At 51.3% G+C, this 57,671-nt stretch carries 51 protein-coding genes and 1 tRNA gene (2 of these 52 running past the window's edge); 11 read left to right on the top strand and 41 right to left on the bottom strand.

The annotated features are described in order from the left end of the window. From rpsN to rpmG, 6 genes are all read right to left on the bottom strand, one after another. A protein-coding gene (gene rpsN / locus NST99_RS11810) for a 30S ribosomal protein S14 (protein ID WP_076112279.1) crosses the window boundary here: on the bottom strand, positions 1-24 show its beginning. 246 nt of this gene lie to the left of the window's left edge; only the first 24 of its 270 coding nucleotides appear in the window; its start codon is at positions 22-24; the stop codon falls past the left edge of the window. A gap of 53 nt (positions 25-77) precedes the next feature. Then, the gene (locus NST99_RS11805; RefSeq protein WP_341091805.1) at positions 78-1,286 is read right to left on the bottom strand and encodes a metal ABC transporter substrate-binding protein; all 1,209 of its coding nucleotides are present in this window, start codon (positions 1,284-1,286) and stop codon (positions 78-80) included. Positions 1,287-1,304: 18 nt separating this feature from the next. Continuing rightward, positions 1,305-2,159 (bottom strand): metal ABC transporter permease, encoded by an 855-nt coding sequence (locus NST99_RS11800; RefSeq protein WP_341097623.1) that lies wholly within the window; start codon positions 2,157-2,159, stop codon positions 1,305-1,307. Next, a complete protein-coding gene (locus NST99_RS11795; RefSeq protein WP_340899203.1) occupies positions 2,105-2,812 on the bottom strand; it encodes a metal ABC transporter ATP-binding protein in 708 nt (235 codons plus the stop codon). The genes NST99_RS11800 and NST99_RS11795 overlap by 55 nt, the downstream gene beginning before the upstream one ends. A 330-nt stretch (positions 2,813-3,142) precedes the next feature. Continuing rightward, a complete protein-coding gene (locus tag NST99_RS11790) occupies positions 3,143-4,351 on the bottom strand; it encodes a GTP-binding protein (RefSeq protein WP_341091803.1) in 1,209 nt (402 codons plus the stop codon). Positions 4,352-4,443: 92 nt separating this feature from the next. Beyond that, complete coding sequence (gene rpmG / locus NST99_RS11785) at positions 4,444-4,593, bottom strand: 50S ribosomal protein L33 (protein WP_038589539.1); 150 nt, start codon at positions 4,591-4,593, stop codon at positions 4,444-4,446. 199 nt (positions 4,594-4,792) lie between these two features. Here rpmG and NST99_RS11780 point away from each other — a divergent pair, with 199 nt between their 5' ends. Genes NST99_RS11780 through NST99_RS11770 form a run of 3 tightly spaced genes read left to right on the top strand, consistent with a single transcriptional unit; the run spans position 4,793 to position 7,752 of the window. Next, a complete protein-coding gene (locus NST99_RS11780; RefSeq protein ID WP_341091801.1) occupies positions 4,793-5,824 on the top strand; it encodes a CobW family GTP-binding protein in 1,032 nt (343 codons plus the stop codon). A 30-nt stretch (positions 5,825-5,854) separates the two neighbouring features. After that, the gene (locus tag NST99_RS11775; protein ID WP_341091799.1) at positions 5,855-6,844 is read left to right on the top strand and encodes a permease; all 990 of its coding nucleotides are present in this window, start codon (positions 5,855-5,857) and stop codon (positions 6,842-6,844) included. 35 nt (positions 6,845-6,879) lie between these two features. Next, entirely contained in the window at positions 6,880-7,752 is an 873-nt protein-coding gene (locus NST99_RS11770; RefSeq protein ID WP_341091797.1) for a TIGR03943 family putative permease subunit, read from the top strand. On the opposite strand, the gene NST99_RS11765 is transcribed toward NST99_RS11770, so the two are convergent. The 13 genes from NST99_RS11765 to NST99_RS11705 form a co-directional block, all read right to left on the bottom strand. Beyond that, positions 7,745-8,137, bottom strand: a complete 393-nt coding sequence (locus NST99_RS11765) for a NusG domain II-containing protein (protein ID WP_341097622.1) — start codon at positions 8,135-8,137, stop codon at positions 7,745-7,747. The two genes, NST99_RS11770 and NST99_RS11765, sit on opposite strands and share 8 nt — an antisense overlap. A gap of 87 nt (positions 8,138-8,224) precedes the next feature. After that, positions 8,225-8,413 carry a DUF6954 family protein gene (locus tag NST99_RS11760; RefSeq protein WP_341091796.1) on the bottom strand — a complete coding sequence of 63 codons (189 nt, stop codon included), beginning with the start codon at positions 8,411-8,413 and terminating at the stop codon, positions 8,225-8,227. A gap of 93 nt (positions 8,414-8,506) precedes the next feature. Further along, positions 8,507-11,974 (bottom strand): PAS domain S-box protein, encoded by a 3,468-nt coding sequence (locus NST99_RS11755; RefSeq protein WP_341091793.1) that lies wholly within the window; start codon positions 11,972-11,974, stop codon positions 8,507-8,509. 458 nt (positions 11,975-12,432) lie between these two features. Further along, positions 12,433-13,065, bottom strand: a complete 633-nt coding sequence (locus tag NST99_RS11750; protein ID WP_341091790.1) for a hypothetical protein — start codon at positions 13,063-13,065, stop codon at positions 12,433-12,435. Then, positions 13,062-14,288: an ABC transporter permease gene (locus NST99_RS11745; protein WP_341091787.1), complete on the bottom strand. Its 1,227-nt coding sequence runs from the start codon at positions 14,286-14,288 to the stop codon at positions 13,062-13,064. Before NST99_RS11745 ends, NST99_RS11750 begins: the two co-directional genes overlap by 4 nt. After that, positions 14,285-15,160, bottom strand: coding sequence for an ABC transporter ATP-binding protein (locus NST99_RS11740; RefSeq protein ID WP_341091785.1), 876 nt, complete (start codon positions 15,158-15,160; stop codon positions 14,285-14,287). Before NST99_RS11740 ends, NST99_RS11745 begins: the two co-directional genes overlap by 4 nt. 37 nt (positions 15,161-15,197) lie before the next feature. Beyond that, on the bottom strand, positions 15,198-15,488 hold the full coding sequence (locus tag NST99_RS11735) for a hypothetical protein (RefSeq protein ID WP_341091783.1): 291 nt from the start codon (positions 15,486-15,488) through the stop codon (positions 15,198-15,200). Further along, entirely contained in the window at positions 15,418-16,122 is a 705-nt protein-coding gene (locus tag NST99_RS11730) for an RNA polymerase sigma factor (protein ID WP_341091780.1), read from the bottom strand. Before NST99_RS11730 ends, NST99_RS11735 begins: the two co-directional genes overlap by 71 nt. Positions 16,123-16,342: 220 nt before the next feature. Then, positions 16,343-17,581 carry a hypothetical protein gene (locus NST99_RS11725; protein ID WP_341091779.1) on the bottom strand — a complete coding sequence of 413 codons (1,239 nt, stop codon included), beginning with the start codon at positions 17,579-17,581 and terminating at the stop codon, positions 16,343-16,345. A 12-nt stretch (positions 17,582-17,593) separates the two neighbouring features. Continuing rightward, positions 17,594-18,487: an ABC transporter ATP-binding protein gene (locus NST99_RS11720; RefSeq protein ID WP_341091777.1), complete on the bottom strand. Its 894-nt coding sequence runs from the start codon at positions 18,485-18,487 to the stop codon at positions 17,594-17,596. A gap of 59 nt (positions 18,488-18,546) precedes the next feature. Beyond that, positions 18,547-19,338 (bottom strand): hypothetical protein, encoded by a 792-nt coding sequence (locus NST99_RS11715; protein WP_341091775.1) that lies wholly within the window; start codon positions 19,336-19,338, stop codon positions 18,547-18,549. Continuing rightward, positions 19,265-19,864 (bottom strand): RNA polymerase sigma factor, encoded by a 600-nt coding sequence (locus NST99_RS11710; protein WP_341091773.1) that lies wholly within the window; start codon positions 19,862-19,864, stop codon positions 19,265-19,267. The genes NST99_RS11715 and NST99_RS11710 overlap by 74 nt, the downstream gene beginning before the upstream one ends. Before the next feature lie 301 nt (positions 19,865-20,165). Then, entirely contained in the window at positions 20,166-21,872 is a 1,707-nt protein-coding gene (locus tag NST99_RS11705; protein WP_341091771.1) for a CocE/NonD family hydrolase, read from the bottom strand. 353 nt (positions 21,873-22,225) lie between these two features. Between NST99_RS11705 and NST99_RS11700 the strand changes: the two genes are divergently transcribed. Further along, positions 22,226-22,921, top strand: a complete 696-nt coding sequence (locus NST99_RS11700) for a TetR/AcrR family transcriptional regulator (protein WP_341091768.1) — start codon at positions 22,226-22,228, stop codon at positions 22,919-22,921. 113 nt (positions 22,922-23,034) lie between these two features. Here NST99_RS11700 and NST99_RS11695 read toward each other — a convergent pair. Both NST99_RS11695 and NST99_RS11690 read right to left on the bottom strand, forming a co-directional pair. Beyond that, a tRNA-Leu gene (locus NST99_RS11695) sits at positions 23,035-23,118 on the bottom strand. A gap of 19 nt (positions 23,119-23,137) precedes the next feature. Then, complete coding sequence (locus tag NST99_RS11690) at positions 23,138-23,497, bottom strand: hypothetical protein (RefSeq protein WP_341091766.1); 360 nt, start codon at positions 23,495-23,497, stop codon at positions 23,138-23,140. 94 nt (positions 23,498-23,591) lie between these two features. Here NST99_RS11690 and NST99_RS11685 point away from each other — a divergent pair, with 94 nt between their 5' ends. The 4 genes from NST99_RS11685 to NST99_RS11670 all read left to right on the top strand — a co-directional run bounded on the left by NST99_RS11685 (position 23,592) and on the right by NST99_RS11670 (position 28,109). After that, on the top strand, positions 23,592-24,350 hold the full coding sequence (locus NST99_RS11685) for a class I SAM-dependent methyltransferase (RefSeq protein ID WP_341091765.1): 759 nt from the start codon (positions 23,592-23,594) through the stop codon (positions 24,348-24,350). 198 nt (positions 24,351-24,548) lie between these two features. Next, positions 24,549-25,244 carry a response regulator transcription factor gene (locus NST99_RS11680; RefSeq protein WP_341091764.1) on the top strand — a complete coding sequence of 232 codons (696 nt, stop codon included), beginning with the start codon at positions 24,549-24,551 and terminating at the stop codon, positions 25,242-25,244. Between the two features lie 2 nt (positions 25,245-25,246). Next, positions 25,247-26,653: a sensor histidine kinase gene (locus NST99_RS11675; protein ID WP_341091762.1), complete on the top strand. Its 1,407-nt coding sequence runs from the start codon at positions 25,247-25,249 to the stop codon at positions 26,651-26,653. Between the two features lie 154 nt (positions 26,654-26,807). Further along, positions 26,808-28,109: a glycosyl hydrolase family 8 gene (locus NST99_RS11670; RefSeq protein ID WP_341091761.1), complete on the top strand. Its 1,302-nt coding sequence runs from the start codon at positions 26,808-26,810 to the stop codon at positions 28,107-28,109. A 39-nt stretch (positions 28,110-28,148) separates the two neighbouring features. Here NST99_RS11670 and NST99_RS11665 read toward each other — a convergent pair whose 3' ends face one another. Further along, positions 28,149-29,396, bottom strand: a complete 1,248-nt coding sequence (locus NST99_RS11665) for a CynX/NimT family MFS transporter (RefSeq protein WP_341091760.1) — start codon at positions 29,394-29,396, stop codon at positions 28,149-28,151. A 217-nt stretch (positions 29,397-29,613) separates the two neighbouring features. Continuing rightward, a complete protein-coding gene (locus NST99_RS11660; protein ID WP_218642530.1) occupies positions 29,614-29,718 on the bottom strand; it encodes a YjcZ family sporulation protein in 105 nt (34 codons plus the stop codon). A gap of 216 nt (positions 29,719-29,934) precedes the next feature. Here NST99_RS11660 and NST99_RS11655 point away from each other — a divergent pair, with 216 nt between their 5' ends. Beyond that, a complete protein-coding gene (locus NST99_RS11655) occupies positions 29,935-31,650 on the top strand; it encodes an ABC transporter ATP-binding protein (RefSeq protein WP_341091759.1) in 1,716 nt (571 codons plus the stop codon). A gap of 175 nt (positions 31,651-31,825) precedes the next feature. Here NST99_RS11655 and NST99_RS11650 read toward each other — a convergent pair whose 3' ends face one another. The 6 genes from NST99_RS11650 to NST99_RS11625 form a co-directional block, all read right to left on the bottom strand. Further along, positions 31,826-32,707, bottom strand: coding sequence for a carbohydrate ABC transporter permease (locus tag NST99_RS11650; RefSeq protein WP_341091757.1), 882 nt, complete (start codon positions 32,705-32,707; stop codon positions 31,826-31,828). Positions 32,708-32,765: 58 nt separating this feature from the next. Next, positions 32,766-33,647 (bottom strand): carbohydrate ABC transporter permease, encoded by an 882-nt coding sequence (locus tag NST99_RS11645; protein ID WP_340899243.1) that lies wholly within the window; start codon positions 33,645-33,647, stop codon positions 32,766-32,768. A gap of 274 nt (positions 33,648-33,921) precedes the next feature. Beyond that, entirely contained in the window at positions 33,922-35,238 is a 1,317-nt protein-coding gene (locus tag NST99_RS11640) for an ABC transporter substrate-binding protein (protein WP_341091755.1), read from the bottom strand. A 157-nt stretch (positions 35,239-35,395) separates the two neighbouring features. Then, entirely contained in the window at positions 35,396-36,265 is an 870-nt protein-coding gene (locus NST99_RS11635) for a response regulator transcription factor (RefSeq protein WP_341091752.1), read from the bottom strand. A gap of 15 nt (positions 36,266-36,280) precedes the next feature. After that, the gene (locus NST99_RS11630) at positions 36,281-38,146 is read right to left on the bottom strand and encodes a sensor histidine kinase (protein ID WP_341091750.1); all 1,866 of its coding nucleotides are present in this window, start codon (positions 38,144-38,146) and stop codon (positions 36,281-36,283) included. A gap of 140 nt (positions 38,147-38,286) precedes the next feature. Then, entirely contained in the window at positions 38,287-39,042 is a 756-nt protein-coding gene (locus NST99_RS11625) for an AraC family transcriptional regulator (protein ID WP_341091749.1), read from the bottom strand. Positions 39,043-39,171: 129 nt separating this feature from the next. On the opposite strand from NST99_RS11625, the gene NST99_RS11620 reads away from it, so the two are divergent. Beyond that, complete coding sequence (locus NST99_RS11620; RefSeq protein WP_341091748.1) at positions 39,172-41,436, top strand: FAD-dependent oxidoreductase; 2,265 nt, start codon at positions 39,172-39,174, stop codon at positions 41,434-41,436. 77 nt (positions 41,437-41,513) lie between these two features. Here NST99_RS11620 and NST99_RS11615 read toward each other — a convergent pair whose 3' ends face one another. Further along, entirely contained in the window at positions 41,514-42,959 is a 1,446-nt protein-coding gene (locus NST99_RS11615) for a DEAD/DEAH box helicase (protein ID WP_341091747.1), read from the bottom strand. Positions 42,960-43,040: 81 nt separating this feature from the next. Further along, positions 43,041-43,703 (bottom strand): HD domain-containing protein, encoded by a 663-nt coding sequence (locus NST99_RS11610; RefSeq protein WP_341091746.1) that lies wholly within the window; start codon positions 43,701-43,703, stop codon positions 43,041-43,043. 321 nt (positions 43,704-44,024) lie between these two features. Between NST99_RS11610 and NST99_RS11605 the strand changes: the two genes are divergently transcribed. After that, entirely contained in the window at positions 44,025-45,299 is a 1,275-nt protein-coding gene (locus NST99_RS11605) for a histidine--tRNA ligase (RefSeq protein ID WP_341091745.1), read from the top strand. Between the two features lie 48 nt (positions 45,300-45,347). Here the strand turns inward: NST99_RS11605 and NST99_RS11600 are convergent, their stop codons facing one another. From NST99_RS11600 to NST99_RS11555, 10 genes are all read right to left on the bottom strand, one after another. Next, on the bottom strand, positions 45,348-46,349 hold the full coding sequence (locus NST99_RS11600; protein WP_341091744.1) for a phosphotransferase enzyme family protein: 1,002 nt from the start codon (positions 46,347-46,349) through the stop codon (positions 45,348-45,350). A 138-nt stretch (positions 46,350-46,487) separates the two neighbouring features. Then, complete coding sequence (locus NST99_RS11595) at positions 46,488-46,754, bottom strand: CD3324 family protein (RefSeq protein WP_341091743.1); 267 nt, start codon at positions 46,752-46,754, stop codon at positions 46,488-46,490. 280 nt (positions 46,755-47,034) lie between these two features. Further along, positions 47,035-48,387, bottom strand: coding sequence for a helix-turn-helix transcriptional regulator (locus NST99_RS11590; RefSeq protein ID WP_341091742.1), 1,353 nt, complete (start codon positions 48,385-48,387; stop codon positions 47,035-47,037). 192 nt (positions 48,388-48,579) lie between these two features. Next, positions 48,580-49,872: a group II intron reverse transcriptase/maturase gene (ltrA, locus tag NST99_RS11585; RefSeq protein ID WP_341091741.1), complete on the bottom strand. Its 1,293-nt coding sequence runs from the start codon at positions 49,870-49,872 to the stop codon at positions 48,580-48,582. A gap of 582 nt (positions 49,873-50,454) precedes the next feature. After that, the gene (locus tag NST99_RS11580) at positions 50,455-52,488 is read right to left on the bottom strand and encodes a methyl-accepting chemotaxis protein (RefSeq protein ID WP_341091740.1); all 2,034 of its coding nucleotides are present in this window, start codon (positions 52,486-52,488) and stop codon (positions 50,455-50,457) included. 237 nt (positions 52,489-52,725) lie between these two features. Beyond that, on the bottom strand, positions 52,726-53,751 hold the full coding sequence (locus NST99_RS11575; protein ID WP_341091739.1) for a bile acid:sodium symporter family protein: 1,026 nt from the start codon (positions 53,749-53,751) through the stop codon (positions 52,726-52,728). Between the two features lie 128 nt (positions 53,752-53,879). Further along, positions 53,880-54,023 (bottom strand): hypothetical protein, encoded by a 144-nt coding sequence (locus NST99_RS11570; RefSeq protein WP_341091738.1) that lies wholly within the window; start codon positions 54,021-54,023, stop codon positions 53,880-53,882. A 192-nt stretch (positions 54,024-54,215) separates the two neighbouring features. Then, entirely contained in the window at positions 54,216-55,169 is a 954-nt protein-coding gene (locus NST99_RS11565; RefSeq protein WP_341091737.1) for a radical SAM protein, read from the bottom strand. Between the two features lie 235 nt (positions 55,170-55,404). Beyond that, positions 55,405-56,649 (bottom strand): stalk domain-containing protein, encoded by a 1,245-nt coding sequence (locus tag NST99_RS11560; RefSeq protein ID WP_341091736.1) that lies wholly within the window; start codon positions 56,647-56,649, stop codon positions 55,405-55,407. Positions 56,650-56,759: 110 nt separating this feature from the next. Then, positions 56,760-57,671, bottom strand: the 3' portion of a protein-coding gene (locus tag NST99_RS11555) for a nucleoside hydrolase (protein ID WP_341091734.1). Its footprint extends 39 nt past the window's final position; the window shows 912 of its 951 coding nt (coding positions 40-951); its start codon lies beyond the right edge, outside the window — the gene reads right to left on this strand; its stop codon occupies positions 56,760-56,762.

The raw sequence follows: 57,671 nt of genomic DNA, 5'->3' as shown, positions 1-57,671 counted from the left end.
GACTACTTTTGATTTCTTGGCCATATTATATATCCGCCTTCCGTTGTTTGATTGAGTTGCCAATGATGAATCCTGCTCTATTCGTTAAGTGCCGTCTTCAGCGCTTCCAGGTTCTGACGCATGATACCGATATAATCAAGGTTATTGCTGCGGTCCTCATCCGTCAGTCCTTCGATCGGATTCAAGACAGCGGCCTTAGCACCAATTTCCTGGGCAATAGTATCAGCCACACTGGAGGATACCAGCGTCTCGAAAAAGATTGTTTTTACGTCATGGGCCTTGGCGAATTCAACAATTCCGGCCATTTGGGCAGCAGATGGCTCCTGTTCCGGAGAGAGGCCGGCAATCGGCACCTGTGTCAGGCCGTATGCCTCAGCCAAATAGCCAAAGGCAGCATGCTGGGTAATAAAATCTTTGCGTTTTGAATCTTTGAGTCCATCCTGAAACTCTTGGTGCAGTGCCTCCAGTTTGGCAATATAGGCCTCAGCGTTAGCTTTGAAGGCAGCCGAGTTCGCTGGGGAAGCAGCGGACAACGCGGCTTCGATTGTACGCACTTCCTTGATTGCAAGTTCAGGAGCTAGCCAGACATGGGGGTCCAGACCGCCATGATTATGAGCATGGCCTTCCTCCGCATGTCCGGTTTCTTCATGCTCGTGATCATGGCCTTCCTCCGCATGTCCGGTTTCTTCATGCTCGTGATCATGGGCTTCCTCCGCATGTCCGGCTTCTTCATGCTCGTGATCATGGGCTTCCTCCGCATGTCCGGCTTCCTCATGCTCGTGATCATGGGCTTCCCCGGCATGTCCGGCTTCCTCATGCTCATGACTGTGAGCATCCGCTTCTTCCTCTGTGCCTTCCTTAATTTCAAGCCCTTTGCTGGCTTCCACGGTGACCATTTTACTGCCCGAAGCACTGTCCAGCACTTGCTCGACCCAGCCCTCCATGCCGGCTCCGTTATACACGAGCACATCGGCATCCGTAATCTTGGCCATATCCTGTGCTGTCGGTTCCCAGTCATGCGGCTCCATGCCGGCCGGAACCAAGACTTCGACATCGGCAAGCCCGCCTGCAACATTCTTGGTGAATTCATACATCGGGTAGAAGCTGACCTTAATGTCCAGCTTGTCTGCTGCCGGAACGGCAGTTGTCTCGGCTGCTGGCGCATTAGAAGCAGTAGCAGCAGTAGCGGCAGGATCTGCGCTATTGTTTTTGCCGCAACCGGCGGCAATCAGCAGGGTTGATAGGGACAAGACGGCAAGATGGCGGATATTGAATTTAGACTTCATAAATGTTAACTCCTGTTCTTATATGGGTTTATGGAATTTACTTAAGGATTTATGTGTGTTACGGCGGTTCCGCCGCCTGCTCAGCTTCTGCACTGCGATGGCGGTCAGCAGGAACAACAGCAGAATGAGGGCAATTGTGCCTCCGGGAGGCGTATTGATATAATAGGATGTTGCCAGGCCGCTAATAACACCGGTGAGGCCCACGCCAATCGAAATCAGAACCGCGGCGGTGAAGCCGGAAGCGACACGCAGCGCAAGTGATGCTGGCAGCACAATAAGTGCGGACACCAGCAATACCCCTACCACCGGCATCGCTGCCGCAACGGTCATCCCGGTGAGCACAGCGAACGAAAAGGATAACAGGCCCGTATGCACGCCGCCGATGCTGGCCGTCTCTTCGTCAAAGGTCAGGCTGTAGAGCGGCCGCCGCAGCAGGACGAAGTACAGCAGGCCTGCCGCTGTGACGATAGCAATCAGTCTAAGCTGGGTATCACTCACAGCTACGATAGAGCCGAACAGATACGAGCTGAAGCTCTTGCTCAGATTCTGCTGTAAGCTCATCAGCACAACTGCCAGCGCTAGCCCTGAGGTCATAATAATGGCAACCGGGAGCTCGCTGTATGTACGGTAAGAACGGCGTAGCTGCTCGATGACGATACCGCCGATGACAGCCACCGCGAAACCGCTGAGTGCGGGATTCAGCTGCAGCACTGAGCCCAGCGCCACACCCGCGAGCGACACATGCGAGAGGGTATCGGCCATCAGCACCTGACGGCGGAGCATCAGATATACGCCGAGCAGCGGCCCGATGATCCCGATCAGGCCCCCGGCCCAAAATGCACGCTGCATGAATTCGTAACCAAGCATTGCCAGCCCTCCTGTTCCTTCCGTTCCAGGCTGATCACTGTATCTAGATAAGCGCTTGTCTCCTCCAGGCCGTGCGTGACCATAATGACAGTGCGCCCGTGCTGGCTGACATAATGTCGCATCAGCTTGTAGAATCCGGTACGGCTGGCGATGTCCATGCCTGTGGCCGGTTCATCCAGCACCAGTACCTGAGGCTGTCCCGCGAGCGCACGGGCGATGCAGACCCGCTGCTTCTGCCCGCCGGACAATTCCCCGATCCGGCGGTCACGGTAGTCCCACATCTCCACCTGTCTCAGGCTGCGCTCGACAATTTCTTCCTCACTTTTCGTAAACCTGCCGAACAAGCCAAGCCGGGCATAGCAGCCGGAACGGACCAGTTCAATAACCTTGCTAGGAAATCCGGCATTGAAGGAAGCCACCTGCTGCGGAACATAGCCGACAGCAAGCTTGCCACCTCCTGTGATTTCCCGGTTCAGTGTGACTGTTCCGCTCCACGGACGCAGCAGACCCAACAACAGCTTCAGCAGCGTGGTCTTTGCCGCACCGTTCGGGCCGGTAATCCCGATGAACTGACCGGCTTCAATATCAAGCGACAGGGAGTCAATCACAGGCTCGTTCCCGTAACCAAACACCACATCCCGCATGGATGATAAAATCATGGCACATATCCTTTCTTACCTAATCCGCTTTGGATTAATCGTAAACATTACGTATTGACTCCAAACATATTATCGTAATGATAACGATTTGTAAACCCATTATGGCAAATTAATCGTAATTATTATGATTAACAACGATTAATGTCAGCACAAAATGCTGATTCCAAAGTCAACCGGGCATCTCCCGCAGCAGCCTATCTTCATAAAGAAAGCACATTTTAATAAAAGGACCCATTCTCCACTCTCATGTGGAAACAGGTCCTTCTAAATGCGAACTGGCTGAGGCACCCTCTATGAGATCCGCTCTCTACTTGTGCTCGCTTACCGCCTCTACTCCTGAGCGGCTGCCAGCAGCTCCTCGGCAGGCCAAGGAAGCGGATTATTGAACTGGCTCCAGTCCTGCTGCAGTTCTTCTCCGGTAAGCAGACAGCGGTCCAGTCTGGCTTCAATCGCCGCACGGTCCATGGCCACTCCAATGAACACAATCTCATTCATCCGGTCGCCCCACTGCTCGTCCCATCCGGCCTTCACGTCAGGCTCGGCCGCCAGCACTTCAAGCTGCTGCTCCTTCGGCAGAGTCGCCAGCCAGTAACCGGCCGGACCAAATTGGATAGAAGGCCCGGCCTGGCTTAAGCTCGCGGCGAGATCGCCCTTCGCGGCCAGCCAGACCAGCCCCTTCGCCCGCACAACTTCTTCCGGCCAATTGCTGAAGAAGAAGCTTAACCTCTGCGGGTGGAAAGGTGTTCTGCGCCGGTAGACGAAGGAGCCAATGCCATATTCTTCAGTCTCCGGTGTATGCTCCTCCTTATTCAGCTCCGCAATCCAGCCGGAGGACATGCTTGTCTTCTCAAAATCAAACAAATGCGTATTAAGAATCTCCTTGGGATCAACGACACCGTTAACCGTACGGATGATCTTGGCGCCCGGCTGAAGTCTGCGCAGCACAGCCTCAAGCTTGTTCAGCTCCTGCTCTTCAACGAGATCGCATTTGTTGAGCAGCAATACGTCGCAGGTCTCAATCTGATCAATGAGCAGATCTACAATATCGCGGAAATCCCCTTCGCCTGCCGTCATATTACGGTCGATCAGACTGTCTCCGGAAGCGAAATCATGCCAGAAACGGTTGGCATCCACAACGGTGACCATCGTGTCCAGTCTGGCGAGCTCCGTCAGGTCAATATCCAGATCAGGATTGGCATACGTAAAGGTCTGCGCGACCGGAACCGGCTCGCTGATCCCGGAGGATTCGATCAGGATATAATCAAACCGGCCTTCCGCGGCCAGATTGCTCACTTCACGCAGCAGGTCGTCGCGGAGTGTGCAGCAGATGCACCCATTGGACATTTCCACCAGCTTTTCTTCGGTCCGGGAGAGCGTGTTGCCGGATTTTACCAGACTAGCATCGACATTGACCTCACTCATGTCATTGACAATGACAGCGACCTTCAAGCCGTCTCTGTTGTGCAGAATGTGATTGAGCAATGTGGTTTTACCGGAGCCCAGATATCCGCTGAGCACGGTAACAGGAATTTTATTCATAGTTTTACTCCTTAGACTTTTAGATGGGATAGGGATAACAGATGAAAAGTGATGTGCAGCGTAAGGCGGCTTCAGAACCCGGACTGCATAACTTAGCGTGTCTCACGGTGCAGCGTGACCCGTTTCAGACGCGGACAATATTTCTTCATTTCGATCCGTCCCGGCTGGGTTTTCTTGTTCTTGGTAGTGGTATAGTTGCGGTCGCCGGTTTCTGTGCAGGCCAAAGTTACAATTACTCTCACAGCGTTCATCTCCTTTTGTATAATCGTAATAATTACGATTTACACATTCTACATGTTTGAGTCCCCTACTGTCAACAAGGGCATGCAGAAAATTTCTACTCTCTCAAATATGTGGTCTTTCCTTAGATCAAATTACGTATAAATGGAAATATGAAAATATGATTCTTGCAATTGCAAGATTCAAACGGGAGTGTGGACGATGAAGATACCGGTGATTATATTAAGCGGATTTCTGGGGAGCGGGAAGACAACTCTCCTGCTCACTCTGCTGAAAGAGAGCAAGGCACGGGGACTGAATCCCGGTGTAGTGATGAATGAGCTGGGCAAACGCGATGTTGACGGCTACATTCTGCAGGAGCATACAGGGACAAGTGTGGAAAAACTGCTGGACGGCTGTGTCTGCTGCAGCCGCAAGGACGAACTGCCGGGAAGCCTGAATGCACTGCTCGCCCGGCGGCCGGATATGATCTTTATCGAGCTTACCGGCGTCGCCGATCCCGAAGAGATCGCAAAGTCGCTGCAGGAGCCTTCGTTCAGCGAGCGGCTGGCGCTGCACTATACGGTCACCCTTCTCGATGCCGAAAACATGCTTGAGTACAACAGCCGGTTTTCTGCCGACAAGCAGCTTGTCCGGACACTGCGCAAGCAAATCAGCGGGGCCGATCTGATTATCGTCAATAAAAGTGATCTTGTAGAGCCGGAAACCTTATGGAAAATTGAAAAGGCCGTCCGCAAGTATAATTCGGAATCCGAGATTGTGTTTACCCACTACAGTGAAATCAACGTGGCTCCGCTGCTGGCCGGCATCACTGCCCGGACATCCCGTACCGCAGCTGCCCAGCGCAGCTCCCGCAGCATCAACGGGACCGTGCTTAAACGGATGAACGCCGGTCAGCCCCAGGGTGCAACCGCTGTGCAGGAACCGGGGCTTGAAGCCGAACCCTCGTATTCGCAGGTGGCTGCTGTGACGCTGACATTCCCGCAAGCGGAGGAAAGCGGAATCTACAGGGAACAGCTGGAGGGCTTCTTCCGCGAATGGGGCGGCAGCCTGCTGCGGGCTAAAGGACATGTACGGCTGAGGGGTCAGGCTGAAGTCCAGCTGGTACAATTTGCCGGAAACCGCGCAAGCTGGGAGCCGTCGCGTTATCCGGGACTACCTTATGTCGTTTTCATAGGGTTGCATTTGGATGAACAGCAGCTGACGGAGCGCTGGTCTGCACTGTTCGGTTAATACTGCATGCCGGGAAGGAGCCAAGATGCCTTGACAACCTTTTCTCCGTTTAAAATACTGCCGCTGCTCATTCCCGCCGTCTTTCTGATTATTGCGGGCATCGTGTGGCTGCCGGAGCACCCGGAGCTGCTGGACAATGCCTATGTGGATACGTTCAAAACAGCTTTTATCGGCATTCTGCTGGAAGCCCTGCCGTTTGTGCTGCTGGGTGCGCTGCTGTCTTCCCTGCTCCGCGTATTCGTTCCGGACGAGATCATCTCACGCTGGATTCCGCAGAGACCGGTTCCGGCGATCCTGTTCGGCTGTCTGCTCGGCATCCTCTTTCCCGTATGCGAATGCGGCATGATTCCGCTGGTCCGCCGTCTGATGCATAAGGGAATGCCGCTGTATGTTGCCATCGTATTCATTCTCTCGGGACCCGTGGTCAATCCCGTCGTTTATGGGGCGACACTGACGGCCTTCCGCTCCCATCCCGGACTTGCTTATTCCCGGATCGGTCTTGCGTTTGCCGTTGCCGCGCTGATCGGCCTTATCGTTTACATCACGGTAAAAAAGTCACCGCTGCGGCTTTCTATTCAGCGTGAAACCGCGGAACGCCATGAACAAGGCACACGCGGAGGCAAGCTGGTTGCCGTCTTCGTGCACACATCGGACGAGTTTTTTGAGATGGGCAAATATTTGATTATCGGCTGCCTGCTGACCTCCGGCATTCAGAGCTTTATGAATCAGGGCAGTCTGGCCGCTATTGGGGAGAAGCCGCTGGGATCCTATCTGTTCATGATGGGGCTGGCCTTTGTCCTCTCCTTATGTTCAACCTCCGATGCCTTTGTCGCTTCCACCTTTCTGCACACATTCCCGGCGGGATCACTGCTGGCATTTATGGTGCTTGGACCGATGCTGGATTTCAAAAATTCGCTGATGCTGCTCTCGCTGTTCAAGACGAAGTTCGCGCTTTACTTATTTTTTCTTATCTTCTCCGCCGTCTTTATCGGATCGGTGCTGGTTTCATTAGGGTTATGATGCTATTTCTTACAAAAATTTCAGGAGGGCCAGAGATGAACGATTCCGGCAGCATCCGGTTCCACTATCTGCTCAGGGCGGTTATTCTGCTTCTCTTCGCGCTGTACATTGGACATCTGGTCCAGCAGGACGCGCTGCATTATTATGTCGCCCCGAAGCTGGCGCGCTGGATTAAGCTCTGTCCCGTACCCCTTGCGCTCATGGCACTCAGCCTGGGGATTCAGGCCTTGTTCGGCAACAGCAGTGTCCTGTGCGACTGCGAGCACCGCCTGCCCCGCACCGGGCTCAGAAGCAGCGCGCTATACGGCTTGTTCCTGCTTCCGCTGCTGCTCGGCTTCCTGCTTCCCGACCGTGCTCTGGGCAGCGCGGCCGCAGCCAAAAAGGGCATCGCCTTAACCTATACCACGGTGGAACCGCGGGAAAAAGAGTCATTCGTTGCAGCCAATCCTTATCAGGCGGAATTCGCGGAGCTTGCCGCCAACCTTCACGCACAGGATGTCATTACGGTCTATCCCGAAATTTTCTCCGAAACCTTCGGAGCAATCGACCTGTATAAAGGCCAGTTTGCAGGTAAAGAGATCACCGTCTCAGGTTTCCTGTACCGCGAACCGGCGGTGGCAGGCACAAGTTCGTATGCGGTCAGCCGTTTTCTCGTCCAATGCTGTACTGCCGATGCCACTCCTTTCGGAATCCTGCTTGATCCGCAAACACAAATAAGCCTGCCCGCCGATACCTGGATTGAGGTTCGGGGCAAGCTTCAGGTTGTGAAATACGGCGGCAAGGAACTCATGCGGATTGCTGCAGACAGCATTACAGCGATTCCCCAGCCCTCCACTCCTTACGTGTACACCAATGCCGACTCAGTAGCCGCATGGAAGCAGATTCAAAGTTTACCAGCAGCTAAATAACTGCATCCAGCTCATCATCATCAATGGATCTATCCGGGTTGACGACTTCAACCATCAGCCGGGCCGGGATGCAAATAATCTGCTGCCTCGGCCTGGAAATAAAGCCCATCTCCAGGGCAATCGGCAGCGGTGCATCAGAATACGTCATCTGAATTCCGTAATCATACACTTTTAGTATATTGTGGCCGAACTTAGTCTTCATCTCAATAATCTGCTCTTCTTTGGTCAATGAAACAGTCTTATACTCTTTGCCATTCACTGTAATAACGGCTTTCAGATCCCCTTGTGCATAATGCTCATTCCGGTTATTCATCCATTTGACTCCGTAGATGGAGCCGGCTACAAGTAAAACCAATACAATAATGACAAAATCGCCGCGTTTCATCTTTTGCAATCGCGTTACCCTCTCGCTGGCTATATTTATACGTAATAATTACGAATAGTCTAAATATAGTCAGCGCAGCAGACTTTGTCAATGCTTGCCCACCCGTTTCAGCAGACTGCGCATCCATACGGTGATCGCCGTATAAATCAGCAACACGACAATCAGCGTAAGGGTTCGTTCCTTGGCAGAGCCGTCAGCGAACAGTACGGGACCCAGGCCGAAGAACGTGGTCAGCAGGTAAAGGATCGCGAACAGCACATACAACAACATTCTCATTAACGGCCCTCTCTCCTTCCTTTTGAACCTTCATTCTTTCAGAATAACCTCAATGGAGGCCAATCATTCCTGACTCCCGTATGCTGCTTCAGTCTATCTGCGGGAATAAGCCGACCATTCCCTCAGCACCCTGTCCAGCTCCTCCGGCCGGATCGGCTTGGAGATGAAATCCTGCATGCCGGCCCTCAGGCACATCTCCTTGTCTTCTTTGCGGGCAAAAGCTGTAGTAGCGATAATGACCGGGGACAATCCGAGCTCCTCGCGGATTTTGGCTGTTGCTTCAATCCCATCCATGAGCGGCATCTGAATGTCCATAAATACCAGATCATATTGCCCGGTGAGCACGGCCTCGACCGCTATTTCCCCGTTGGACGCCACATCGGAATCATATCCCCGCTTCTTGAGATATGCCTGCAGCAATCTCAGGTTCACAGGATGATCCTCGGCAACTAGAATCGAGAGCGGACCGTACACCCCGCTGGAGGAGCCTTTGTACTTGCTACGGTTCTCACGCCGTTCCGTAGCAGGGAACGCAGCAGCGCCACCCTCGGAGGTGATTTCTCTTGGAAGAGTGGCATGGAGGGTGAAATAGAACTCCGAGCCTTCATCTTCACGGCTCTCCACGCCTATCGCTCCACCCAGCAGCTCCACCAGCTTTTTGCTGATAGCCAGTCCCAGACCTGTTCCGCCATATTTGCGGTTGATCGATGGATGCAGTTGGGAGAAGGATTGGAACAGCAGCCCTTGGCTGTCCAGCGGAATACCGATCCCAGTATCCGTCACGGTAAATTTAAGAACACACTCGCCGGAATCCCTGGATGACACCAGCTTCAATTGAATCCCGATCTCCCCTTCCTCGGTGAATTTCACCGCGTTGCCGACCAGGTTTACAAGAATCTGGCGCAGTCTGGCCTCATCCGTTAATACCAGCGTTGGCAGCGCGTCATCCAGCTCGCAGTTTAGCGAGAGCCCCTTCTCTTTGATACGGGGATAAAAGATATCTGTGACGTTCGATACAACCTGGCGGAGATCCACGGCTTGCAGCTCAATCGTCATCATGCCCGCCTCAATTTTGCTGAAATCAAGCACCTCATTCAGAATATGCAGCAGCGTCCCACCGCTTTTGGTTATAATCTGCGTATAATATTGCTGTTCTTCGTCAAGTTCGGTGCCTTCAAGCAAATCAGCCATGCCGATAATCCCGTTCATGGGTGTGCGCAGCTCATGGCTCATAATGGCCAGAAATTCCGATTTGGCCCGGTCCGCCTGCTCGGCAGACTCCTTAGCCCGTACAATCGCCTTCTCTTCGGTAATGTCGCGGAACACAACCACAACACCCTTCCGTACACCGTTATCGAACAGAGGGGTCATCCGGTATTTGACGAGAAAGCTTGAACCGTCCTGTCTCCAGAATACGCCCTCTTTCTCATCATAGGTGAGATGATCTTCCAGCCATTCCCGCAGGGGCTTCCGCCCTCCAGGATACGGCTCACCGTCGAGCCAGGTCTGCTCGATCGTAGGCAGCCTGATCTCACCCGCCAGCTCCCCGGCTTCGTAGCCAAGCATTGCGGATGCCGCCGGATTGATAAATACCGTTGCACCCTCAAGATTCATGCCAAAAATACCTTCTGAAACGGAATTCAGAATCAGCGCATGCTCATAGCTGAGCTTCTCAATCTGCTCCAGATGCCGTTTGCGCTCCGTAATATCGCTCGTAATGGCGAATACGCCCACAACCCGGCTGTCTACCATTATCGGCACATAAATCATACTGACCTCGACAACATGCCCATCCCGGTGAAGCAGTCTGCTCTCAAAGGTTTGAGCTACACCGCTGGCAGCAACAAGAAAGCGTTCTGCCACAAAATCCAGCTCTTCCGGATCAAAGATATCGCTGTAGTTTGACAACAGCAGGCTTTCACAGGAATACCCTGTCAAATACTGCAGGCTGGCATTCAGCGATTGAATCCGTCCCTGCAAATCCATCGCGCTGATAGCCGAAGGGTTATATTCAAACAAAGACTTATAGCGGTTTTCGCTCTCCAGCATCTTGAGCTCATATTGCTTCCGCTCCGAGATGTCGCGGGTGATGCCGACAATCTCCGTATCCCCTCCAGCACCGGTACCAATGTGGCGCAGGGTTGTTTCTGTCCAGATGTAAGAGCCGTCTTTACACAGAAACCGGAAGACGATCGGCTCAAGCCTTTCCCCTTTCATGCTGCTGCGCAGATAGGCCTGGACACGGGCTGCATCCTCAGGATGAATATAATCCATTCCCCCGGTGCCTACCATCTCTTCTGGTGTATATCCGAACATCTGCAGACAGACCGGAGAGGCATACAGATAGGTTGCTTCCTCATCGGTTGCATTGCGGGAAATGAAATCCTGGGAATTTTCCGAAATGAGCCGGTAGTTCTGTTCGCTTTCCCGAAGCTGCTGCTCCATTTCCCGATGAGCTGTAATGTCCTGAACCACTCCGCTAATCTGCCTTATGTTACCTGAGGCATCCTGAGCCACTTCCCAATGGGCATCTATAAATTTCTTCGTGCCGTCGGCCGCCGTAATCCCGAAGACCGCTCCGCCTTTTGTCCCATGTTTCACCGAATCAAGCAGCGCCTCCGTAACCCTGGGCAGATCTTCAGGCTCCACACATTCCTTGATGAGCAGCGGATCGTAGACGGTATGATTGCTGAAATCATCGGTATGGCCAAAGATACTGCGCATTTCCTTGGAAGCAATCAACTGCTGGCTGGACGCCTCCCATTCCCACGAGCCCATCCGGGCCAGAAACTGGGCGTTTGCCAGCATGTCCTCGTATTTCTTCCGGACCGTTATATCACGGGCAACCGTCAAGACCTGCTGAACCCCACCCTTATCGTCGCGCATGACCTGGAAAGAGCTTTCAATCCAAAGATAGTGCCCGTCTTTATGGCGCACCCTGCGGGTAAACACATCATTATCCGAATAGAGCAGTCCCTGCTCGGTCATCTCCAATGCGTCTTCCTCATGATAATATTCCGGCCTTTTTTTACCGATCATTTCATGGGTGGAGTATCCTAGTACTCGTTCAATGGAGGGCGAGACATAATGGATCGTACCCTCAGGATCCGCGAGAGATATCAAATCCGGCGTATTCTGCGAAATCAGATTATAGAGATAATGCTCCTCCAGAATCTTCTTCTCCGCCAGCTTGCGGTCCGTAATATCCTTCATTTCCGCAATCATATATAAAGGGGGACCCGCAGCTTCATCAAAAGTCAGAAACAAATGCAGTGCCACCCAGAAGACTTCACCATTTTTGCGTGTAAATTGATTTTCACTGTCTACAGCCGCCCCCGGGCTCTGCAGCAATAGGTTTATAACCTGCTCATGATCTGCTGTGTCTTTCTCTTCCGTACAGGAAATATCCAAATACCGAAGGTTCATAAACTCCGCTTCCGTATACCCGAACATACTGCACAGTGCAGGATTGGCCAGCTGTATCGTCCCATCCTTCATGGAAACAACTGCAAATCCTGTAGAAGACCGCAAATACAGATATTTAAAAAGATTGTCGGACAATGATAGAGCCTCCTCTGTGAAAGTGGCGGACAGAAATTAAATGTAAATGTAAGTATATCTTTTTTTCGGTCAATTAGCTTCTAATATGAAGTCTATCATAGAGACAATGGAAAACGAATGAGGCAATTTACTGTTGATTTGGCATGCGAATAAGGGCTTTTTGCCCAAAAAGAATGACCATGGAAGCGGGAAAACCGTTCGATGCAGTTGCAGATCGGGACGTAATGTCAGCAATTTTGCCCGGCCAAAAACCGCCTCTCAGTCACTTTATGCCGTTTGTTTAGTTTTTCGGCTCCGGTGCAGGTCCCGCCGTCCTTGCGGGTGCTAGGTTAATACGAATCAGTATCCAATGTATTAACATACAGCCATCATTCAGGCTAAAACAAAAAAAAGCATCTATCGCCGGTTAAGCGAAGATGCTGAAGAGTTAAGTTCGTTCTATGTCAAACAGGCTGCCATCAGTCCAGTCTCCGGGCCGGAAGCAGGAAGGCACAGAACACGGCAAGTGCGCATGACAGTCCGGCGAGCAGCCACTTGTCTTGATCCCATCCGTCATTCATGAGTCCAAACAGATAAAAGTGTCCGGTCAGACGGCCCTTTGTCATAAAATCAAGCAAATACCAGGCAAAGCCGATAATGTATCCGCCTGATATGTTGCGGAGCAGAAGTGTGGCCGTCATACCTGCGGATCCTATCGCCATTGCGGTAATGGCAACCCCGCCGATCATCGGCCATAGGTCAAATACCGCGCCGCGCAAATGCAGGCTGGTGAAAAAAACGGCAATGATCAAAAAAACAAACAAAGTAGTGGAGAACCAGCGAAACAGGAAGATAGCGTGATGCCGCACCTTCTTGGCGTAGAGCACCTCACCGATTCCGCCTTCCTCCAGCATCGCGAGATGTGGGTACACGATCAGGCCAAGGAAGCTGATCAATTGTTCTCCCAGCTTGGCGATGTCTCTCCATTCCATGAGCTGAGGATCCATAAATAAATGCACGCTGCACAGCAAGGCGATGGATAGCAGCCACGAATAATGGGCGGTCAGCTTCAGGTTGTACCAACCAAGCACGCGGAGTGATTGACCTGTCATGAGGCTTCCCCCGCGACCGTTTTGGCTTTTCTAGCAGAGGTTTTGTTCCCCCGTACCCATCCAGAATCCGTCCGGCTGCGGTTTCTTTCCCAGAGCAGCGCGGTTCCGGCTGCCAGCAGTACCGCAAGCAGAATGTAAAAGCTGCGGTTAATTGCGATCTCATCCACCCAGCCTTTATATAAATCAGCGTCCCTTGGCGTATTAAAGCGGATGATCAGCTTGTACAGCCCATAGGAGCCCATAAGCGGCAGTGCGGAAATAAACCACCAGACGATCTGCAGAGCGATCGGCACAATCCCCCGGCGGAACAGCATAGAGCCGAACATACCGAAGGCAATCGAAGCCCAGACTGTGGGCAACAGCCACCAAGCTGTGTATCCAAGGAAGAGGAAAATCGTCTCCGCCGTCTGTCCCTTCAGTTCCAGGGCATTTGCGGTCTGCCAACCGCCGGCGACAGCAAGCACAAGATAAATCAGGGAGAGCATAATCCCTAGTGCGATAAACTTTGAACCAACGTAGGTCCATGGCGAAACCCGACGGCTGTAAATCAGCTCACTCATTCGGCTGGAACGATCGCGGAGCAGCACAAAAGCTGATAGGAACACGGGAAACATACCGGCCGAAAGTGAAAGATAATCGCTGAAATACCGTGCGGCTCCGGGCAGCAGCTCTCCGGCCTCTACAACCTCGTTGTAGCGTGCAAGCGTTTGTTCCTGCGCTTTCACCGCCTCATCGTAGTTCTCTATCGCAAAACCGAATTCATCCATCCCTTTTTTGTACATACTGTTTCCGCCAAGTTGCTTGTTTAAATCATCGGCAACCTTGTAAACATCATCCATCGTGTACTTATCCGGATCTTTAATAATGTTGTCCAGCTTGGAAGCAGCTTCGGTGAGGGCAGCTTTTTCTTGCTTGTCCAGCTTGCTCTCGAGCGGAAAACCGATTCTCAGCTTGGTTGTTGAACCGGCATTCAGGTCCCAGCCAATCTCTTTCCTAATTTGCGTAGCAAGCTCAGAGGTGTTCCCGGGCAGCTTCCAGCCGTAAAAAGGATGTTCCGGGGGACCCACATTTTGCGGCTCAGTCATAACGGGAGGCCGAAGCTCGCTCCAGGTCTGCTCTGCTGCATATTCGGTGAAATAGAAGAAGCAGGCCACTAGTATAAATACATAAAAGACGAGACTGCGCAGAATCATGCGAATCTCTTTACCAATGAGCCCTATCATACGAACGACTCCTCCTTGCGCATCAGGTAAAGATAGGCATCCTCAATGGACGGTATGGCCTGCTGCGCTCCCTGATAAGGCTGCTGATCGGCGAGAACACGGATGCGCATTCCTGTGCCTTCCGGCACAGCGGACAGCACGGGAAGGCGGTCGCGGTCCCGTTCCCACTGCGCCCGGTCAAGCTCCACCGTCCAGACGCGTCCGGCGGCAGCCCCCGTCAGGTCGCCGATTCTGCCGTGGTAGCGCAGACTTCCCTTATGCAGCACGGTCATTTGCTCACAGGTGGATTCCACATCCTCGACAACGTGGGTGGACAGCAGCACGATTCTCCCCTCAGAGAACCGGCCGAGGAGCCGGCGAAAACGGATCCGCTCTTCCGGATCAAGCCCTGCCGTCGGCTCATCGACGATCAGCAGCTTCGGTTCATGTACCATTGCCTGGGCCACGCCGAGCCGGCGCTTCATTCCGCCGGACAGTGCTTTCACTTTGGTCCGGCGCTGCTCCGTCAGGTTCACCTGCTCCAGCAAATCGTCGATTCTCCGCTTCCGCTCCGAATGCCCCTTCACCCCGGACAAAAGTGCGAGATAATCCATCGCTTCAAGCACCGACATCCCTGGATAAAATGCAAATTCCTGCGGCAGATAACCGACCAGCTGGCGGATCTGCGCTTTGTCCGTCAACGGCACTCCACCGATCGTTGCTTTGCCGGACGTGGGTGTAAGTAAAGTTGCAAGCAGCCGCATTAGCGTTGTTTTACCTGCCCCGTTAGGACCAAGCAGGCCGTGTATCCCTTCGCCTACTTTGAAGCTGACACCGTTTAAAGCCTGCTTTTCCCCGTAGGTCTTGGTCAGTTGTTCAATTACAAGTTCCATTCTGGTCCTCTCCCTCAAATATTTTTGACTCCCATTACTAATCGCTTTCCTGGTCCCAGGCAAACTCCGTGTTCTCCACCATCAGTCCTATTCCGATCAGGAGGAGTGACAGCAAGACGAGCAACACTCGATCAATGACTTCGAACTTGATCATTACAAAAACAACAACCGCAGTAAGCACAATACCCGCCAGCTTAGTATTTCTTTGTCTGTCGAGCTGCCGGCTGTTTCTCTGCACCTTCTCTGCTTCACGTTTGTCAAACTCCAGCAGACGGGCTTTCCGGTACACTTCCTCTAGAAACGCTTGTTCCTCTTCGGCTGGCTTCACAATCCCACTCCTCCTTTTCGTAAATCTGCCTCAGCTTCTTACGGGCCCGGTGCAGCAATACTTTGAAGCTCACCGTGGTACGGCCCATAATAGCTGCCGCTTCTGTATAAGACATCTCACCTATATCAACGAGATACACGGCCATCCGGTAATCCGGTTTGAGCGCAAGCAACCGCCGTTGCCACTCCCGGTTCTCCTCGTGCACAATCGCCATCCGCTCGGGATCCTCCCTGCCGGGAGGCGGCATGCCGTTCCCTTCAGGCAGGTTCTCTCCTGAAATATTCCCTGAAAAGACGGCATCGGGACGGCTTCGCATTCCTGCTTCAACCGGCAAGATCCCCTGCCGCTGCCGCTTCCGCAAGGAATCTATGCTTTTGTTGCGGAGGATCGTGAACAAATAGGTTTTAAAAGACGCGCGGGCATCGAATCTCTCCGGATACACCAGCAGATAGGCAAAAGAGTCCTGTGCCAAATCCTCGGCGGTATGATAATCCCCGGTCAGATGATAGGCAAACCCTACCGCAGGCTGCCGGTATTGACGAACCAGCCATTCAAAGGCCTCCCGTTCTCCCTGCCGGAACCGGAGCAGCACGGCTGCCTCATCATCCGGGTGACCCGCAGCCTCATCCTCCATAATGGAGCGCTGCCTGTTTCCTCTCTGGATATCGTTCGTCCGAATCCCCTCCTCTCCCGCAGCCTTCTACTACTTATTCGTCCAAGCCTCCGAAATAGTTACAGTGCTTCCGAAAAAAACAAAACGGGTCCGCAAACTGCTGCATCAGCAATCTGCGAATCCGTACTTTTTTGACTACTTCCGCTTGGGACTTGAGAGCTGAAACTTTGAGTCTTTCCTATCAAACCACCTGATGGTTTCTGAAGGCGCGATAAGTAAAGGGCAGGAGCAGGACAATAACGATGATTGCAAAGCCTGTAGCGAACTTATAGCTGGGAATCAGCTGTCCAAACACAGAATACACCTCGTATTCGGTTACTCTTGTAATGCCGTCAACCATTTTGCCAGGAAATAGGTTCATCATATGATTGTACAAGCGGCTACTCTTGCTAGCCGGAAAAAACAGCGGGCCAATCAGCAAAATGACAATGAAAATGATAACGGGAAATGGGGTGCTCATCCGGCTGGACAGCCAAAGCGTCACCGCCCCCACGATCAGACAGGCCAGGCTGCCAATGAGAATTGCCCACAAATAGGTCTGAAGCACCGTGAAAGGAACCGGAGCAAAAAGCTTGATCATCTGCACGCTGGCGCTTCCCCCATCAAATCCAAAAATCCCAAGCATCAAGAGAGTATAGATGCCTAATCCCACAGCTAGCAAGCCAAGGGAGACAATCAAGCCGGCTTTTAATTTGGCGGCAATCACCTTATTGCGGCCATAACGGGAGGACAAGATTATTGCATCCGCCCCGCTCTGGTATTCACCGGCAAAGACAGGAGCAAGCCAAATTGCAATCACAAACGCGCTGATCAATAAAACAAACTGCAGGTTCTCGAACACACTCTCCCAGCCGCTTACATAGTCCATTTGGAAGGGGACCGGAATGGACTTATTCATCCGCATAAAAAAAGCATTCTCTTTGGCAGAAGCATTGCCGGGAGTATAATCCCGGTCTATGTACTCTTTCACCTTATCGAGACGTTCCTGATAGAAGGTCTTTGCTGTATTTGGTGTCATGCTGTCGATAATATAATGATCGTATTCACGGGAATGGGAAAAAGCAAACCGGATCAACGTATCAATCTGATAACTCTGCTCTTTGTAGGTTACATAAGCCTCATTTGTGAGCTCCCCCTTCTCGTTAAGGTTTTTCGGATCATGCATGACTTTTTGATGATGCTTGACTGCAGCCGCTATTCTCTCTACCGTGAGCGGTCCGGCAAGCTGGCGGTTGTATTCCTTTCGGAGCGGGATGGCTTCCAGTCCCTTTAGATCATTGCCGTCCTTGTCCGTTATGTACGCACCCGAAACGAGCGCCCATACTCCTAATAAGGCCACGACGATTACAAGTGCTATGCCTATAAAAAATGATTTCCGTCTCATGATCTTTCTGAGCTCAAACCGGGTCAGAATATCCATAAACTGTACCTCCTATTTGACTTCGCCCGCCGCTGCAGCCGATTCATCTTGAAAATGGTATAGAAACAAGTCTTCAAGCGTCGGTGGAACCGAAACTGCATGAGCTGCGGGTTGGACCTTAGAGACAATACGCAGCTCAACCCGGTCCCGCTCATGCCGCAGATTGCTCACACAGTACCGTTCATTCCACACCTCCGCTTCCCTCGCCGGAACATGGCATAACCAGACATTGCCCTCCATCGTAGCTGTCAGCTGCTCTACCGTCCCGCTCATTAACAGTGCACCCCGTTTCATCACCAGAATCTGATCGGCGATATATTCCACATCGGATACAATATGTGTCGACAGGAGGATGATCTTATCGCGGGCCAGATCGGCTATAAGGTTGCGGAAGCGTACCCGTTCCTTGGGATCCAGTCCCGCCGTTGGCTCGTCCAGCACCAGCAGGCGGGGATCATTCAACAGCGCCTGGGCGATACCCAGCCTCTGCTTCATTCCCCCGGAAAAAGTGCGGATTTTCTTGCGGGCTGCCTCCTCCAGAGCTACCATGCGCAGCAGTTCACGGGCTTTTCCCTTCGAAGCCTTCAGGGTCAGCCCTTTCAACGATCCGACGTACCACAGAAACTCTTCCGCGCTGAAATCGGGATAATATCCGAAGTCCTGAGGCATGTAGCCCAGCAGATCGCGGTATTGTTCCCCCATGCGGCCAATCTCCTGGCCGTTCATCTGGATCATCCCCGAGGTCGGACTGAGAATACCGCAGATCATTCGCATCAGCGTTGTTTTACCTGCTCCGTTAGCTCCGAGTAAACCATACACACCACTGGTCAGCCGGGCCGATATGCCGTTCACCGCCTGTTTCGCGGCAAAACGCTTGCTTAGCTCATTTATAGTCAGTTCCAACATGTGATGAACCCTCCTTATTTAATGCTCCCTGTAGCCAAGCGGCCTGCGCCGCGGTAATTTCAAATCAGGCTGGAAGCGGTCTCCAGACTCCGGCAAGTCTTGCGCAAACCGCGTACCTGCAGGGCTATTCCTGCGGTTGTCACCAGCAGCATCGTCTGCCATACTCCCATTGCCGCTGGTTCAAACACCCAAAGGTTGGGGGTAAAGGCAAGTATCATCTGAACCAAAGCCACCATGCCGGCGAAGGTCAGGCAGTAATATCCGCAGCTTGGGGTGCGAACCCGATTGAGCAGCCACAGGCAGCCGAGGCAAGTTAAATTAAAAGGCACCAGCAGATAGATCAGCATGGTTGCAACATCACTATGTATCCAAACACTTAATATCGCAGCCAGCAGGGTCAGACCCAGCAAATCCGCCATCCCCAGCAGACTCATGCGGACCATCGTCAGCTTCTCCAGGAGATGGCGGGTGCTGAGTTCTATCTCCAGCATATTACAGCGAAGCGAACGGGTCAGAGTACGGATTCCAGCCATTACCAGCAGAGGCGAGGATATAGAGACCATCATGACGATTTGCACACTCTCACCCATTTCCTGAAGGGCGTTTCGCAGTAACAGCACCATTCCCAGGACGATCAGCAATTGTACGGCCCATACCTTCCGGCTGATGAAGCGAAGCTGGGCCAGATAGAACTCTCCGAACGACGTTCTCCGCCCGGCTTGTCGCTGGCGCAGCACCTCCACCGCCCCTCTGGCGGTATCTTCAAGATGCTGCCGTTCAATGGGGGGCGTGGGGTAGTTCCTTAGGGCGTTGACGATGGCTTGCTCTGATCTCTTGTTCAACGGCTTCATTCCTTTCCAAGTAGCTTCTTAGTACAGCCAGCCCGCGCTTCACCCGGTACTGCACCATACACACGTTCACTCCTGTTACGCGGGCAATGTCACGGTAGGTCAGATCGAGGCAAAAGCGCATAAACACCAGTTCCCGCTGCGCTTCAGGCAGCAGCTCAAACAGCTCATGCACCAGCTGCTCTCTTTCCACCTGTTCTTCTATAGAGCTGCTTTGCTGTGCACCCCTCCAGTCTGCTGCATCCCCCTCGTCCTCCAGGGATAGCGGCTGTCCCTTCCTTAAATGATCGTTGCATAGATGGCGGGCGATTGTGTATAAGTACGCACGGCATTTTCCGGCGTCAGTATAACGCTCAATATGGCGGCAGAAGCGGTAAAAGGTCTCTTGAGTTAAATCCTTCGCCTCTTCCGCGTTCCGTACCCGCCAGCAGCAATACTTCTGGATGCCAGCGTAGTGCCGCTCTATCAGCGGTGTCAGATACTCGGTTTCCCCCTCCTGAATCCGCCGAATCCATTCCTTTTCATCCACCTCGTCCCCTCCTCTCTAATAGGTATAACTGTTTTTCTGCCGGAAAAAATGAACAGATATTGTGTCATTCTTGTGACGTTATGCAAGACCCGGAGGAACGGATAGGCAAAAAAAGAAGCAGCGGCTAGAAAGCTCACTGCATCTCAAGATTGCTCAAGGATTAAGGTTAGTATGTATTTCCGTTCTCTATACGCGCCAAATCGGTAATTCGCATCATGAACATATGGCAGGGAAGATCTCAATGACATGTAATAAAAAAACTAAAATCTGAGCAAAGATAAGCATATCATGTTAAATCCAGTTAGGGTATGATCGGCAGCAATAAATAAGAATCAAATTCATCCCCTGTATATAGAGTAACGTCTGCTTCCCAAACCCTGTCATCCGCCGTCTGAGTCAGCAGTGCGCAGCCGCTCTGATTCTGGCTGCCAATTTCCAGGAGCAGCCGATTTCCTTTAGATACAACAATCGCGCTATCCCATATCTCTATATCCAAGGGGTAGACTTCCCCGGGAATCAGTTTTTGAATCTCATCGAAGCTGTAGTAGGGCTTATATTCCGCCGATAATTGATCATCTGTTTTACGTAAGGAAGCGCGTAGCCAGCCTTGGCTAATGGGAAATTGATCCGTTAGTGCTCCTGAATTAACTACCTCATTGCCAAGAGGGTCAATGTTGCGCAAAGATACAAAAATATCCATATCATCTGTAGTTGACGATGCCCACAAGCGGAGCTTGATAGGTCCCAGAATCTCTGTTTCGTTCTCGAACGGAGCCGTTTCAAACAGAATACGCTTGGAGTTGTTTTCCTCTCTCGAGAATGCTTTCACCATAAAGGGCCCGGCCCAGTGCCTGGACTCGCGCTCCTTATCGCCATCATAGCAAAGCTGGCTCTTGGCTTGCGGAAGTTCCACTGAAAGCAGCTTTGAGCTTGCATCAAGGTAAAATCGTGTCCATTGGGTACGCTTAAGCGGATACTCATTCTCGTAGCGCCATGTGTAGCTATTACCTCCGCGGGGAATGGCAAGCTTCACCTTCGGCTCCCTCGTTATGCCGGTATCGATTCCCTTGAGCCAATAATCGAGGAATTTTTTCTGCAGCTCACGACCCTGAGCGGTATAGAATTCACCAACATGGCTGCCGATATGAACTTCAAGCCACTTGTGCTCCGATGCTGCATTCTGAAATCCCAGAAAGTTCCCCCGGGTATGCATTCCAGCGCTAAACCAGTTGCTTGCGGATAATAAAGGTACCTCTACTTTGCTTAGATCAGAGAACCGATTCGTCCACGATTGATCACGTAATGGATTGTTTTTGACCATCTCCGGGAAATCAATGCGATTGTCCTGCAGTTGTTCCTCAGAAAGGCTTCCACCGGGATTGTATTGATGTGTCAAAACTCCGTTTTCCCACCAGAATGAAAGAAAGCCGTTTACTTGAATTCCACCCGGATAACAGAAATCCGCATAATAATCTACTGTACCTTCCCAAGGTATGATGCACGCTAAATGTGGAGGTTGTTCGGATGCCACAGCCCATTGGCTCATTGCCAAGTAGGAGATGCCCAGCAGTCCTATCCGTCCATTGCTCCAGGCTTGCGTTCCAGCCCATTCGATTGCATCATAATAATCCTTCTTTAAAGCACTTGATAATATATCAAGCTTCCCTGGAGAATTACCGATACCACGTTCATCTACTCGTAATACAGCATACCCTTGTGGCACCCAATATTCAGGATTTGGTGTTTCCCAGCTAAGTAACGGCCCTTTATCCTGCAAATGGGTATATTCTATTGCAACCGTCGGGTTAGCAGGAGCAAATTGCGAGAAATGCGTATCCTTTCCATACGGACACATCGTCATGATTACTGGAAAATCCCCGTCCGCATTAGGCTGATAAAGATTTGCGGCGAGATAATTCCCATCTCTCATAGGAATCTTAACTTCCTTCCAGGTAAGCTCATAAAAGTGATTACTTCTTTCGTTAGTGTCGATAGGCAGAGGATTCATAGCTTGCCTCCATTTGATAGTTTTTCTTGAAACCAGTTAATCAATAAGCTGTGTTCTCCTGTGTCCTGTTTAATAGCATGTGAACTTTCCTTATAAGATGTGTTGTATATGCCGGATACATTTCCCTCCAAATATTAGTACACATGTACTAAAGCAAGTGTATTCCTACGAGTACACTAATTCAACTCTGATCTTTTTCGAGAAAATCATACTTAGCTGAGAATTCTCGGCAATCATCTCTCGAATCCTTCCATATGCTTAATCAAGCTACTTATTTCGGCTTGTAGGGCCAATTTATGATATAATGCTTTTGATTTCAAGTGCATATCACAAACGCTATAAAGGAGATAGGCATGGATAATAATTTAAGAGATAAGATCCTTGAGACTTCAATTGAATTATTTAATAAAAAAGGATATGCATATGTAACATTGAGGGATATTTCCGATGCGCTAAATATTAGTCCTGGTAATTTGACATACCATTTCAAAAAAAAACAAGACCTCATGATTGGTGTTATGGCAAGGCAATATGAAGAATATCAAAACTTAAATTTCTCTGCGGACGTTTCTATCCAAGGGCTGAATCAGCAGTTTTTAATCCTTAGTGCATTCCGCGAAAAATATTTCTTTTATTTCTCCAGTTTTACAGAATTGCCTAAGCTGTATCCTGAGATCGCTGATATGCAAATTAAGGTTGTTAATGATTTCTATACACTTTTTACCGATACATTTACCATATTTGTTAATAATGGAATTATGAAAGAAGAATTATATGCCGGACAATATGAAGATTTGTCCATTTCTTTATTATCGCTCAATATGTATGGGACACAGGAAATAATTCTTCTCCAAAAATTTCTTCCAAAGCAAAAAAGTGTCTTTTCCATCCTGTGGAGCCTTATATTGCCTCATTTAACAAGAGAAGGGACGGACATGTATAATCGGATGACACAGGTCGATAAAACGCCTCCCCCACAACTATACTGCCAGCAAGATAAACCGAACGGAGGCTTGAAAGGGTCAACATGTGACCCCAAAGGTACGTAAGATCTGACTAAGACGCTAGACACCCATTTTCATTATTCGAGCGGCACAACCATACCCTGCAAAACGCAAAATAAAAAACCCTTCCGAAGAAGGGTTTGATTTGTAAACTATGATGCGGTCAAGAGGACTCGAACCTCCACGATATTGCTATCACTGGCACCTGAAGCCAGCGCGTCTGCCAATTCCGCCATGACCGCGTATTATGTATGCAGCGATTTAATCACCGTAATTAAGAATATACTCCCTTTTGATGTAATATGCAAGTTTTATTTTCGAAGCATTTCTGACTTTGGCTAATCCGGCTACCATTCTAAGCTTCATGGCGCTCGCAGCTTCTCTTGGAAATACTGTCGGGTCTTCCCTGTTCCTCCCGGCAGGAATTGTGCTCGGCTCCTGCTGCTGGTGGCTGCTGTTATCTGCTATTATCTGCTGGATCAGCGGCAGACTGCCTGATGCCTTCATTCGATCTTTGAGCCTGATCTCATCGGTCAGCCTGATCCTGTTCAGCTTATACGGTAGCTGCTCTGCCTTATTCGAAGCAGGGGGGTGAATCCGGTTGAAACTGATGATAGGCATAACCAATAAACTCTATTCGATTTATATATTTCACTTATAAGATAACGCATGATACAACAGAAGTATTCCTGTTTGACCTGAAAGGAGACTTCTGATGAATCAGCAATGGAATACCGGAACCTATGATACGGATATGGCCTTTGTATCCCGCTTCGGGGAATCTTTAATTCATCTGCTGCAGCCGCAGCCGGGCGAACGAATTCTCGATTGGGGCTGCGGCACTGGAGATTTGGCCGCTGCCATCGCTGATCATGGGGCAGCTGTTACAGGGATTGATGCATCCCCTGAGATGATAAGCGCTGCCCGCAGCAAACATCCGCAGCTGGAATTTGTGCTGGCGGATGGCCAGTCCTATTGTGCAGATGTTCCCGCCGACGCCGTCTTCAGCAATGCTGCTCTGCATTGGCTGCAGGATGCGCAAGGGGCCGCTGCAAGCATTGCCGCCAGCCTGCGGACCGGAGGGCGGTTCATTGCCGAATTCGGCGGGCAAGGAAACATCGCCTCGGTCGTTAACGGTCTGCCGCGTGCTTTTGCCGCCATCGGGTGCAGCGGCAAGCTGAAGCTGCCCTGGTATTTCCCCAGCATCGGGGAATACTCGTCACTCCTGGAACGGAACGGGATGACCGTTGAACTTGCCCTATGCTTCGGCCGGCCAACACCGCTTGCCGGAGGTGAGCAGGGTTTCACCCGTTGGCTGAACACCTTTGCGGATGGAATTCTGAGCGTGCTCAGCAGCCCGCAGCGTGAGGATGTGCTGGCTTTCATGGAAAAGGAGCTGAAGCCCGTTCTGTTCCAAGAAGGCGGCTGGATCATGGATTACCGCAGAATCCGGATTGCCGCCAAGAAGCACTAAGAAACGAAGAGCGCACCGGAGGTTAATTTCCGGTGCGCTCTTTGTTTCTTCATACCCGCATACCGTTTCTTCTTTGCCTGTTGCTCCCCATTCTCGTCTTGGGATCGGGGGACATTATATCCCTTTCCACGATTATTAGCTACAATAAAGACGCAACTAAGCTTTGCTGATAAGTTACGTGAGCGAGGAGGATTTCCGATGAGTCAAACAATACTGATAGTAGACGATGAAAGAGAGGTCGTCGATTTGTTGAAATTGTATATAGAGAACGAAGGATACCATGTGCTTGAGGCTTTTGACGGGAAGGAAGCTCTGGAAATCGTACAAAATCACACCATTCATTTAATTGTGCTGGATATCATGATGCCTGAATGTGACGGATTTCAGGTCGTGAAGGAATTGCGCCAGTCCTTGTCGGTACCGGTTATTCTGCTGTCTGCGCGTGTGCAGGATCATGATAAAATTCTGGGACTCAAAATTGGTGCTGACGATTATATCACAAAGCCCTTCAATCCATTGGAGGTTGTGGCGCGAATAGAAGCCCAGTTAAGAAGAAATCAATATGTCCAAACGGAGACTACTGCAGCTTCCGAGCTGGTGGAGATTGGCGGACTGGTCCTTGATAAAGCCGGATGCCTATTGTACAAAAACGGGCAACTGACAACGCTGACTTCCATTGAGTATAAATTGCTGCTTCATTTTATGGAGAATCCGGGGCGGGTATTTACGAAGCGGCAGCTCCTTGACAGTGTCTGGCAGCAGTGGTTTGGCGACGACAACACCCTGTTGGTGTACATAAGCAAGCTGCGCGATAAAATCGAAGATGAGCCAAGGAAACCGGTCTATTTAACAACGATCCGGGGGCTTGGCTACAGATTTGAAAAGAGATGCTGAGGATGTGCCGGAGAAACACAGGCGTCCGGACGATGCTGCGTATTCATTACTTCCTCTTGGTCATCGTCATCAGTGTCATTGGAATCCTTAGTATATTATATGCATCCAAAGGAGCTGACCAGAGCTACGCAGAGACAGAGATGGATGTGGTGACGGCACAGAATTTGGTGGATGCAAATAATGATGCCGAGAGATTGAACTCCTTGTTTGATGATATCAAGAAAGTCAACGGGTGGATCGAAGTTCTGGATTCCCGGAAACTGATTACGCAATATATCGGGACGCCCCTGGACAAGTCCACACCGGAGTTGATGCTGCTGGACAAAGACCCGGAGTATGCCCCTTATATCAGCTCAGTTGCTTCTTTTTTGCGAAAAGGAGTTTTGTATACCTATGTCGTGAAGATCCCTGTTGATCAGTTGGAAGTGAGCATCTGGAGCAAACAGAGCGGCACCCTACGGGATAAGCACATTCAACGTTATAACGCCCAAGCTGTACTTGGATTTATCCTCCTCTCCACCATTGTTATTTTTGTATACAGTAGATGGACAGCAAGAAAAATAAGTGATCCGCTGGCAAAGATTGCCGGAGGGATTGACCGCTTAAAAGCAGGTGATTATACAGTTCGCCTTGATTTTAAGCTGGAAAGCGAATTTCTGCAAATCCGTGATACCTTGAATGGTATGGCTGAGAAGCTCGAATGGGCCGGCGAACAAAAAAAGCGGATGGAACTGGACAGGCAGAGAATGCTGGCCGATATTTCCCATGACCTGAAAACACCCATCTCCACCTTATACGGTTATGCAAAAGCGCTGCATGAAGGAATGGTGAAAGATGCAGACAAGCAAAAAAGCTATCTGCAGTCCATCTATAATAAAGCCAAACGGGTGAATGCCCTGCTGGATACATTGTTTGAGATGACACAGCTTGACCATCCTGAATTTATTTTGGACAAAAAAGAACAGGACATCGGTGAATGTATGCGTGAAACCATACTGGACCATCTCTCGGAAATCGAGGACAAGGGGATTGAACTGGAGGTGGGAATACCTGAAGCAGTGGTGCTCTATCCTTTCGACCGAAAGCAAATGGGACGTGTATTCAGCAACCTGATCGCAAATGCGGTGCGCTACAATCCGGCAGGCACCCGCTTGCGGATCACTTTGGAGGTTCAGCCTGACGGCCTCTACCTGGAGTTCGCAGACAACGGGAACGGGATTCCCGCGCACACGCAATCCATTATTTTCGAACCCTTCGTCAGAGGGGACAAGGCCCGGTCCAATGACGGAGGTACAGGCCTGGGGCTGGCGATCGCCCAAAAAATTGTCCATCTGCATCAAGGTTCAATTCAGCTCCTGGGTACAACAGAAGAAACTACGATCTTCCACATCTTTCTTCCCCAAATTTAAGGCTACATTAAGTTTCGTTTTAGAATCGCGAAAGTCTGGTCTGTTATGTTTAGGCTGTGAATCATACAACCATGAGCCTACCACCTATTTTGAGTAAGGGGAGTTGATGTTATTGTTCAAGCGAATTCTTTCAACTGTAACCGTTCTATCGTGTTTGGCCTTTTCGTTGCAGGCTGAAGCGGCAGAAGCACCTCAGCCTCTATTTTCCGGGGAAGTCTCGTCCTCTGCCGTACAAGCCATGCACCCCTTCCCGGAACATGAGCAATACCAGGCGGGTACCATCAAGCCCAACTATGTTTCCCAAAACCAGCTGGATGACGAGGTGCGTAAAAAATATGATGAATGGAAAACGAGATATTTAAAAAAACATCCCAAAAAATCGGATCAATACTACGTTTTCTACAACCTGGAAAAGGAAGCTGCCCCGGATAATGCCGTATCCTGCTCGGAGGGTCACGGTTATGGCATGTTAATCTCCGCCTTGATGGCCGGTCACGACCCGCTGGCAAAAGATTATTTTGACGGTCTCTATCGGTTCTATAAAGCGCATCCAAGCGTAAATAACCCGGCCTTAATGGCCTGGCAGCAGATTAAGACCGGTGCGGGAGATATTATTGACACACCGCCTAGCGACAGCGATGATGGAAGCCGTTCTGCTACTGATGGAGACATGGATATCGCCTATGCATTGCTGCTCGCGGACAAGCAGTGGGGAAGCAGCGGCCCAATTGATTACTTGAGCGAGGGCAAGGCAGCCATAGCTGCGATCATGAAAGAAGATGTGAATCAGCAGAAATGGAGCTTGAAATTCGGCGATTGGGTAGAAAATAGCGATCCCGATTACGGCCTTGCCACCCGTCCCTCCGACTTTATGTTGAGCCATCTTCGGGCATTCGGGAATGCTGCCGGTGATCCCAACTGGGCTAAAGTCGCTGACAACAATTACGGGATTATCCAAACGATCTCCACTAAATACAGCCCCTCCACCGGCTTACTCCCTGATTTTGTGGTATGGAGTAACAGGGGTTACGCCCCTTCGCCTCCAAATCTTCTGGAAACAGACAGGGACGGGTACTTTAGCTGGAATGCGGCACGGGTTCCATGGAGAGTTCCTGTCGATTATTTACTTTCAGGAGATACGCGCGCATTGAACCAGACAAAGCTAACGAATGCATGGATATCCAAAAAAACAAATGGCAATCCAAGCAAAATTGTAGCAGGATACAAATTGAACGGTGATCCGCTTGACGACAACGATCCCGCAATTGCCTTTTCCGCACCGTTTGCAGTTAGCGCCATGGTAGACTCCAGCAATCAAAATTGGCTGAATGCACTATGGAAAAGTATTGTCAATGCGCCGACATCGTCCAATTCCTACTATGGCAACAGCATTAGATTGCTCTGCATGATTACAATTTCCGGAAATTGGTGGGACCCCACTGACGCAAGTAATTAAGACATTAGGCAGATTGTCACAGCACAACAGAACCTGCCGTTATTTGGCGGGTTCTGTTGCATCTCCTACAAATCGGCTGCTTCCGGCTCCCAGCCCCGCCACAAGCAGCAGAACACTTGCTGCTGCGAGCAGTGCCAACGGACCGTTCCAGCTGTTCGTAGCGTCATGAAGCAGCCCGAACAGTGCCGGTCCCATGGCTGCCAGCAGATAGCCGATCGACTGGGCCATTCCCGACAGCTCGCTTGCCTCCTGAGTGCTGCGGGTGCGCAAGCTGAAGAACATCATTGCCAGTCCAAAGGCAAAACCTCCGGCAATGCCGATACAGATCGCCCATACCGGCATCCATGCGCTGCTGCCGAACCAAACGCCGGAGATTCCGGCCATGAACAAAACAGCCGTAATGACAACCAGCCCCCGCTGGTTCTTCAGTTTGCCTGCCCATAAAGGAACAAAAAAAGTAAACGGCAGCTGGGCCAGCTGCAGCAGTGAAAGGATCCAGCCCGCATGGCTGGAGGACATGCCCCGCTCACCGAGAATGACCGAGAACCAGGCAATCAGAACGTAATAAAGCAGAGATTGCAGGCCCATAAATAAGGTAACCTGCCAGGCGAGCGGCGAACGCCACATTTTCCCTGCTGAACCGGGCGTGCTTGTTCCGCTGCCTTGGCCCAGGCTCTTCATCTGCGGAATCCAGAATAGAGTGGCCAGTGCAGCGACAATGAACCATAGGGCAAGTGTGCCCCGCCACCCGAGCCCTGCCTGGTCCGCTATCGGAACACTAATACCGGAAGCCACCGCTGCGCATAAATTCATCGAAACCGTATAAATCCCGGTTAGAAGACCGATACGTCCGGGAAACTTGCCCTTGATCAGTCCCGGCAGCAGCACATTGCACACCGCAATCGACAGCCCGATGATTGCGGTGCCTGCGAACAATGTGAGGGTTCCCGAGGCGGAACGGATCAGGATTCCCATCGACAATGCCAGCAGCGCCAGCATTAGCACGTTGGCAAGGCCAAAACGGCGGGCGAGCTGCGGAGCAAATGGGGACAGCAGCGCAAAAGCGAGCAGCGGAAGTGTAGTTATTGCTCCGGCAAGTGTATTGGATAATCCCAGATCATCGCGGATCATCTCCAGCAACGGTCCGACAGAGGTGAACGGGGCCCGCAGCGCCGCTGCGACAAAAACAATGCCGACCACGAGCAGAATACGTTTAGATCCGGCGTTTCCTTGGGATAAGGTGGATAATGAAGTCTGAATCTTGCGGTCTTCTTGCCTTGCTTTCATGAGGCTCCTCCTGATTGCAGCGAAAAAATCCGTTAAGCACCGGGCTTGTACGGAAATGAAGCTGTTTTATGTATCACACTTTGTTACATTATACCCCCTTATGTATGCCGGCGCACAGCTTCTTGGATTCTTAGGATAGCTTAACTATACGGCCTTCCATCTGAAAAGCGGCCGGTCCAAAAGGACCGGCCGCTTTGCTGAAGATTAATTCAGCTGATTATACCCAGAGAGATTTAGTGATGATTACGAGCAGGATGAACAACACCAGAATCGCTCCAGTGGAAGTGAAAGCACCGCCGTATCCTCCAACATTTTCGCTCATGTTAACTCCTCCTTTATACTTGAATACTTTTAAAATATGTGGAAATATCCAGTCTGGTCTGGGTGAAACGACAAGAACTTACTCACTTCCCCTGCAATTTAAATTATTCTTGCGGTTGACAAATCGGACAACCCTCTTTAGTATCCTAAGAATAAAGGTAGTTGAGAATCACTCTCAACTAGAATACATAACATTACAGAAAAGAGTGAACAAGAGATGCTGCGTCGTTTTTTTTCCTATTATCGTCCTTATAAGAAGCTGTTTGTTCTCGACTTCACCTGTGCGGTGGGTGCGGGGCTTTTAGAGCTGGCCTTTCCGGTGGCCGTGAATAAATTTATTGATGATCTGCTCCCCGGACAAGACTGGTCGTTAATTCTGATCGCCAGCGTTGCCCTGCTTGCCATCTACGCTCTTAATACCGCAATGAATTATGTTGTCACCTATTGGGGGCACATGCTGGGAATAAACATTGAAACAGATATGCGCAAAAAGATGTTTGATCATATCCAGAAGCTCTCCTTCCGCTTCTTCGATAACAATAAAACCGGGCATTTGCTCGGTAGGATTACCAATGATTTGAACGATATCGGCGAGGTGGCGCATCACGGTCCTGAGGATGTGTTCATTGCCGTGATGACGCTGATCGGAGCCTTTATCCTGATGGCCGATATCAATATGAAGCTGGCCGTGATCACGTTCATTATCGTGCCGATTATGGCTTGGGTCATCATCCATTTTGGACGCAGCATGACCTCTACCTACCACCGGCTATTCGGCAACGTAGGCAATTTCAATGCCCGGATCGAGGACAATGTCGGGGGAATCCGCGTGGTGCAGTCCTTTGCCAATGAAGAATATGAAAAAGAACTGTTCGCTGTTGATAACCAAATGTTCCGCCAGACCAAATTGATGGCCTACAAGCTGATGGCCAAAAGCTCGTCAGTCAGTTATATGATGACACGCCTGATTACAATTGTGGTCATGGTCTGCGGCGCCTGGTTCTTTATTCAGGGAGAGCTGGAGATCGGGGAGTTTGTTGCTTTCATCCTGTTGTCCAATGTCTTTTTCCGGCCGATTGAGAAAATCAATGCCGTTATCGAGAGCTATCCGAAAGGTATTGCCGGGTTCAAGCGTTATCTTGAGGTGATTGATACAGAGCCGGATATCGCCGATAAGCCGGGTGCGGTGGAAGTCGGTTCGCTGCGCGGAGATATTATCTTCGGAAACGTCAGCTTCGGCTATGACGACAATCGTTCGGTACTGCAGGAGATCAGCCTGAAGGTCAACGCCGGGGATACGATTGCTTTTGTCGGCCCTTCCGGCGCGGGCAAAACCACAATCTGCAGCCTGCTGCCCCGCTTCTATGACGTCACCGGCGGCAGCATCTCCATCGACGGAATAGACATCCGTGACATGAAGCTGAATTCGCTGCGCAAGCAAATCGGGATTGTGCAGCAGGACGTCTTCCTGTTCTCCGGCACAATCCATGAGAATATCGCCTACGGCAAGCTGGATGCGGAGCTTCCGGAAATCTGGGAAGCTGCCAAACGCGCCCACCTGGAAGAGCTGATTAGCAGCCTGCCGGATGGCATGGATACAGTGATCGGGGAACGCGGCGTGAAACTGTCCGGGGGACAAAAGCAGCGCCTGGCCATCGCAAGAATGTTCCTTAAGAACCCTCCAATCCTGATTCTGGATGAAGCCACCTCGGCGCTGGATACGGAAACAGAAGCCGCCATCCAGCAGTCGCTGGCTGACCTGTCGGTGGGCCGTACCACCCTTGTGATTGCCCACCGTCTCACGACGATCAAAAATGCTGACCGGATTATTGTTGTAAACGAAGACGGCATCTCCGAGGAAGGCCGCCACGAAGAGCTGGTCAACGCCGGAGGCACTTACAGCCGCCTGTACCAGGCGCAGTATAATGCGTAAAACGCAGAGAATGAAATAAATGCTCAAGGAAACAATAGCGCAACGTAAGGCCGAGAATTGTCCTATGCAGGAATGATAGGACATAGGACATCATGCAGAAATAAGAACAACCTTCCGCTCTACAGCCCTATGGGCTGATTGCGGAAGGTTGTTCTGCGTTTACCTGCCTCTTTCCCTACCCCTTCACTGCACTGCCGGCCACTCCTTGAATAATGTACCTCTGCCCCAGCAGAAAAACGATAATCATCGGAATAATGCCTGCTGTTGCTGCCGCCATCATGCCGTTGTAGTCTACGTTGTTCTCAAGAATGAAATTTTGCAGGCCAAGAGGAACGGTATATAAATCCTTATCTAGCAGGAAAACCAGCGCATTCTCGTAATCATTCCAGTGCCAGGAAAAGTCGATGACTGCAAGAGTAGCCAGGGCAGGCTTGGCCAGCGGCAGCACCAGCCGGAAAAAGATCCGGAAATGCCCTGCCCCGTCGATAAATGCCGCTTCAGAAATTTCCGCGGGTACGGACAGGAAGAACTGGCGCAGCATAAACACTCCAAAGATCGTGAACATGCCGGGCAAAATCAGCGCCCAATGTGTATTATAGATGCCCGCCCAATCAAACATCAGAAACTTCGGCACGAACAGCACCTGCGGCGGAACCATCATCATCGACAGGTAGACCAGGAACAGCGGCTCCCGCCCCTTGAACTGAATCCGGGCAAACCCGTAAGCGGCAAAAGCAGAGAAGAACACTGCACCGGCCGTGCTGATCAGCGATATTTTCAGCGAGTTCAGGTAATAGGTAATAAAGCTGTCATTCCCGCTCCACACCTTGATATGATGCTCCCAATTCAAGCTGGAAGGAATCCACTGAACCGGATATTTGAACACATCCGCAGGTGACTTAAACGAAGTGCTGATCATCCAGATAAAAGGCACAATCATCAGCAGGGCGAAACCGGACATCACAAGGGTAGCGATGATTTTGCGGATATTGACGGAAGAATCAGCCTTGATCTCCTGCAGGTAAGGCGCTGCCGGTCTAATCGTTGTTTTTTGCATCGGAAATCCTCCTGAAAATTTGGTGGCGAAGCCATCACCCGGACGCTGAACTGTCCACTCAGTAATGGACCCAGCGTTTTTGGCCAACCCACTGGAACACGGTGAAGATCATGATAATCGCGAAGAGCGCCCAGCTTATGGCGGCGGCATAACCCATCTCGTAATAGCGGAAGGCATTCTGATAAATGAACAGCGACAGCACCGTTGTGCTGTTTCCCGGCCCTCCCTGGGTGATCGCCTGAATGATGCCGAAGTTCTTGATCGTCATGATCAGTCCGGTGATCAGCAGCAGAAAGGTTGTAGGACTCACCAGCGGCCAGACTATACGGCGGATGCTCTGCCAAGGACGGGCTCCGTCAATTCTGGCGGCTTCCATCAGCTCTTCGGGAATTTCCTGCAGGGCTGCCAGAAAAATAATCATGTTGTAGCCCAGCATGAACCAGATCCAGATGATGTCAATCGCATACATCGAGGTTTCCGTCGTGGACAGCCACCCTGGCGGATGGTTAATGCCAATACCGCGCAGGAATCCGTTAATCGGACCCGAGGTCGGCTGGAACAGCAGCATCCAGACAAATGCAATGGCTACGCCGCTGGTAATGTAAGGCATGAAATAAAGCGCCCGCAGCGTTTTTTGAAAATAAACAGATTTGTTCAGAATAACCGCCACTATAAAAGCCAGCAGAATCGACACCGGAACGGCCAGCAGAAAGATAAGCGTATTCTTCAGTGCCACATAAAAAAGCTCGTCTCCCAGCATCCTCGAAATGTTGTCCAGACCGACAAAATGAATCTCCGGGTCCATAAATTTGTAATCGGTGAACATCAGATAAAACGAATAGGCGGCCGGTATAATAAAAAACAACAGGACCCCGAGCATATTCGGTCCGATAAACAGATAGCCGAGCCTGCTCTGCCGCTTCATCCATGATTTGTTCATTGTTCCCCCACTCCTTAGCTGTATGATCTCGACCTAAGCATAACAAGCCTGACGGCGGCTTTTAAGGAACATAACCACCGAATGGATATCACAGAATTACTTATTTTGCAGCTTGTTTGCTTAGGGGCATGCGGATGGAAATGTTCTATTCGTGGACAAGTGGAAACGGCTTCGCCGTCCTCAAAAGGACGGTATCCGTTTCAGCGAGAAATAGAAGTTTAAAAAAACCGCTCCCCATAAGGGAACGGTTCTATGCAGCACAACCGGCAGCGGCTTACTGATTCTGCTTCAGCCATTCATTGTGGCGTTTGACCATACTCTGTACCGTTTGTTCCGCGGTCTGGCTGCCAAGGAAATATTTCTCGTATTCCTGGGCGCGCATATCCACGATTTCCTGGGCGATGCTGCGGACAAAGGTTGGCGTCTTATCGCCGTAGAGCACGAACTGAAGCGAAGCTTTATCATAGGTGTCCGCATGCTCGCCGAGCAGATGGGTAATCGCGTTCTGCTGGTCCACCGCATTGGAGGAAGGCAGGCGGCCTCCGGCCGCCATCGGAATCATGCCGCCGTCGGCATACCATTTCAGGAACTCCCAGGCCGCTTGTTTATTTTTGGATTTGGCGTTGATGGAGATGAAGTCGCCCAGTCCGCCGCTTTTGACGAAATCCGCTTCATTATCCGCCAGCCTTGGAACGGGAGCAAAGGCGATGGTGAACTCACGCGGAAAATCCGTCATATTGTTGGAGCTGCGGATCAGCCATTCCCCAATGTTGATCATCGCTGATTCTCCGCCGAGGAACATGTTCTCCACAGGCATCTTGGAGGTCAGCTGCTCGCCAAGCGGCGGGGTGGTGGCATCCTCCTGCATCATTCCGTTCAGCGTTTCAAGCCATTTGATGATCAGCGGATCATCAAGGTTAGAGCTGCCATCCGCCTTGACATAACCGTTCTTCACGAGAACGGAATCCAGCGGATCAACCAGCGAGGCCGTATGCTGCACCAGCCCGTACTTGAACCCCTCCGCCTTCAGCTTGGCGGCATATTCTCTTGCTTCATCCCAGGTCCATGCCGTTGGTAAGGCCAGCCCGGCTTTATCGAGCGCATCCTTGTTCAAGGCAAAAAACAAAGCATTCTTTTTGGTTGGCATCCCGTAGTATTTATCGTCTATTTTCCAGGTAGCAGCATCCGCACCCATTTTCTCGTCGATGTTGTAGTCGCTGAATTCGCCGAGGTCGAGGGCAGTGCCGCCCTTGATGCGTTTATCCAGATTGGTCAGAGTATAATTGACGAACAGATCGACGTTCTGCCCCGTCGAGAGTGCGGTATCAAGCTTCAGGTTGCCGTCATCATCATTGACAAAACGTACGTATTCGACCTGAATCTCAGGATGCTCCGCATTCCAGGTATCCACAACCTCCTGTGGTCCGTTCTCCGGCGGAACGGCACCCCACATGGTTAACTTCACCGCTTTGCTGCCTTCATTCCCCTGCGCTTCTCCACCGGTGTTATTTTTGTTTCCTCCGCATCCGCCCAGTATCCCAAGCATCAGCACGCATGCCGCCAGCAGGGTCAACCCTTTTTTAGTTTTCATCGTTTCTGTCTGCCTCCCCGTTTATGTTATGGATTGTGCTTCCCTTACATCCTAGCAGGGACGCTGGAGGCATTTTAGATACAAATCCACCATCCTGGCGGAACAAATATACGGAATTTGAGCAGGGACCGGGCAAAAATGCTCACACATATTTCTTCTATTCCTCACGGTGGCGGTATTGGCTCGGGGTGCATCCGGTCCAGCGCTTAAAGATTTTGATGAAATAGTTATCGCTCGGAAAGCCCACCCGATGCCCCACCTCATGCACAGGCAGATCGGTCTCCCGCAAAAACACTGCCGCTTTCTCCATCCGCACACCGTGCAGATAATGGATCAGTGTATGCCCGGTTTTCTTTTTGAATAAGGCGCTGATATAATTCTCTCCCATCATTACATAGCGGGACATAGACTTGACTGTAATATCGCGGTCATAATGCTCTCCGATATATTCAATGATCTTGCTAATCTCCGGATGCGAAACAACAGGCCCGGACAGGGACCCGAAGCCGGACAGCGGCTGATTTTTCACCTCATCTTCAGGAAAAGCCGCACCCGGTCCGGGGTTAGCGGTGTCAGGTGCTTCCGCAGAAGCTGCAACAACCGCTGGAATCCCGTCTGCCTCCAAAAGAGCAACATTCCGGTGACTGCCGGCACTCAGCTCGGCGCTAACCTTGCGCAGCGTATCCCGCAATGAACCTACGCTCATTGACAGCTTGAGAATATAATTGGAGGCCCCGTATTCCATCGCTTGGCGGACATATTCGAACTCTCCCATGCAGGTCAGCATAATAAATTTCGTATTCAGACCCGCTTGACGGGTCTGCTTCAACAGCTCAATGCCGTTCAGACCAGGCATCACGATATCCGCGAGCACCAGATCAGGTTTATCCCGCGTGATTAGTTCCAGCGCTTCGGTCCCGTTGCCGGATTCGCCGATAACCATGAAGCCGAGCTCCTCCCAGGAAATAATCTCCCGCACCGACTCTCTTACGAATACCTCATCCTCCACCAGCAGTACGCTCCACATGAGACCTTCCTCCTTTTACTGGATCTTCTTGTCCTGCACATAAGGTGTCGACAGCAGGAAGGGAATACTGAACCGGATCAGGGTTCCCGGTGACAGCTGGAGGATCTCCAGCTCACTTTGGCCCTTGAAGAGCAGCCGCAGCCGTTCCTTCAGGTTGGACAGACCGATCCCCTTACGGGTCCGTGTCACCTGCAGGCGTCTGGATTCCTCCATGCCGATACCGTTATCTCCGACCTCCAGCGTAAGCTGCGCTTTATCATTTCTGTAAATACGGATACTGATCTGCCCCCGTTCAGTCAGAGGCCCGACGCCATGGCGGATCGCATTCTCCACCAGCGGCTGCAGGCTCAGCTTCGGCACCAGCGCATACTCCAGCTCATCGTCAAAGTCGCAGGTTACCTCAAAGCTGCCCTGATACCGGATCCGCTGAATATGCAGGTAAGCCTGAACCAGCTCGATCTCGTCCTTGAGGTAGACCAGCTCAACCTCAGCATTCAGGCTGACCTCCAGCAGCTTGCCCAGCGACACGCACATTTCGGAGATCTCCTCATTCCCGCTGCGGATGGCGCTCCATTTCATCGTGTTCAAGGTGTTCAGCAAAAAATGCGGGTTCATCTGGGCCAGCAGCATATGGAAATGAACCGCCTCCTTCTGCCGCTCCTCTGCCTTCAACTGGGCAATCAGCTTATTCGTGTCATCCAGCATTGTATTGAAGGTCCGGGTCAGCTCCAGCACTTCGCCATGACTCCGGCCTTCGGGGATGCGGATTTTCAGGTTTTTGCGGACGACATCCTTCATCTTGTTCTGCAGATGCGACAAAGGACGGGTAAAGGTAGCAGAGATCATAAAGGCTATGAGTACAAATGCAGCTGTGAAGGCAAAAAACGTCAGGAAATAACGCTGCTTCAGCCCGGAAATTTCATTAAACAACACGGCCAGCGGAATCCGGTTGACCATATACCAGTCCAGCGACTCGATGTAGACATAATTGATCAGTGTGCCGGACTTGTCATCGGTAAGATACGCCTGTGCAGGATGGAGGGCTATTTCCCGGGTGATCTCCGGGGCCAGCACCGCTTTTTTGGAGGAGCGGGCCACAGTCTCTCCCTTGCCGGTAATCAGAAAATAATCCTGACTGCTCAGGGATTCCTTGAGGACGGACTGGAACCAGAAGGAATAATCGATACTGATCCGGGCCAGTCCGTAGCGGTTGCCTCCGCTGTCCTTCATATAGGCATAAAGCGAGAGCAGATAAGGGCTGGTGGATACCTCCCGCAGCATATTGTTCCCGTCCCGTGAATCCCACTGGTAGAACAGGCCTTGGGCTTCTGCGGAATCCAATGTTTGCGCTGCTGCTTCACCCGGGAGGGCAGCCTCTCTTTGGACCGTGCCCTGATCTGCTGGGACAACGCTCCCCAGATGGCGGCGGAAGAGCTCACGGTACGGTTCGTAGGCCAGCGCCTGTTTCGGCAAATAAGAAGTGTATACGCTCTCATGAAAGTCCAGCAGGGTGAAATATACGGAAGGATTGTATAGGAAAAAGCTGTTGTTGAGCATTTTGAATTTTTCTTCGATCAGCGCTTTATTCTCTAGAGGCGACCGGTTGCCTGGCTTTGTCAGAACACTGCGGACCGCCGAATCCTGTTCCAGAAAGATCAACGTCTTGAAGGCTACGCTCATCTGATCCTCCAGCGTTCCATACATCTGCACCAGCTGCTCGTGGCTCTGCTGGCTGATTTTCTCCTCGACGAGGGATTCAATCTGCCTGTAGTTGTATACATTCAGCACACTGAACGGCAGAAGAATAAGGATGAGAAAAGCGCCGAACAGCCTGTATCTCAGCTTCTGGGGTATAAACATCTTCCAGTCCGGCTTCTTCATTTCCGCAGCTCTCTCCCTTCATTTGTGGGCTTATTATAACATCTGCAGGGGTCACCCGGCTGAAGCTGGAGGAAATTGCATTGTTTTGTCCCATTGCTCCTATAGACCGGGGTTATGATGCACAGATTTGTTCTATGCTTCTACAGCCTATGCCGTTTACGGTATTCCGCCGGACTCATCCCGGTGCTGTTCGTGAACACCCGGCTTAAATAGAATCCGTTCTCATAGCCGCATCTTTCGGCAATCCGGGCCAGGTTCAGTTCACTGTCCTTCAGCAGAAGGCGTGCTTTGGCCAACCGTAGCGATTTCAAATAGGAGGAAGGCGTCTCCTGAAAAGCTGCGCGGAAGCGCCGAGTAAACTGCACGGGACTGAGTCCCAGCTCCCGGGCGAGCTCCAGCAGGCTGAGCGGTTCAGCGGCTCTATCGGCAATGAGGGATGCTGCTTCATCCATCATTGCGTCTTCTGAGAATTTACGCCCTCCGGCTTCCGCCCGGCTCTCCATATGAACCGGCAGCCACAGGTCTTTAATAAGATGCTGCTTCCAATCCCTTGCTGCTGGACTATTGTCTTCACTGAGCTGGCGCAAATAGGCATAGGTCGAGCTTAAACGCTTCGTATCGCTAAGCTGCAGGAGCCCCGGCTGCGGCAGGCTAGCATCATTCTCCGGGGTGAACTGGATGTAATGGAAGGTGAGCGGTGTGATTGTCTCACGAATGAAGGGGGTTCCGGGAGGGCAGACGACCAAATCTGCAAACCCTGCTTCACCGCCATGTTCTCCAATTTCGAAGCGGAACAGCCCCTCCTCTACCGCAAAGGCGACCCAGGAATCATAGCAGTCGCTTGGCAGGGCAAAACTCGTCTTCTGCTTCCAGTAGATATGGTCCAGAAGTTTCATGGCTCCATCCCTTTCTCGAAATAAAGTATATGCTTAATGATATAATCGTGCATTTCAAAAGTAAAGCAGCAGCTTCATTATGAAATTATAGATATGCATTAAGAATATAATCCTAAGAGGTGCTCATTCATGAAGCAGGAGCTAGTGCAAAATGACATTACGGTGATCGGCGGCGGGCTGGCTGGGGTATGTGCGGCAATTGCTGCGGCGAGACTTGGGCAAAAGGTGGCTCTAATCCAGAACCGTCCTGTGCTCGGAGGTAATTCCAGCAGCGAGGTGCGGGTCTGGGTCTGCGGAGCAACAGCACACGGCACGAACCGCTACGCCCGGGAAACGGGAATTATGGGTGAATTGTTCGTGGAGAACCAGTATCGCAATCCGGAAGGTAACCCTTATCTATGGGATCTGGTCGTACTGGAGGCTGTCAAGGCTGAGCCCAATATCACACTCTACCTGAATACGGATGTCCATGAGGTTCTGGCTGAAGGTGACGAGCAGGAGCGGACGATTACTGCGGTCACCGGTTGGATGATGGGTTCGGAGCGGAGAATCACTTTTAAGAGCAGCATGTATCTCGATTGCACGGGTGATGGACTGATCGGATTTCTGGCCGGAGCCAAATTTGCCCTGGGGCGGGAAGCCCGGAGCGAATACGGCGAAGAGTGGGCGCCGGAGATCGCCGATGACATTACGCTGGGCAGCACTATCCTCTTCTATACCAAAGATACCGGCGTACCGGTGAATTTTGTGCCGCCTTCCTTTGCCAAGGACATCTCGCAGACGACGATTCCGATCCGCCGTGTCATTAAGAGCGGTGATTCCGGCTGCCACTACTGGTGGATTGAATGGGGCGGCGAGCATGACGCTGTTCATGACAATGAAATGATCCGCGACGAGCTGTGGTCGGTCATTTACGGCATCTGGGATTATATCAAAAATTCCGGCAAGTTCGGCGCTGAGAATATGACGCTGGAATGGGTCGGCTCACTACCCGGCAAACGTGAATACCGGCGGTTTACCGGAGACTATGTGCTGAACCAGAATGACATTATCGGCCAGCGCGAATTCGCGGACGGCGTAGCCTTTGGCGGCTGGTCGATCGACTTGCATCCGCCGCAGGGGATGTATGCCGACGCCAGCGGCTCCAAGCATATGCATGCCGACGGGGTATATCATATCCCCTTCCGCTCCCTCTATTCCGCCAATGTGCGGAATATGCTGATGGCCGGGCGCGATATCAGCGCCTCCCATGTCGCCTTCGGCACGACACGAGTGATGGCCACCTGCGCCGTGATCGGTGAAGCGGCCGGAACCGGAGCCGCGCTCAGCAGCCGCAAGGGAATCACCCCGCGTCAGCTGCAGGAGCGGCATCTGGAAGAGCTGCGGCAGACGCTGCTGCGCGGCGATGCCTCGATCATCGGGCTGCGCAGCAGCGATGAAGATGATGTCGCCCGCAAAGCGCGGACCACTGCCTCAAGCACGCTGGGCGTGATTGAGCTGGCCCAACCGGGCGAAGCTTATCCGCTGCAGCAGGATGCCGCTGTGCTGATTCCTGCGGATCCGGGAATCAGCGGCTTTCAGCTGCTGGTGGATGCCAAGCAGGCCACTTCGGTTACTGCCGAGCTGTGGGACACCGGGCGCAGGGAAAATTACGTGCCGCATACCCTGCAGGCAAGGGCAACTGCCCACGCCGTAGCCGGTGAGCAGCAATGGCTTACCTTCGATCTGCAGTGGCAGCCGCAGGAGCCGCAAAATGCTTTTATCATCATCAAGGCAAACGATGCGGTCAGTCTGTATCATTCGCAGCAGCCGCATAGCGGCGTACTCGTCTTCTTCAAGGATGAAGAGCCTCAGGTATCTAAGGATCTGGAGGACCACGCCACGGATCAGCCCGTGGTGTTGTGGAAGATGCGGGGCAAAGCCCGCCAGCCGTTCTGCTGCCGGATCGGGTCGCCGACCGCCGCCTTCGCAGCGGACAAAGCCGTAAACGGCTATCACCGCCCGTTCGGCGGGCCGCAGCAATGGATGTCGCAGCCGATGGCAGGCGGACAGCCGGAATGGCTGCAGCTGCAGTGGGATTCCGTGCAGTCCATCGCCGAAATCCACCTGACCTTCAACGATGATGTCAACGAAGATCTGGTGAACCTGCATCATCACCGCACGGCTTTTGCCATCATTCCCGAGTTGGTTCGTGACTACCGGGTAGAGGCGTGCGTTACCGGCGGGAAGTGGACTGAGGTTGCAGCCGGAAGCGATAACCGCAAGCGCAAGGTTGTCCACCGTCTGCCGAATCCGGTGCAGGCTGACCAACTCAGAGTACTGATTGATTCGACAAACGGCAGCCGCTATGCGGAGCTTATCGAAATCCGGGTATACGGGGCCGTTCACCAGTAAGCGGTCCGGCATTCCGCAAAGACAAAAAGCAGTATCAGACTTTCGTCCGATACTGCTTTTTGCAATCTGTCTTTGCGTTATTTCTTCGCGATATGCACCTTCAGCAGCTTGCCTTTTACCGTAGTGTCTTTCATCGCTTGCAGCACCAATGCGCCTTTGCCGTTCAGGATGTCTACGTAGCTGACGTTATCCTGGATCGTGATGATCCCGATGTCGTCTGCGGAGATGCCTTCAAGCTTCGCTATGGTGCCGACGAAATCGACGGCTCTGAGCTTCTTTTTCTTGCCGCCGTTAAAATACAGCTTCATGATATTCTCGTTCATGACCTCGGTTTTGCCCGCTTTGCGGACCTGCTGCTTGCCCAGCTTCAGATCGAAGGCCGGTTTGGCGTAGGCCACAGCATCGTCCGAAGGAGCTTTCATTACCGGCAGCCTGAAACCGATATAGCCCTCAATGTCCGCTACCCATTTGTGCTCATTCGGTGTAACGAGCGTGATCGCTTTGCCGCTTTTACCCGCGCGTGCGGTCCGGCCGGTGCGGTGGACGTAGCTTTCTTTTTCCAGTGGAATATCGTAATTGATCACATGGGTGATGTTCTCAATATCAATCCCTCTGGCGGCCACATCGGTGGCAATCAGATAACGGAACTGGCCCCGCTTAAAAGCATTCATGACCTCAAACCGCTCGTCCTGCATCATCCCGCCGTGAATCTTGTCCACCGGATACTCCAGATCGGCCATCCCGCGGAACAAGGCGTTCACCTGATCCTGGGTACGGCAAAAAATAATGCAGCTGTCCGGATTCTCCACGGTGAGCAGATCACACAGCAGCTGGAATTTGGCAGCTTGTCTCACTTCAATCAGCGCATGCTCAATCGACGCTGTCGTGATGCCGCTGGCTTCAATCTCAATATCCGCCGGATTCTGCATATATTTACGGCATAAATTCTTCACCGCCTCCGGCAGTGTGGCGGAGAACAGCATCGTCACCCGTTCCCGGGGCAGCTGCAGGATGATCTTCTCGATCTGCTCAATGAAGCCCATGCTGAGCATTTCGTCGGCCTCGTCGATAACAAGATATTTGATCCGCTGCAGCGGCAGCGTACCGCGTTCAATATGGTCGAACACACGGCCCGGCGTACCTACGACAACATGTGTCTTTTGCGTGAGTTCAATTTTCTGCGGGGCAAACGGCTGTTTGCCGAACAAGGCGACAGCCTTAATCCGTTTGAAGCGCCCGATATTAGTGATATCTTCCTTCACTTGAGCAGCCAGCTCGCGGGTTGGGGTTAGCACCAAAGCCTGCGGCTTGTTCTCCGCCCAATCCACCAGCTCGCAGAGCGGGATACCGAACGACGCTGTTTTGCCGCTGCCGGTCTGCGATTTCACGATCAAATCCTGCCCCTGCAAGGCTACAGGAATCACTTTACGCTGTACTTCAGTCGGCTCCAGATACTTCAGCACATCCAGTGCCCGGATAATCTCTTCATTCAAACCATACTCTTTAAACTGCAGTTCACTCATGTTCACTTCAACCTCTTCTATGCCGATTGTTCCGGTTCAAGCGGGGGTTCCCGCGTTCCTTCCATCTTGTGCATAGTTTCATTATACCAGTTTATGGCTGCCTTGATTCCATTCCTTATAAAATTGCTCCAGAAAGCCCAGCATAAAATCATGCCGTTCTTCAGCCAGCTTGCGGCCATAGGGGGTATTCATCAGGTCTTTCAGTTTCAGCAGCTTCTCATAAAAATGATTGACCGCTGTCCCCTTGGAATAATCGCGGTATTCCTTCTGCAGCGATTCATCGCGCGGCGCGATCTCCGGATCATACACCGGACGTCCCTTCGCACCCGAGAATACCATCGTTCTGGCAATGCCTATGGCGCCAAGCGCATCCAGCCGGTCTGCATCCTGCACAATCCGCCCTTCTAAGGTCGACATCGGTTCTCCTCCACCGCCGCTGAAAGACATCGTCTCAATGATAAGCATGATATGTTTGATTTGGGCTTCATCCGCCAGGTGTTGCTTTAGCCAGTTATGTACTTTATCCAGTCCCGCTTCCTTGGAAGGGTTCAGCTTCTCGTCAGCAACATCATGTAATGTCGCAGCGACCGTACAAATAAAAACATCCCCCTGCTCCATCTCCGCAATCAGCGCTGCCGTATTCCGCACACGTTCTGTGTGAAACCAGTCATGGCCGGTGGAATCTCCGGCCAGCTGCTCCTTCGCAAACCTTTCAGACTCGGCAATAAGTTGTGTATGATTCACAGTAAATCCCCCTTTTCGTTCAATTGATTATTCTAAACCATCTGCAGTATCACACTTGCATGGATTTTCACTATCCGCTATAATGTGCTGTAATCCAGTCTGAAAGGGAGTTGATTTCAGTGAACAGCACAAACAGCATTACCATCATACAGAATCAGCTTCATCATCACAAGCAGCGTTAGCACTCCTGAACATCTATCAGGGAGGGCTAACGCATTTCGCGTTTGACCTCCCTGCGGCATTCATAAGCGCGCAGGACCATGAGGTCCGGCGCGTTTTTTTATGCTGAATTATATTTCGAGGTTAAAGGAGCTGCTTAACATGCAAAACATTAAAGGAACCTACGATTATTTCGGCCGGGAGCAAGCGGTCAGACAAAAGGTACAGGCTGTGCTGCGCGGGCTGTTTGAAAGCTATGACTTTGAATCCATGGATACAACACTGCTGAATGAGCTTGAATTGCTGACCTCCAAATATGCCGGTGGAGACGAAATCCTCCGCGAAATGTACCGGCTTACCGACCAGGGCGGCCGCAGACTGGGACTGCGCTACGACCTGACGATTCCCTTTGCCAAGGTGATTGCCCTCAATCCGGGGATGGAGTTCCCCTTCAAGCGGTATGAGATCGGCAAGGTGTTCCGCGACGGTCCGGTCAAAAAAGGCCGGCTGCGCGAATTCCTGCAATGCGATGCCGATGTGGTCGGGATTGCCGGTCCGCAGGCTGAAGCAGAGCTGATGCAGCTGGCCGCCGAGGTATTCCGCAGACTGGATATTGCGGTGGTGGTCAAATGGAACAACCGCCGGTTCCTCGGCGAGATTCTGGAATCGGCAGGGGTCCCGGCGCAGGAGCACCTCTTCGTGATGCTGACCCTCGACAAGCTCGCCAAAATCGGCATCGGCGGCGTGCTGGCGGAGTTGTACGATAAAGGACTAACTCCGGAGGCCTTACTGGCGATTACCGCTTTGCTGGAATCCGGCAACCCGGGTTTTGAGGAGCTGACGCGCAAATATGGACTCGCCGGCCGCCCCGGAGCGCTGGAAGTTCTCGCTCTGAAACAGCTGATTGAAGAAATTGGCCTGGACGGCTTCTGTGTCTTCGATCCATTCCTGTCACGCGGCCTATCCTTCTATACCGGGACCGTCTATGAAATCTTCGACGCCTCCGGTGTTTATACGTCCAGCCTTGGGGGCGGAGGAAGATATGATTCCATCATTGGAAAGCTGGTCGGACGGGAGGATATCGAATATCCTACGGTTGGCATTTCATTTGGCATGGAGTCGATCATGGCCCTGCTTGGAGAGCGTCCGGTGCAGCAGGAGCCGCCTGGAGTATGGATCGTTCCCATTGGCGGGAATATGCCTCAGGTCTTGCTCGCCGCTGCAAGGCTGCGGGCCGCAGGCATCCGCATAACCGTAGATTCCGGTACCCGGAAGCTGAAGAAAACGATGGCCGCAGCCTCAGCAAAAGGCATCCGCTATTGTCTGCTGCTCGGCGAAAGCGAAGCCGCACTCGGCAAGCTCCGTCTCAAGGACATGTCTGCACACAAGGAGGAACTGCTTACCGTGGAGGAAGCAATTTCGCTCATTTCCAGCTAATTCTCCTGGACCCGCAAAATTCCCTCTAATCATTTCACTTCCTCGGGCTTAAGTCACCTCGAACAAAAAGGGAGCACTCTTTAAATATTCCCTGAGATACGCCTGGGAATATGGCTGCTGCTCCCGCAGTCCGGGGACTTCCGCCGGGTTCGAGGCATGATGGCTGTAATTTCCGATCATTATCATAATAAAAAAACATTCGAGTCTACGCACATATCCGCTTTCCAGCTTCTTCCGGCTTGCATAACCTTCAATAAACCGCTTGCGCTGCCCAGGGGAAAGCTCCAATAATGCGGCAGCCAGATCGTAGAGATAGTACCCGTAACCGCATCTCCCAAAATCTATCGGATAGGGCTGCTCCCCGGCAAACACAACGTTTCCGCTATGCAGATCTCCATGAATCAGTCCATATTGATCTTCGTTTGCCTCCATGTCCTCCAGTTCGGAGAGGATTTTTGCAGCAGCTAACTGATAAGTCTTCCACCCCGTTTCAGATACAAACCCGCTGTAATAACGTCCCAGCTTATCCATCTCACGCGTAAAGCTCTGCTCCCCCCATACAGGGCGGATAAACCCAGCCGGAGGAACGAATCCGGCAGCGGCGATGTGTAAGTCTCCCATCATAGCTCCCATATCGAATAATCTTTGGTCCGTCATTTGCCCGTCAGCAGGCTCCCCTTCGACCCAGCGGGTAAGTGTAACCCATAAGGAAGAGGCATCCTCCGCGGAATCTGCCTTGAGGATATAAGTGCCTTCTGTATTGGCCACCCCTTCCGGCATAGTCAGTCTCTCCACCCGGTTCAACGCCTGAAGCAGCATCAGCTCCGACTGAATCTCTGCATAGCTCATCCATCGCCCGTGCAGCCGCAGCAAATAGCTTCCGGTGCTTGCCGTCTCAATCTTATAAGTGATGTTATCGGACAGACCAATATATGAAATTGCGGTCCAATCCAGCCCATACTGCGGCAGTGCCCACATCACCATGCTCCTTGCCTGCTTCAACAGAAGCTGTCTATCCTCATCCGTATCACAGCGAAAAGCTTCGAACATTCTGCTTCCTCCTTAACGAATATGTCCGTTTATTATAATGGCAGCGCCGCTTTGCTAATAGATAGACAACTCTTCTAAAGAGATTATTGCACAAAAAAACCGCATCGGACTGTTCATCCCATACGGCATTTTGTGAATCTATTTTTTGCAGTAGATAATTTTTTTGATGCTGTCGTAGGACAGACAAAATTGCTCGGAAAGTTCACGGGCGGTAGCCCCGCCGGCATGCTGCTCCCTGATTTCATTGTTTCTCGCTGTCAGATACCTTCGGCTGCCCGAATTCTCGCCCCATTTCTTCCGCACGCCTTCAGGCTTCGGAATATAGAGCATTCCACCGTGAATATATTTCTGAATTTCCTTCAACAATACTTCCGGCAGAATCACATCTGCGTTAACATATTTCATTTATAGCCCGCTCCTTAAAATTAGTAAACGTTTTAAGGGAGCAAAGTCTATGGGAGAAACAATTATCTTCAACAAGATAACTTATGCGGTAATCTGCTTACAGCTCTATACAAACAACCGCGGTTGTTAATCTATAGACTTTGCATAGAGCTGTGTGCCGAAACTTGTCATGGTCCTGTCTCCCTTCCGCTCAAATCCGGCAATGCTTACATTTAATTTACCATAAAATGACTTGAAGATGAAGACGCAGACCTTTCACCCCTTCTTTAAGAAGGCCTTATTATACCTTCATCTGTCTCTTCAAGTACCACTCCCGGTAGTCCTTGGGATTTCTGCCGCTGTACTTCTTGAAGGCGCCTATAAATTCGTCTGTCACGGAATAACCTGCCAGCATTGCGATCTCAGAGCATTTCAGTGCATTTTCCCGCAGCTGCTGCTCAGCCTGGGCCATTCTCAATTTAGTGACATAGTCGTTCAAAGGAATGCCAACATGCATTTTGAATATCCGGCTGAGCTCGGCTTCAGATACATGAAATAACGCTGCGAGAGATGGAGCTTTCAAGTCGCAGGCAAAATGTTCTTTCACGTATTTCCTGATAGCCTCGGCCAGCTCTCTTCCACCGGATGCCTGCGTCCTTCTCACTTCCGCCATGACCAGCTGCCCTAGTTCCAGCAGCAATTCCTTTGCATGTTCACTCGATGTGCAGGCGGCAAGCGTCATTTGGCTGTTCCATAAATATTTTTGGAGCGTAGTGCCTCCGTATTCAAATTTCCCTGCAGCTCCACCTAGAATCAGCAGCGTACGCTGCGCCAAAAAGCGGCAAACCTCAAGTTGAGAGGCCGCACCATCCTCCAGAGTGAACAAGGAATCCAGCTCCAGACGGAAAGCAGCACTAGCTGGCTGTTCTAGACTCAACGTCAGCCTCTGCACCGTTGCCTGGTTAAATGCAGTCAACCGGTCACCGGCACGGCTCTGGAGAACCAGCCCTATTGTGCCGCTGCCGGGAATAGCGCTGCGGCTCCCGCTTAAAGCCAGTAAACACGAGGCATAACCGTTCTTTAACCGCTTCAGTCCTTTGTGCTCAGCACCGATTCCTGCGGCAAGCCCCAGCCTCAATTTGCTCTCGATATTCTGCTCAAGCTCTCTGGCGAAGTGCTCAGCTCTGTCATTCTTATGTGACGCATTGTCTTTCATGACAATCAGGAAATACATTACCGGGCTAATGCTTCCGGCATCGCAGAACGGATACACGCCCTTCCACCCTGCCGCCGTCCTGTGGCAGATCTGCTGGAAATCCTTGTAAAGCTGATTCCGGCGCTTCCGTGGCTCTCCTATTTCTCCTGCCGGAATCTGCAGCTCTACGGCTGCAAATTGCAGCTTCACTCCCTCATCGGCCAGCGGATGGAGCTGAAGCTGCCGCAGCCGTTGTTTCACCTTCTCCGGACTGAGCCACGCTTCCCGGACCATCTGCAGCAGAAAGCTCTCCTGCATAAGCCGTAGCTGATCCAGCCTGCGTGTTTCTCTATCTTTAGCGGTTAACAGGGGAAATGCTAATCTTGCGCCATCCCCATTCAACTCTGCTTGATTATGGCTGTATTCCTTCTCTTCGTCCCCGAGTGTTATCTTAATCATTACATCCCCCCCATATCAGCGGTTCTCTGCTGTATCCTAACCATAGTATGGTCAAAAATTGGATGTACCTATCAATAGATGTAATGATGATCTAGAGTAAAGGGCTGGCCTAACCAGCCCCTCCTCATCAAACCGTACGTGAGGTTTTCCCTCATACGGCTTTCCGATGTTCATCAATCATGGGCATGCAGATCACAATAGCGTTTTCAATCCATACATGTTGGCAATATACTTGACCTCAGATCGTGAGCTCATCCAAATCCCTCGTTGTCTCTTCTTCGCGTACCACCGGGTTAATCGCTGCAGAATATACCAATCCAATTTGGCTAATCTCTTTTGGCTGTAGTTCGTGTAGTAGTAATTTCTCCATCCTTGAATCTTTGGATTGAGCCACTTTACATGCTCCGCGAATGATTTCGATCGCATACTCGGTGGAGCCAGTCTTTCTTTGACCACTCCTCGAATGCGTTCCTCCGCCTTTTTCGTTAGCCACTGCTGCGTGGTGTAGTACACCTTGCCTTGGGACGTTTCTGCTTTGGTCTTCCGGTGATGCATTCCTAAGAAGTCGAATCCTTCCTCTCCTGTCCATAGGCCTACGATGCGGGTTTTGGTTGGGTGTAGGGTCAACTCCAGACGTTCCATGATTCTGTGTATGAGCTCATACGCATGTTCGGCGTCCTTTTTGGTTTTACAGACCACTACAAAATCGTCTGCATACCTTGTCAGTTCTCCCACTCTACTTCCGTGTTTCTCCCACAGTCGGTCAAAGTAGTCCAGATAGATATTCGCCAGAAGCGGTGAAATGACTCCACCTTGCGGTGTTCCTAAATCGGAACGCCTTACGTTTCCTTCTTCCATCACTCCCGCATGAAGCCACTTCCGTATTAATTTTAGGATCCGCCTGTCGTTGATACGCATCTGTACCAATTTCATAAGCTTCTCTTGATTAATATTGTCGAAGTAACCTTGGATATCGACGTCGACTACCCAATTCCCTTTGCGGTTGCAGGCTTTCCGGATTCGCTCTAGCGCTCCTTTCGCGCTTCGCTTCGGACGAAATCCGAAGGATACTTCTTCGAAGTTTGCTTCAAAGATCGGTTCAATCACGAGTTTCGTTGCCATTTGTATGACTCGGTCGCGCACAGTTGGTATGCCTAGCGGTCTTGGCTTCCCATCTTTCTTCGGGATATAGTGCCGCCGTACGGGCTGCGGATGGTAATTGCCTTCTTTCAGTTCTCGCTCGCATTCCTTGAGGAAACTTGTTTCTCCTTGTTCCTCAATATCTGCGAGCGTCACGGCATCCACTCCCGCAGCTCCCTTGTTCGCTTTCACCCGTTTCCAGGCTTCGCACAGTACATCCCAGCGGTAGACTTTGTCGTACAGGGCATGGAATTTACGCTTATTGTTCTCCTTGGCCGCATGACCTAGCTTTTCTTGGAGTTGTTGAACTTTTTCCTTGGGTGTCGTTAGCCGGTTGGCATTCACTCACTCGTACCTCCTCCAAAAGCATAAACAAAGCAGGGCTCCTTCCCTCCCTAAGGTTATGTTGTCCTTAGGTTCTTCGGTACTATGAGCCCCTCGGACTCCCTTCCCACAGACGGTTCATTTCATCTTCTGGACTTATAGAGCGCCTCTTTACGGGTTTCTAAAAAAAAAAAATCCCGTGTGGGGGAGGGTCTCCCCAGTTCACTGCATTATCTTTCAAACCATGCCGTTCCCTATACGCCGGAGGATTCTTCACTGTTGTTCCAAGTTCTGTACAGTTTCCTTGGCCTTCGTCTATTGTACCGAGACTCGGCACCCTCTCTTCCCCTTCGCAGGGCCTTTTTGACGACGCGGCAGGATTCACTTGATGTTGCGGCCTGGATTGTTGCTCGCCCGGTCTCTGACCGATACTTTTGTCGATGCGCTTCTACACACAGATTTCGCCATGAGCAGGCATCCTAGCTACAAAGGTGGCTTGGCCCCTCCTTTGGTTGGACTTTCACCAACTAGATAATGCGTGCTTCTGGGCACGCGAACAAAAAAAAGAACCCCGCCAGTGTGGGCGGGGTCTAAGTTATAGCTTTATATTTTAAATTTCTCCACCAGTCCCTGAAGCTCTTTGGCGCTTTGCGTATTTTCGTCGGCCATCTTCGCCTCATCGAATGTCTTCTCTACAATATCCGCCGTCTTCTCGGCAATATCCTGCACGCCGATTGCACCTTCGTTGACAGTAGCTGCCACCTCATTCACCGCAATCGCGATACTTGATACCGTCTGATCCAAGTGATCTGCGGACTCCTCGAACTGGTTCATGAGCGTGTTGATGATGGAGGCGTCACTGTTGTACTGTTCGCTGACCTCTGTCAGGCGCTCATAATCACCCAGCACATTATGGTCAATAAACGTAAGCATGGCTTCAGAATTTTCTTTCATCTGCTCTACGGAAGAGTATACATTCTTGACGACATCCTGAATTCCCGCTGCCGTTTCGGAGGATTTCTCTGCCAGCTTGCGGATTTCACCCGCAACTACCGCAAATCCCCGCCCTGCTTCGCCCGCGCGGGCAGCTTCAATCGCCGCATTTAAGGCGAGCAGATTGGTCTGGCTGGTAATCGACAGAATGGTATCTGCCAGGAGATTGATTTCATTGATCGCGCCCGACTGCTCAATCGCCTTCTCCATTTCGATACGCACCGATTCGTAAATCCGCTTGGCATTGTCCGTAGACTGCACGGCGTCATGCTGCAGCACCAGTGCCCGCTCGATAATTTGGCTGGTCACTTCCGTCCCTTCCTTGACCTTTCCGGAGATCATTCGGACATTGTTCTCGATCTCATGAATCGCTGCTGTCATCTCCTCTGTTGAAGCTGCCGTCTCTTCCATACCTGCCGACAGCTGCTCCGTCGTGGCTGAATTGTCATGCGCATTCTCTCTGACATCAATGGACAGCTTCTCCAGCGTTTCCGCATTGTCCAGCACCTTCGTGGAGATGGTGATCAGGCTTTCAGCCATTTCCCGGAGTACAGCGCGGGTATGGAACATGGCTTTGGCAATGATTCCAGTTTCATCTTTGTTCTTCAACAGATACTCATACTGCGCATCGTATTTGAGTTCCAGCTTAGCGGTCTGGTTAATCATCTCTGTCAGCTTGATAATCGGGGAAGAAATTCTGCCGGCAACAAACAATCCAATGATCAGAGTCAGCAGCAGACTCCCCAGACCAAGCAGGATAATATAATGCGTCATATTGTCTACAGGCTGCATGACCTCCCCGACATCACCAGTCAGCACCATTGTCCAGTTCGTTTCGGGAATGACGGTATAAGCAGCTTTTTTCTCCGCATCACCGATGCTATACTGCACTTTGCCGTCTTCAACCTTCTCTCCGGCTTTCACACGTTCCACAACAGCCTTGATCTGCTCATTCTCGACAGGCAAGCCAATCTTCGTCTCATCGGGATGATACAGTATATTTCCGGTCTCATCTACCAGATAGACGTACGAGGAAGGGGCATTTGCCACATTGGCACCGGACAAGTATTTGATAATACTATTCGCATTGACAGCCGAGGCGACAAAGCCGATCATTTGGCCGCCGCTGGTCACCGGTTGCACAAACGCTACAACATAAGCCCCTGTAGCTTTCGATTTCAAAGTTTCACTGATGACCGGGGCACCGGTCTCAATCACGCGCTTTGCATAACTTCTTTCGCTGAAATCCGTACCCACCAGCGCCGTGTCGCTATCTGCTACCGCAATCCCCTTCATATCGGATACAAATATATGTTCAAGATTGCCGGCATCCTTCACGATGCCTTGCAGCCTGGTGTTCACTTCGGCCTGCAGCTTATCTCCATCTGCTATTCCGCCGGTTTTGTTTTGTTGCAGCAGTTCAATAATTTCGGTCTGTCCGGCCACCAGAGCCATATTGCGTTTCTCTTTATCAATCATCGCCGCTATGGTTTCCGCTTTATTGGTGTTGACTTGCTTCATTGCAGATTCGGTAAGGCCCAGAATGGTGTTAGTGGATTTGCTATAGGTGAAAGCCCCCATGATTACAGTAGAAAGCAGGGTAACGGCAATCATCATAACTGACAGCTTCATACGAATTTTCATAATTTTCTACGTCCTTTCATACTGGTCTTATAGTCCTGGTTATCTTCCTATTTCTATGTAATTTGTTACATTTATTATCGGTATTCCTATGAAAACAGTGAAGATGAGATGTAGAATTTCAGAAAATAATAGCGTATTTCGTCGAAGAAAACAGAAAATTACATTCTATATCATTTTTATACAGTTCAAAAAAAGCAGGCCGGAAAGATATTCCGCCTGCTTATCGTTATATTACTTCTATGAGGAGATCTTCGTTTCCGTTGGAGACATTAAGGTTGACTGTGCTACAGTATCTTCGGATTGCATGCGTCTCACCCTTCTGCGGATTACAAATCCTGAGCATGCGGCCAGAATCTGCTGGAAGAGCATCCCGGAAATGACCGGGAGCGCAACAGCAGGAGGGAAATACTTCACCGCCAGCACAGCCCCCGCGCTCAGGTTGCGCATTCCGGAGTTAAACTGCACGGCCACCGAATTTTCATAATCCCAGTGAAAGCGGCGTGACACTAAGGCTCCGATCACATATCCTAGCACAACTGTTCCAAAGGTGACGAATAGGATCAGCGCGAGTTTGCCGTCCGGATGCTTTAAATACCGGGCAATACTGGCGCCGTTAATTGATACAACGATAAAAAGTCCTACTTTGACAAATGGAGCCAGCGGCGGACCATACACTTTCCCGGCCGTTCCCTTCGACCATTGATTCAGCAGCATTCCCGCCAGAGAAGGCAATACGACCATCCACAGCAGCCCCTTCATCATTTCCCCGAGCTGGATTTCCACGCTTGCCCCCATTAGCAAATGCAGTGTACCCGGTACGATCAGCGGTGACAGCAAGGTGTCAATGAGAATCAGCGCTAGCGTAAGTGCCACATTGCCGCCATGCATGGATACCCATACCACGCTGACGACTCCAGTCGGTATGGCGAACAACAGTACATAACCCGTAACCGTATAGGGATCGCCAGGAAAAAAAACCTTCGCCGCAATCCAGCCGATCAGCGGCATAACCACATGCAGAATGACCATCAGAATAATCAGCTTCTGCGGTTTGAGCAGTACGGCCAGCAAATCGCGAAAATTAGACTTGAGACTGCCAATCAGTGTCATGAAGGCAAATATCCACGGCACCAGCCAGGTAAAGGGCAGAAGCCTACTCTCGTTCAGAACGCCAAACGCGATAGCAGCCGGTGTCAGCAGCGGCATTATTTTTTCCAGCAACGTATTGGAACGCAGCAATCCATTCCTTATTCCATTGAGCATCTTCTTCTACCTTCATGTATGCAGCGGCATACAAGCCTTCTCCATAGATTTCACATTACAGACTCTATTGAAATCTTAACAGATTCTCATGATATCTCTGCCTGTTAATCATGGCAATTTGCAGAAAACTACGCCATGCTGTTCGCAATCCCCACGACAATCCAGGACAGAATCAGGATTGCGTTGCCCCATAGCAACAGTTTCTCGGGGGTTGCAAACCCTTTCCACTCCCCGTCTCTGAGGCCCCAGGCATTGCTGATAATTAAGGACAAGCCGTTAAAAGGCGAGCCCCCTTAGCGACATAATCTTTGTAAGTCATTGTGGGATGAAATTCACAAGAAATATCTCACGCCGGCCTATCACATCGGCAACAAAAACAGACCGCAGCTGGAATGCCGCGGTCCTGTCTGCTGCTGAGCTGCTGAACCGGCTCTTTCAAGCTGAATCCGGTTCGTCACAGCTCTCTATAGGCCTTGCGGAAACAAAGCGTCCAGCGCCGGGCAAGGCTGCTTCTCCAGAAACTGCGAGAGCGGCTCAGGCATGTTGCTGTACAGCTCGTTCAACAAGGTTCCCTGATAAATGTTGCCGATGATTACCGGGTGGCAAAGCTCGGAGATCAGAATATCGCCGTTGCCATGCAGGTGCAGCTGTTTCTTGCCTTCTATGCAATGCGGGAAATATACCCCGGGCTGCTCCTGGAAACCAAGTGCTTCCATAAAGCGGTCCATACAGGTGAAGTAGAGCGTTGTATCTTCTTTTTTGCGTTCAATCAGCTCATTCACGGCATTCTTCAGCTGTTCGCGGGCAGCAATGGCTTTCCAGCCGGTATGGCCCATGATGATGCTGTTCTGAATCTCGTGAGTTCTAACACCCATAGAGTAGACATGATCGCTGATTTCTTTCATATTGTCCTGTGTTTCATTGAACAGCAGCGTTTCCAGCACGACGTCCACACTTGTCTTGGCGAACATCGTGATGTTCTCTCTGATTTTGTCATAGACGCTTGGATGAATGTTGTAATAACGGGAGAAGGCATCCGCTGTCGTAAAGTTGAACGAAATATGGATCGTAGTCAGCCCGGCAGACACCAGTTGTTCGATGCGCTCCGCATTCAGCAGACTGCCGTTGGAGTTCAATTGGGTCTGGATCCCCCGCGAAGAGCAGTAGGATACAATTTCAACGCAGTCCTGAAACTTCAAGGTGACTTCACCGCCGGAGAGGCGGACCCGCTTCAGCCCGGGAAGCTCCTCCAGGATACGGATAACCTCCTTGCCATTAATGCTCTGCCCGTCGTTTCTTTTATATGCACAGCAGTAATCACAGCGGAAATTGCAGTTCGAGGTCACGCCAACCTCCAAACCTTCCAGTTCATACGTCAGCGGTTTGTCCAGCTCCAGTGATTTATATTTCATACTCATGTTTGATAAGCCTCCTGAAAATAAGATTTCCTGCTCAAGGGTCAACCTTAGAGATTATAAAGGTTTGCAGCTCAAGTTAATGTGATATTTGTTGTATAAAGAACGCAATCTACACTGCTGCCTTCCCTGGAAATAGCAAGAAGAGGCTGCCCGGCGGGCAGCCTCTTCTTCCAAATCGACTCACATTATCTTCAATCTTCGGATTCAATCTATGATTTCCGGCAACTCTACCATTCTACAACTCTACCGATTTGCTCATCTCATTCCAAACAGGCTGTCCGATCAGTCCAAGCCGCCAGATGGCGATGCCTTTGAGGCCATACCGTTTGGCCAGTCCAATCTTGGCGTTGACGGAGGTTGCATTCTCACTGTATACGGAGATTCCGAGCACCAGCTTACTTTTATCCACCTGCTGCAGGGCCAGACGAATGCCTTCATCCACTTTGTTCATCGGCTCCGGACCTGACTCATCCTCATACGCATAAGCCATAATCACCAAATCATCAGCCAGCGATGCCAGCGTCTTATAATCATACCCTTTGTAGGAGCCGTTCAGCGGGGGAAGAATAACGGTCAGCTTAAGACCTGCCGCCCGCGCCATTACGGATAATTTTTTGACAAAAACATTATATTGGCTCTGTACCAGCTTCTTGTCGCCGGTCATCCCCAGCCCTTCCAGATCAAGCCCGATTCCCTTAAAGCCTTTCTGTGAAGCCAAATCAACAATGCTGGTAATCGTCTTCTGCTGAAGCTCAAGATCTTCCATATTCTTGGTCAGCTCCAGCTCTTTGTCCCCGGAATAAACCATCAGATAAGGCGTGGTGCCTCCGGCAGCGGCATTCTGGACGATGGACTCCGGTGTCACATCGCCGTCAGCCTTCGGCCACCAGAAATCCGTACTGGCCGTAGTAAATTGTCCGCTGCGGTCGATCCGGCTCCACCCAAAGGCGACCGCGCTAAAATCAGGAATACGCGAAACCTCGCTATAGGCTCCCTGCGCATAAAATCCGAGCGTATACATATCCTTCTTCGGCGAAGTGATCGATACAGTTTTGCTCGCCTGATTCCAAGATACCGCTGCGCCAAATTGCTGGCCAAAGAAGCTGAGCGGGATCATCGTGGTGCCCCGGATATTTTGCGGAGCTACAGCCAGCTTCACGGTTGCGCCGTTCACCGCTGCATTTTTGCTGCCGAGTGTAAGGATAACCTTAGTGTTCCCGGCGGCACCGCTTGTGGTTGCTGTGATTTTACGTGCGGCCTGGTCCCATACCACCGGAATTCCCAAAGCTTCCGCGATCGCCCGGAACGGAACCATCGTTGTTCCGCTCATCACCGCAGGTTCAACCGGAAAAGGCAGCGGATATCCGTCCAGCATAATGCTGACACCCGCCGGGGCAGCCTGAGTCGGCTGGGCAGGCAAAGCGGCAAAGCCGCTTACAGAGATTGCTGCACATAATAGCAGCTTCGTTAAGCGTTTCATGTATAAATTCTCCATTCTATGATAGGATGACGAGTCTCTCAAACCTAGTTCAGTTCCGTCTACCATTTTACCAAAATAGTTATTTTTAGCAAATTAATAGATTGTAACTATCACATAAACGCGCTCAAAAAGACGCCGACGGCCCGTTCCGCATCCACATCAACGGCAACCTCTATGAATTCACCGGCTTTGGGCTGTGCCCGCAAATCGGCAACGACCATTCCGGCGGTATGCTCACCCCGGGTCTCCACGCGGACCTTCATCTGGCGGCAGGTCAGCAGGTCCGGCTGCAGCGCAGCCATCAGGGCCAGCGGATCATGCAGCGGTGCCGCACCTATCAGATAATTCGCTTCACGGTAGAAATTAAAATAATACTTCAGGGATTCGTCCATGAAGTCAATCAGGGCTTTGTTCTCTTCCTTGCCGAACTGCCTCAGAAGCTCCAGATGCTCTGTGGTGATGAGCGTCTTCAGCGTAACATCCAGCCCGACCATCAGCACGGGAAGCCCGGAGGTGAATACACGGTCGGCCGCTTCCGGATCTCCCCACAGGTTCGCTTCCGCAACCGCCGTAACATTGCCGGGCTTAAAGACGGTACCGCCCATGGCGACTACTTTCTTAAGTTTCCCGGTTAGAGCCGGGTCCAGATCAAGCGCCAGCGACAGGTTGGTCAACCGTCCCAGCGTTACGAGTACAATCTCGCCGGGATTCTCATCCGCCAGGCGGACAATAAATTCGGCTGCCGTTTCCAGCACCGGCCGCTGAGACGATGGAGGCAGCTGAACACCGCCAATCCCGTTCCCACCGTGCACATGGGTCGAGAAGCCGCCCAGCTCGCGGACGAGGGCTTGGGACGCGCCAAGGGCTACGGGAATCTCATAACCGGGATTGGCCAAAGCCAGCAGCCTGAGTGTATTATCTGCCGCCTGAGCGACATCAATATTCCCGAATACAGTAGTGATTCCTTCCACAACCACATCTGGAGTCCGCAGGGCATATAATATGGCCAATGCGTCGTCAAT

This window comes from Paenibacillus sp. FSL L8-0470 (genome assembly GCF_038008625.1).
Lineage (GTDB): Bacteria > Bacillota > Bacilli > Paenibacillales > Paenibacillaceae > Paenibacillus_AQ.
This window is presented reverse-complemented; position numbering and strand designations above follow the sequence as displayed.

Excerpts from the sequence above, each read along its gene's own strand:
- NST99_RS11680 (WP_341091764.1), top strand. The coding sequence starts at position 24,549 with ATGAGTCAAACAATACTGATAGTAGACGATGAAAGAGAGGTCGTCGAT.
- NST99_RS11615 (WP_341091747.1), bottom strand. The coding sequence starts at position 42,959 with ATGAGTGAACTGCAGTTTAAAGAGTATGGTTTGAATGAAGAGATTATC.
- NST99_RS11560 (WP_341091736.1), bottom strand. The coding sequence starts at position 56,649 with ATGAAACGCTTAACGAAGCTGCTATTATGTGCAGCAATCTCTGTAAGC.
- NST99_RS11605 (WP_341091745.1), top strand. The coding sequence starts at position 44,025 with ATGCAAAACATTAAAGGAACCTACGATTATTTCGGCCGGGAGCAAGCG.
- NST99_RS11780 (WP_341091801.1), top strand. The coding sequence starts at position 4,793 with ATGAAGATACCGGTGATTATATTAAGCGGATTTCTGGGGAGCGGGAAG.
- NST99_RS11720 (WP_341091777.1), bottom strand. The coding sequence starts at position 18,487 with ATGTTGGAACTGACTATAAATGAGCTAAGCAAGCGTTTTGCCGCGAAA.
- NST99_RS11600 (WP_341091744.1), bottom strand. The coding sequence starts at position 46,349 with ATGTTCGAAGCTTTTCGCTGTGATACGGATGAGGATAGACAGCTTCTG.
- NST99_RS11650 (WP_341091757.1), bottom strand. The coding sequence starts at position 32,707 with ATGCAAAAAACAACGATTAGACCGGCAGCGCCTTACCTGCAGGAGATC.
- NST99_RS11705 (WP_341091771.1), bottom strand. The coding sequence starts at position 21,872 with ATGAATCCTCTGCCTATCGACACTAACGAAAGAAGTAATCACTTTTAT.
- NST99_RS11760 (WP_341091796.1), bottom strand. The coding sequence starts at position 8,413 with ATGAGAATGTTGTTGTATGTGCTGTTCGCGATCCTTTACCTGCTGACC.
- NST99_RS11620 (WP_341091748.1), top strand. The coding sequence starts at position 39,172 with ATGAAGCAGGAGCTAGTGCAAAATGACATTACGGTGATCGGCGGCGGG.
- NST99_RS11715 (WP_341091775.1), bottom strand. The coding sequence starts at position 19,338 with ATGAAGCCGTTGAACAAGAGATCAGAGCAAGCCATCGTCAACGCCCTA.
- NST99_RS11700 (WP_341091768.1), top strand. The coding sequence starts at position 22,226 with ATGGATAATAATTTAAGAGATAAGATCCTTGAGACTTCAATTGAATTA.
- NST99_RS11640 (WP_341091755.1), bottom strand. The coding sequence starts at position 35,238 with ATGAAAACTAAAAAAGGGTTGACCCTGCTGGCGGCATGCGTGCTGATG.
- NST99_RS11740 (WP_341091785.1), bottom strand. The coding sequence starts at position 15,160 with ATGGAACTTGTAATTGAACAACTGACCAAGACCTACGGGGAAAAGCAG.
- NST99_RS11790 (WP_341091803.1), bottom strand. The coding sequence starts at position 4,351 with ATGAATAAAATTCCTGTTACCGTGCTCAGCGGATATCTGGGCTCCGGT.
- NST99_RS11655 (WP_341091759.1), top strand. The coding sequence starts at position 29,935 with ATGCTGCGTCGTTTTTTTTCCTATTATCGTCCTTATAAGAAGCTGTTT.
- NST99_RS11665 (WP_341091760.1), bottom strand. The coding sequence starts at position 29,396 with ATGAAAGCAAGGCAAGAAGACCGCAAGATTCAGACTTCATTATCCACC.
- NST99_RS11590 (WP_341091742.1), bottom strand. The coding sequence starts at position 48,387 with ATGATTAAGATAACACTCGGGGACGAAGAGAAGGAATACAGCCATAAT.
- NST99_RS11685 (WP_341091765.1), top strand. The coding sequence starts at position 23,592 with ATGAATCAGCAATGGAATACCGGAACCTATGATACGGATATGGCCTTT.
- NST99_RS11730 (WP_341091780.1), bottom strand. The coding sequence starts at position 16,122 with ATGGAGGATGAGGCTGCGGGTCACCCGGATGATGAGGCAGCCGTGCTG.
- NST99_RS11805 (WP_341091805.1), bottom strand. The coding sequence starts at position 1,286 with ATGAAGTCTAAATTCAATATCCGCCATCTTGCCGTCTTGTCCCTATCA.
- NST99_RS11625 (WP_341091749.1), bottom strand. The coding sequence starts at position 39,042 with ATGAAACTTCTGGACCATATCTACTGGAAGCAGAAGACGAGTTTTGCC.
- NST99_RS11725 (WP_341091779.1), bottom strand. The coding sequence starts at position 17,581 with ATGGATATTCTGACCCGGTTTGAGCTCAGAAAGATCATGAGACGGAAA.
- NST99_RS11745 (WP_341091787.1), bottom strand. The coding sequence starts at position 14,288 with ATGATAGGGCTCATTGGTAAAGAGATTCGCATGATTCTGCGCAGTCTC.
- NST99_RS11595 (WP_341091743.1), bottom strand. The coding sequence starts at position 46,754 with ATGAAATATGTTAACGCAGATGTGATTCTGCCGGAAGTATTGTTGAAG.
- NST99_RS11645 (WP_340899243.1), bottom strand. The coding sequence starts at position 33,647 with ATGAACAAATCATGGATGAAGCGGCAGAGCAGGCTCGGCTATCTGTTT.
- NST99_RS11770 (WP_341091797.1), top strand. The coding sequence starts at position 6,880 with ATGAACGATTCCGGCAGCATCCGGTTCCACTATCTGCTCAGGGCGGTT.
- NST99_RS11660 (WP_218642530.1), bottom strand. The coding sequence starts at position 29,718 with ATGAGCGAAAATGTTGGAGGATACGGCGGTGCTTTCACTTCCACTGGA.
- NST99_RS11565 (WP_341091737.1), bottom strand. The coding sequence starts at position 55,169 with ATGAGTATGAAATATAAATCACTGGAGCTGGACAAACCGCTGACGTAT.
- NST99_RS11575 (WP_341091739.1), bottom strand. The coding sequence starts at position 53,751 with ATGCTCAATGGAATAAGGAATGGATTGCTGCGTTCCAATACGTTGCTG.
- NST99_RS11750 (WP_341091790.1), bottom strand. The coding sequence starts at position 13,065 with ATGACAGGTCAATCACTCCGCGTGCTTGGTTGGTACAACCTGAAGCTG.
- NST99_RS11630 (WP_341091750.1), bottom strand. The coding sequence starts at position 38,146 with ATGAAGAAGCCGGACTGGAAGATGTTTATACCCCAGAAGCTGAGATAC.
- NST99_RS11635 (WP_341091752.1), bottom strand. The coding sequence starts at position 36,265 with ATGTGGAGCGTACTGCTGGTGGAGGATGAGGTATTCGTAAGAGAGTCG.
- NST99_RS11795 (WP_340899203.1), bottom strand. The coding sequence starts at position 2,812 with ATGATTTTATCATCCATGCGGGATGTGGTGTTTGGTTACGGGAACGAG.
- NST99_RS11765 (WP_341097622.1), bottom strand. The coding sequence starts at position 8,137 with ATGAAACGCGGCGATTTTGTCATTATTGTATTGGTTTTACTTGTAGCC.
- NST99_RS11690 (WP_341091766.1), bottom strand. The coding sequence starts at position 23,497 with ATGCCTATCATCAGTTTCAACCGGATTCACCCCCCTGCTTCGAATAAG.
- NST99_RS11675 (WP_341091762.1), top strand. The coding sequence starts at position 25,247 with ATGTGCCGGAGAAACACAGGCGTCCGGACGATGCTGCGTATTCATTAC.
- NST99_RS11580 (WP_341091740.1), bottom strand. The coding sequence starts at position 52,488 with ATGAAAATTCGTATGAAGCTGTCAGTTATGATGATTGCCGTTACCCTG.